This window comes from Liquorilactobacillus satsumensis DSM 16230 = JCM 12392, from assembly GCF_001435195.1.
GTDB classification, from domain to species: domain Bacteria; phylum Bacillota; class Bacilli; order Lactobacillales; family Lactobacillaceae; genus Liquorilactobacillus; species Liquorilactobacillus satsumensis.
On sequence record NZ_AZFQ01000019.1, the window covers coordinates 68,282 to 112,726 of the forward strand.

Here is a 44,445-nt window from a genome sequence, read left to right on the forward strand (position 1 = left end):
ACACGCACACTTGGTGTTTCTGGCAATGCAACTTTGGATGAAAAAGTAATTGAATTACAATCTACAGATATGCTGTTGCTGTGTACAGATGGATTGACCAATATGCTTGAAGATGCAGAAATTGAAAAAGTCTTGCAAAGTGATGCGCAGCTTGATGAAAAATGCCAGTTATTGATTGCACAGGCAAATAAAGCTGGCGGGAGTGATAATATTACGCTTTTGCTTGCACGAGCCGCAACGCACGGTGAGGTGAAACCGCGATGAAAGCAGGATATGTACTGAGCGGTCGGTATAAAATAAAAAAGAGCTTGGGTGAAGGTGGCATGGCGAATGTCTACCTTGCCTTTGATCTCATTTTAAAACGTGAAGTCGCAGTTAAATTAATGCGACTTGATCTGCGGGATAATCCGGCAGCAATTCGGCGCTTTAAACGTGAGGCAATTTCTTTAACTGAACTTGCCCATCCCAATATTGTTAGTATTTATGACCTTGGCGAAGACAATGGCATGCAGTATTTAATAATGGAATATGTGGAAGGCATGGATTTAAAAGAGTATATCGCACAAAACTTTCCATTTGCATATTCGCGGGTTATCGGAATTATGGAACAAATCCTTTCAGCCGTATCTGAGGCGCATGCCCATGATATTATTCATCGTGACCTTAAACCACAAAATATTTTGATCAATGAACAAGGTCAAGTCAAGATTACCGATTTTGGAATTGCACTTGCGACTTCCGAATATTCGTTGACACAGACGAATACCCTCATGGGCTCGGTTCATTATCTTTCTCCTGAACAGGCGCGAGGTAGTTTAGTAACCAAACAATCAGACATTTATTCTCTGGGAATTATTTTATTTGAGATGCTGACAGGGCGTGTCCCATATCAAGGGGAGACCGCTGTTTCCATCGCACTCAAACATTTTCAAAATGAGATGCCGTCAGTGCGCGCCTTTGACCACAGTATTCCACAGCCGCTCGAAAATGTTGTTTTACGTGCAACTGCTAAGAATCTGAGAGAACGTTATCAAACGGTGGCTGAAATGGCAGCGGACTTGCGTACAACACTTTCTGCAACGCGTGCGACCGAGCCTAAATGGCACCCGTTTGAAACCTTGGATGACGAGACAAAGGTCCTTGAACCGCTTAAAATAGCAACTAAAGTCCAAAAAAAGAAACCAACTGTACCGGAAAAAAAGCCAGAGACCAAGACCAAAAAATGGAGTACCAAAAAGAAATGGCTTTTTTGGGGTGGCATCTGTTTTATACTTTTGCTGGTAATTTTTGCAGCGCTATCGTTTGCTTTAAGTCCGCATAATGTCAGTATTCCTGATTTGAGGGGAATGACTAAGGCAGAGGCTAAGGGGGTCCTTTCAGATCGTAATCTAAAGGTTGGAAAGGTCTCTTATCAAAATAATGATAAGTATTATCAAGGACAAGTGATCTCCTCAACACCAGAAGAAGCAACGAATGTTCGTGAAAATTCACAAGTTTCGCTTGTTTTGTCCAAGGGGCCAGAGAAATTTAAATTTGGTGATTATACCGGGCAGTCTTATGCGACTGTCAAGAAAAAGCTTGAGGCAAAAGGTGTGACAGTTTTAAAACAAAATGAGTATTCTAATACTGTCGCTAAGGGCGAGATTCTAGATCAGACGCTTTCTAAAAATAAAAAGGTCGTCTGGGATCAGACAACTGTGACTTTTACAGTTAGTTCTGGAGCAGGACAGTCCTATTTAAGAGATTTAACCGGCTATACAGAAAAAAGTGTGCGGGACTACGCTAACGAATTAGGGCTTGTTTTGAAAGTCAAAAAGGAAAGTTCAAGTGACTCAACAGCAGGTTTAGTAATTGCACAAGATCCTGCGGTGGGTTCTCCCGTTCAAAGCGGGGATGTTTTACAAGTTACACTAGCAGCAAATACAACAAGCTCTTCCAGCAGTAGTAGTGCTTCAAGCAGCTCGCAAGAAAAGACGTTTGCTGTTAATGTGACTTTGCCATATGCTAATAATGCAAATTCTACAAGTACTGGAGCACAGCAAAGTACAACGAATAAAATTGAAATTTATCTTCAAGATAAAAATCACAGTTTTAGTTCGGTGTATCAAACGCTGACGATTGCACGTGACACGGAGATTTCTTTACCGTTTACTTTGGATGGGTCTGCAACGGGAAAGTATAAGGTTGTACGCGATGGTCAGGTTGTTGCTGAAAAAGATAATATTAAAGATAGTGGAAATTAGCGATACAAAGTTGCAAGGATTAGAAGGAGGCGTTGGGGTGGTAGCAGGACAAATTCGACAGTCTTTAAGCGGATATTACGACATTGAAGTTGATGGACTGATCTATCGGACTAGAGCACGTGGCAATTTTCGGAAGAAAAACCAGACTCCCTTAGTGGGCGATTGGGTTGAATTTAAGGCAGATAGTCAAACAGAGGGCTATATTTTAAAAATTGCTGCACGGAAGAATCGGCTAGTAAGGCCGCCAGTTGCAAATGTTGATTTTGCGATTGTGGTGACCGCGGTTAAGGAGCCGGTTTTATCAACTAATTTATTGGATCGGCAATTAGTGATGCTTGAAAAAAATAAGATTACACCGTTACTGTATTTTTCTAAAATTGATCTTTTAAATACGGCGGAAAAGCACAAGCTAACAAAGTTAATTGCTGCCTATGCGGTTTATTACAAATGCTTTATGTCACCAGCACCGGCACCAACTGAACTTTTTGCAGGATTGGCAGGACAATTGGGAGTTGTGATGGGGCAGACAGGAGCAGGAAAATCGACATTGCTCAATGACTTGAAGCCGGAACTTGAATTAGAAACCGGGGTCGTGTCAAAGGCGTTGAGCCGGGGCAAGCACACGACTCGCAAGACAGCACTATTTCCTTTAGCCGGGACCTTAATTGCTGATACTCCTGGTTTTTCTTCTTTTGACCTGCTGGATGTTACCAAGGAACAACTGGGCGGCTTCTTTCCAGAACTACGAGCTTACAGTGCAACCTGTAAATTCAGAAGTTGTTTGCATCTTAATGAACCTGGGTGTGCCGTTAAAGCCGCAGTTGCAGCTGGAGAGATCCTAGAAAGTCGTTACTTGAATTATGTACAGTTTCAAAAAGATATCAGTTCACAGAAGTCAAAATATCGTAAATCATAAATGAGGTGTTATAAAATGAAAATTGCTCCTTCAATTTTGAGTGCAGATTTTGCTAATTTACAACGCGACATAAAAATTGTCGAAGATGCGGGTGCGGAATATCTTCATCTGGATGTGATGGATGGTCACTTTGTTCCTAATCTTTCTTTTGGGGTTCCGTTAATTAAAGCCTTGAGACCAAATTCTAGCTTAATATTCGACTGCCATCTGATGGTCAGTCGTCCTGAAGATTACATCTCACCGTTGGCTGAGGCAGGCGTACAGATCATCGGCGTACATTACGAGGCTACCCCCCATATTTATCGGATGGTACAATTGATTCATCAGGCTGGATGCAAAGCGGAAGTGGTCTTAAATCCGGGGACGCCGATCAGTGTGCTGCAAGAGTTATTGCCAGTAGTGGATGCTGTTTTAATTATGACAGTTAATCCTGGATTCGGCGGACAGAAGTTTATTCCTGAGACTTTGGATAAAATAGCTCAATTAGCGACCTTGAAGAAAGCTCAAGGATTGACTTTTGAAATCGAGGTTGATGGTGGTATTGATGAGAAAACAAGTGTCCTGTGTCAAGCGCGCGGTGCGACCGTGGCAGTTGCGGGGTCGTTTGTTTTTGAGAGTCAATCACCGGCTGCGCAGGTCAAATTATTACATAAAGTGACGGGTGAGTAAGATGATTATCAATTTATTAGTTGGTGGACCGGTCTGTGAATGGCCGGAACAGCTTTTTGAGGATCAAAAAGCAGCTCTTTGGGTAGGTGCAGATCGGGGTGCTTTACGGCTAGTCAAGCAGGGGATTAAGCCAGCATTAGCGATTGGAGATTTTGATTCTTCATCACCCGCTGAAAGAAAACTCGTTTTTGCTAACAGTCAGCAGGTGGTGACTGCAAAGGCACAGAAAGATGATACGGATACCGAGTTGGCACTTAAGTTGATTTTTAAGCAGTTTGATTGCGAGCGGATTAATATTTACGGTGCGACGGGTGGTCGTTTAGATCATTTCCTAGCAAACTTGTTTTGCGTGCTGCGGCCCCCCTTTGATCAGTTTCTTGAAAAAATTTATCTCTATGATCGCTTTAATACCGTTCGTTTTTTTAAACCAGGAGTGCATTGGCTGAAAAAAGAAGAAGATAAGAAGTATCTGGCGTTTATTCCACTGACAGCAGTGAAAGCACTGGAGCTCTTTGATGAAAAATATCGGTTAAGTCAGACTGATTTTACGCATCCAATTTCATTAGCCAGCAATGAGTTTATTGGCGAGACTGGAAAATTCAGTTTCAGCAGCGGGGTTGTGTGTGTCATTCAAAGCAAAGATTAACAATAATCGTTAAGCACCCAGCAGTCCGTTAATTTAGAAACAAAAAAAGACTCGCAAAACGAGTCTTTAGTAATTATACGCGTGTTACTTTGCCCGATTTCAATGCTCGAGCTGATACCCAAACTCTTTTAGGCTTGCCGTCAACCAAAATTCTTACTTTTTGCAGATTTGGTTTCCATGAGCGACTCGTTTGGTTCAAAGCATGTGAACGCTTTTTGCCGAAAGTTGTTTTGCGGCCAGTAATAAAGTCTTTTGCCATTGTTATTCCTCCTTTGTTGCTAGGATTAAAAATACAGCTGCTGTTAACTCACTTGACTAAGTTATCATAATTCAGTTTTGAATGCAAGATTTTTCTGTAAAGTAAATTAACTTGGCAGTTACTAATCCGCGTCGGCTTCGTCTGCGTTGAAATCGGGCGATGTCTGCGGTATAGTGGTTTATTGTAATTTATGCTAAAATGTTGTTGACGATTGTGCTAATTAAGGAGGCTGTATTTTATGGCTGTAAAAATCAAAACGCAGTTCGGAAACATTGATATTAATAATGATGTAATTGCGACGGTTGTAGGTGGTGCTGCAACCGAAATTTTTGGAATAGTCGGCATGGCTAGCAAAAATCAAATTCGTGATAACCTTAACGAAATTTTAAAACGAGATAATTATTCAAAGGGAGTAGTTGTTCGTCAGGAAGATGCTGGCGTCGCGGTTGATGTTTATATTATTGTAGGTTATGGAACAAAGATTTCCGAGGTCTGCCGTAACGTTCAAGACAAAGTCAAATATAATTTGGAAACCATGCTCGGGATAACGGCCAGTTCTGTAAATGTTTTTGTACAGGGTGTACGAGTAATTGAGGAATAAGCTGGCTGTTGTTGGGGACCAAGGAGGATAAATAAAGTTGAAAGTGACGAAAATAACTGCCGCTGAATTTAGAAAAATGGTTGCGGTCAGTTCTAAAAGACTGAATAAAAATGCCGAATTTATCAATTCATTAAATGTTTTTCCTGTACCAGATGGAGACACAGGAACGAATATGAGTCTTTCGTTTGCAAGCGGAGCAAAGTATGTTTCTGAATCAACTGCGCAGAGCGTCGGCTCACTTGCGGTTGCGTTGGCTAAAGGCCTTTTGATGGGTGCACGTGGTAATTCGGGAGTGATTTTATCACAGATTTTCCGCGGCTTTTATAAGAGTACAGAGGCTAAAGAAGTCTTAACAGCTGCGGATCTTGCAGGTGCTCTGTCCGCCGGGGTAGAGTCTGCTTACAAAGCGGTGATGAAACCGACTGAAGGCACTATTTTGACGGTTGCACGTGAAGCTGCCAAGGCTGCTAATCAAGCGGCTGCAAGAACAACTGATGCAGCAGCAGTCATGACTGCCGCCTATCAAGCTGCCAAAAAGGCGTTAGCTAAAACCCCGGAACTGCTTCCTGTTCTTAAGGAGGTTGGGGTGGTGGATTCTGGTGGGCAAGGACTAACTTTTGTTTATCAGGGATTCGCTGATGTTTTGACCGGAAATCAGCGCGAAGAAGAGACGGAAACCCCGCATCAACCGAGTGTTGAAGAGATGGATGAGATGGTGAATGCACAGCACCATAAGAGTGTTCAAAGTCAGCTGAGCACAGAAGATATTCGGTATGGTTATTGTACAGAGATCATGGTGCGTTTAGGTGCCGGAAGGTTGGTCGATCAAAAGTTCGATTATGAAAAATTCCGAACGGCATTAAGCGAAATTGGAGACTCACTGTTAGTGATTGCTGATGATGAGATTGTGAAAGTGCATGTGCATACTGAACAACCAGGTAAGGTTTTAGCCTATGGACAACATTTTGGTTCGCTGATTAAGGTAAAGGTTGACAATATGCGGCTGCAGCACGAAACTATTTTGGAACATGATCAAGAAAACAATAGTGTGGATGCAAGTCAACCGCACACGACTAATAACGGTTACGGGGTTATCGCCATCGCTTCGGGCGCTGGATTAGTTAAACTTTTCCGTGGATTGGGTGCGACTTATGTTTTAAATGGCGGGCAAACGATGAATCCAAGTACCCAGGATATTGTTGATGCAATCGCTAAAACACAGGCACAAAAAGTAATTATCTTACCAAATAATAAAAATATTTTGCTTGCTGCACAACAGGCGGCTCAAGTTGTGGATGCCGAAGTTGCGGTTATTCCAAGCAAGACAATTGCACAGGGAATGTCGGCACTTGTTTCTTTTAACCAAGATGACACGCTCGCTGCTAATCAAGCAGAAATGACAGCAGATTTAGCAACTGTCAAATCCGGACAGGTCACAATTGCTGTTCGCGATTCAACAATTGATGGTCAAGCAATCAAGAAAAACGACTATTTGGGAATTGTCGATGGTAAAATTTTGGTCACTGCTCCTAATCAGCAACAAACGGCGCTCGCAATGGTTAAGGAGATGCTGGATGATGACAGTGAAATTGTAACTATTATTTACGGAGCAGATGGGTCAGCGCAACAGGCAGAAGAACTTAAAACAGCTATCTTAGAGCTGGATGAGGATCTGGAAGTCGAAATTCATGAGGGTGACCAACCAGTTTACCCGTATTTAATCTCAGTTGAATAAAGGTGTCTGCGAGTCTGAGCAACTTATTGGAATTATCGGACTTTCGAAAGGCTAAGAGTGTGACAATCAGCCGGGTGACTGTGAGCAATTTGGTTTCAGTGCTCACAGTCTTCCGAACGTTGTCGCATTTTTGTTTGCGAGGTGACTAAAATGAAAAAACTTGATGATCCAGTCAGCGTATTACCTGGGGTAGGCCCCAAAAAGGTAGTCGCATTGAACAAATTGAATATCAATACGATCGAAGATCTGTTAAATGCCTTTCCTTTCAGATATGAAGACTTTGCCGCACGTAAACTAGCTGAAGTTAATGATCAAGAAAAGGTTGCTTTAAAAGGGACTGTAGCCTCGGAACCAGTCGTGAGTCGCTTTGGAAGAAATAAGAATCGTTTGAACTTCAGACTTTTAATCGAACATGAAGTGATTATGGTAACTTTTTTTAATCAAGCTTATCTTGCTAAGCAGATTGAAACTGGTAAAGAAATGGCGATTTATGGCAAGTGGGATGCTAAAAAGCAAAGATTGATGGGCATTAAAATTCTTGCGGCAGCCGCGGAGGATGAACTTGGTGGAGTATATCGTTCTTCAAAGGAGATCAAACAAAGTCAGGTGAAGAAGTTAGTAGCGGAAGCTTTTCAGGCATACCATGAATTACTTGTCGATTTAATCCCACTAGCTTTGCGTAAGAAGTACAGACTGATGTCGCGTGTTGAGATGGTGCGCAATATTCATTTTCCAGATAATGCGACAACTGCAAAACTGGCACGGCGGACAGGAATTTTTGAGGAATTTTTTCTTTTTCAAGTGAAAGTTCAATATTTAAAAAAACACAATCGAGTTGCAGATGGGATCAAGCTCGACTATGACTTAAGTAAGTTAAAAGTTTTGATTGCACAGTTGCCATTTACACTTACCGCTGCTCAAAAGAGGGTTGTTAATGAGATTTGTGCAGATCTGCATCATGATTATCATATGAATCGTTTGTTGCAAGGGGATGTAGGCTCAGGTAAAACAATCGTGGCTGCAATTGCACTCTATGCGGCGGTGACTGCGGGCTTCCAAGCTGCGTTAATGGTTCCAACCGAGATTCTGGCACAACAGCATGCAGAGAAATTTGCCCATCTTTTCAAGGATTTGGATGTAAATCTAGCGTTACTGACGAGTGCTACGCTCGGGCGCGCTAGTCAACGCAAAGAATTGCTTAAAAATCTAGCAAATGGGCAAGTTGATCTTGTGGTTGGAACCCATGCACTAATCCAAGACGATGTGAATTTTAAAAAATTGGGGCTAGTTGTAACCGATGAGCAGCACCGCTTTGGAGTTTCGCAGCGCCAAATCTTACGCCAAAAAGGACACGCTCCGGATGTACTAATGATGACGGCTACTCCAATTCCACGAACTCTTGCACTTACAACGTACGGTGAAATGGATGTTTCTACAATTGATGAACTACCAGCTGGACGTAAGGCAATTGAGACTATCTGGTTGAAAAATAAGCAACAAGAACAGGCATATGCTTTTATCGAAAAACAGCTTGACAATGGGGCACAAGTCTATATTGTTAGTCCGCTGATTGCAGAATCAGAGATGATGGATCTTAAAAACGCCGAAGAGGTTTATCTTAAGGCTAAAAAACGGTTAGAGCCGCAATATCATGTTGGTCTGCTTCATGGTAAAATGAAGGGTGAGGAAAAAGAACAAGTAATGCGCGCCTTTAAAGCCCAGCAGTTGCATGTCTTGGTGGCAACAACTGTCATTGAAGTCGGGGTTGATGTTCCAAATGCGACTGTCATGATGATCCTCGATGCAGACCGTTTTGGCTTAGCGCAGCTTCATCAGTTGCGTGGACGGGTCGGCAGGGGAACGCAGCAATCTTATTGTTTGTTGCTAGCAGATCCTAAAAATGAGTACGGAAGCGCCAGAATGAAAGTTATGACTCAAACAAATGACGGATTTGTAATTGCACAAAAAGACCTTGAGTTGCGCGGCCAAGGGGATGTTTTAGGCAGTAAGCAGGCTGGAGTTCCCGATTTTAAGTTGGGCGATCCGGTTGCAAATTTAAATGTGCTGCAGGTTGCACAAAAAGAAGCCGCTCAAATTGTCAAGGATCCAATGTTTACTACCGGGAATCAGAGCGAACTTTATCGGTATGTGAGACGCAGTTTAGTAACAGGAATGAGTTTTGATTAAATGAGGAGATGGGTAGACAAAATGAAAATAGCTGTTGATGCAATGGGCGGGGATAATGCCCCGCAAACGGTGGTTGCAGGGGTTGAACGTGCCCGCGATGAATTCACCGATCTTGAATTTATCTTATTTGGTAAAGAAAATGAGATTAAGAAATATCTTAAAAATGAAGATCGGATTAAAATTGTTCATACTGACGAAGAAATTGTGATGAACGATGAGCCTGTCAGAGCAATTCGCAGAAAGAAAAATTCTTCGATGGTACTGGCAGCTAAAGCCGTCAAAGAACAGCAAGCGGATGCATTCTTTTCTTGTGGAAATACCGGGGCACTTTTAGCGGCCGGCTTGTTAATTGTCGGACGGATCAAAGGAATTACCCGTCCTGGCTTACTTTCCACCATGCCAGTGCTGGGCCAGACAGATGGGGCCTTTAACCTGCTTGATAGCGGGGCAAACGCTGAAAATAAACCGGAACATTTACATCAATATGCTATTTTAGGGAAATATTATGCCCAACGTGTTCGTGGAATTGAAAATCCACGAATTGGACTGTTAAATAATGGCACAGAGCCGCATAAGGGAAGTCAAGTAACACAAGCAGCTTATCACTTACTTTCAGCAGATGAGTCCTTGAATTTTGTGGGGAATGTTGAAGCAAATGCAATTTTGAAGGGCGTTGCAGATGTCGTCGTTGCAGATGGATTTACAGGAAATGCTGTCCTTAAGGCAATTGAGGGCGCGGCCGGAGCAATGGTTCATCTGCTCAAGGAGACAATTATGAAAAGCGGAGTTGTCGGTAAGCTAGGTGCATTGTTGCTTAAATCCAGTCTGAGCGGCCTAAAAGATAAAATGGACCAATCCCGCTATGGTGGTGCAGTTTTATTAGGTGTGAAAGCACCAGTTGTTAAAGCACATGGCGCAAGTGATAGTACAGCGGTGTATTATACTTTGCGCCAGATTCATAAGATGCTGAAAGAAGAAATGGTCCCAGAGCTGGTAAGTTATTTTGCACAGCAGGAAGAAAAAAAAGCAGCTCAAAAAACGGAGGAAAAAAATGACTGAAAAAGAAATTTTTACTAAGATTGCTCAGATTATTCATGAACGTTTTGAACTTGATTTAGCACAGATTACTCCAGCATTGAACTTTGCAAATGATCTTGATGCAGACTCAATTGATATTGTGGAATTTGTACTTGAGTTGGAGGATACATTTGGTTCTGAAATCCCAGACGAAGAAGCTGAGAGGCTCGCCACCGTAGGCGATGTAGTTAAATATATTGCAGCCCATCAGAAAAAAGCCTGACACTTAGATTCAGGGACAGGGGTTGTCAGAAAAACACATTAATTTGTATACTGCAAGAGGGTTAGGGGACTAGGCTAAATTCAAATTTTGGCACAGTCCTTTAACTTTACCTTGCAGGTTACAGCACCTCTTTACAAGTCGATGAGCTTCTTTAACATGGTGCAATTTTTGAGCAAAATCAGTAAAGCTATTCTAGCGCAGAAGTTGGTTGGACTTGCAGGGAAAAGGTATAATAAACCTATGACATGATAAAAGGAGAAGAACAACGTGATTATCGGTTTGACTGAGAAATTAAAAAATGATTTTGGAATTACATTCAAACATCCTGCACTGCTTGACGAGGCATTTACGCATGCTTCTTATGTGAACGAACATCCACGCAAGAAATTAAAATACTATGAAAGAATTGAATTTTTAGGCGATGCTGTGATGCAACTATGCGTTTCCGAGTATTTATACAAAAGATATCCATCGATGCCTGAAGGAAAGCTTTCACGATTGCGTGCAGCCATGGTCTGTGAAGACAGCTTTAGCAAATTTGCAAAGGAATGCAACTTTGATGAGTATATTCGGTTGGGAAAAGGTGAAGAGAAGGCAAATGCAAGACAGCGACCTTCTCTTTTGTGCGATATCTTTGAATCCTTCATTGGAGCATTGTATCAAGATCAGGGTAAAAAGGGTGTCGATCAATTCATTGGACAAGTTGTTTTTCCAAAGTTGGACATGGGTTGGTTCGATCATCTGTTGGATCACAAGACAGAATTACAAGAACTGCTGCAAAAAAGTGGAGAAGTCGCGATTAGTTATACAGAAGTTACAGATGAAGGCCCAGAGCATGACAAACAGTATACGATGACGGTCAGTGCCAATGGAACGGTACTTGGAACCGGGCAAGGACATTCTAAAAAAGCGGCAGAACAAAATGCAGCAAATGCAGCATTAAAGAAACTTAACGCAAAGTAAACGTGAATTTTAACGGAGCGTAAAAGGAGCAGTCTATTTAATGAAACTGAAGTCACTTGTCATTAATGGCTTTAAATCTTTTGCGGACAAAACGCAAATTGATTTTCAAACTGGAATGACGGCGATTGTTGGCCCTAACGGCAGCGGCAAAAGCAACGTAATTGAGGCAATTCGCTGGGTGCTAGGGGAGCAGTCTGCCAAAAGCTTGCGCAGCGGCAAGATGCCCGATGTGATTTTTGCTGGAGCAAGTGAACGCAAACCCTTAAATCGGGCTTCAGTTACGATCACCTTTACCAATACAGATCGTTATTTGCCACTGAACGAAGATGAAGTTGTAATCACACGACGAATCTATCGTGATGGCGACAGTGAGTTTTTGTTGAATGGCAAACAAGTGCGCTTAAAAGATATTACTGGGTTGATGCTTGACACCGGTCTTGGAAAAGAATCATTTTCGATTATTTCTCAAGGACGAGTTGAAGCAATTTTTAAGAGTAAGCCTGAGGAGCGCCGGGCAATTATTGAAGAAGTTGCAGGAGTGCTAAAGTATAAAAAAGAAAAACAAAAAGCACAACAAGAACTTGCCCAAACAACTGAACACCTGAATCGGGTTGCTGACATTGTCGGCGAGTTAGGGAACCAGCGTGAGCCTTTAAAAAAGCAAAGCAGTCTTGCAAAGGACTACTTGGCACAAAAAAAAGATTTTGACCATTACAACCTTGCACGATTGGTTTTAGAAATTGAACGCGATCGTGCTAAAAAAGAAGACCATGATGCTGAACTAAATAAGCTGCTGCAGTTGAGTGCTCAAAAACGTGCAGCTTTAGCACAAATTAAGCAGCAAACAGCAGATTTGCAGCAGCAACAGCATGAACTTAACGAGCAACTTGATGCATTGCAGGAACGGTCAGTGGAAGTGGCCGAACAGCATGAGCGTTTGAGTGGGCAGCGCGAATTATCCCAAAAAGAAAAGGATTTTCAGCAGCTGCGCCAACAAGAACTTGAAAAAAAACACCAGGAAGATTTGCAAAGAAGCAAGCATCTGGCAGTTCAAAAGCGGCAACTACTTGAGCAGTTAAAAACACTGGAAGCCACTCAGAACACACTACAGCACGAAATCAAAGCGTTAAAACATGTTCAAGGGCTCGATGAAGCTACTCTTGAGCAAGAGATTGAGGAACTGCGTAGTCAAATTATTACCAAGATGCAGGAGCAAACTACGCTGACTAATCAGCTTACTTACCTTGAAAAAGAAAGGCAGCGTGAAGCAGCTACGCAGAGTTCATTTGCCAAAAAGCGAGCTGAAATAGCACAGATCACACTTCAATTAGAGGACGAAGCACAAAAATTAAAAACCCAGTTGGATCGCGAAACCGCTAAAACTGCACAATTAGAGGCAGGAGTAATGGCCCTTAAAAAGCAATTAGCACAGAAACAGCAAAAGTTCGCAGCACAAAAAAAACGCTGGTATCAGGGCTTAGAAATTCTGCAACGGGCGCAGGCGCAACATGATAGTTTAAAAAGTGTTTCTGAAAACTATGCCGGCTATTTCCATGGAGTTAAGGAAATTTTACGCGTTCGGGGACAATTTAAAGGAATTATCGGTTCGGTCGCTGAACGTTTGAATGTTCCGGCACAGCTTGCAGTTGCAGTTGAGATGTCGCTTGGAAGTCAATTACAAAACGTAGTAGTTACAGATGAAGAAGCTGCTAAAAGAGCAATTGCTTATTTAACTCAAAAAAAGCTAGGCAGAGTTACATTCTTACCGCGGACTGCCGTGCGTCAGCGACGACTCAGCAGTTATCAACAAAAGACGGTGGAGTCTTGCTCAGGCGTTTTAGGGGTGGGCAGCCAATTAATCACCAGCCAAACAGCTGATCTTCCGATTTTAAATTATTTGCTGGGAACAACGGTTTTTGTTGAAAACATCGAAATTGCAATTGAACTTGCTAAAAAGTTAGAACATAGCGTCCGTGTTGTTACCTTGGCAGGAGATGTGATCAATCCTGGCGGGTCAATCACAGGAGGGGCATTGCGCCAACGCAGCAGCGGCTTGCTAGAACAAAAGCAAAAGATTCAGCAATTGACAGCTAATATAAAAACCATGCAGGCCAAGATGAAGGAGCTAGAAATTGCAGGTAATGCTTTACAGGCTGAACTGGATGACGGGCAAAGACAGATCACTGCACAGGAAGAACAGTGTGCTCAAAAGCAGCAGTCGCAGCAAGCAACGAAGAATGAACTGGCAGTTGTAGAGAATAAATTGAAGTATCAACGGCAGCAAAATGAGTTGCGACAATTGGAATTTCAAAGTAGTCAACAAACCGGTTCGAATTTTGCAGCGCAAAAACAAAAAATCAAACATGCCCAAGGCAAGCTTAATACACAGGTTCAGCAGCTGCAGGACAGCTATCAGCAAAAAAAAGCTGAATTGACGAATCTTAATAAATCGCAGCAGCAAAACCAAAGCCATTTAAATGAAATTCGGCAAAAATTAGCGGTTGCGGCCGAACGGTTAGCTAGTCTGCGTGCCAAGCAAAAAGAACTTGATGAACAGGCTGAACAGTTGCGGCTCGAGGACAAAGAAACTCAAGCCGCATTGCAGCAATTTGTCCGCCAAGTAGAACTCGACTCACAACAAGGCAGCACATGGGCAACGCGCATCGCCAACCTGGAAGCGGAAAAAGAGCAACTTGCAGTGCAGATTAGTCAAGGAAAGAAAAAAAGAAGTGCGCTCCACGAGCAGTTGGTTGTAGTTCAAAAAGAAAATGTGCGGTTAACTGAATTGCAGGAAATCGCACTTAATCAGCAAAAAGAGCAAAGTGTGCTGCTGAATGGAATTAACACTGCGCTTGATCGCAATTTGCAGGAACTAAGTCAGGAATATTCACTTTCATTTGAAGCAGCCAAACTGCAAATTAAGGAAGAAAATATTGAACATGTATTGCACCAATTGAAACTACTTAAACTTGGGTTGAAAGAATTAGGGAATGTAAATCTGAATGCAATTGAAGAGTACGAACAGATTAATCAGCGCTACCAATTTTTAGAAACTCAGCAAACTGATTTGCTTGAAGCTAAGAAACAGTTGCAAAATAGTATGCAGGAAATGGATAATGAGGTCAGGGTACGTTTCAAGCAAACCTTTAAAGACGTCGCAGCTGCTTTTAGTAAGCTATTTCCACAGATTTTTGGTGGTGGGCAGGCCGCTTTGAAGTTGACTGCACCAGAAGATCTGCTAACTACTGGAATTGAGATTATGGCACAGCCGCCGGGAAAGAAACTCCAACAGTTGTCATTGCTATCAGGTGGCGAAAAGGCTTTGACAGCAATTACGTTGTTGTTTGCAATTTTGAAAGTCAAGCCGGTTCCTTTTGTAATTTTGGATGAGGCAGAAGCGGCACTGGATGATGCGAATGTCGAACGCTATGCACAATATTTACGTCATTTTCATGCACAGACACAATTCATCATTATTACACACCGCAAGGGTACAATGGAGCATGCAGATATACTTTATGGAATAACAATGCAAGAGTCTGGGGTTTCAAGAATGGTTTCGGTCTCTTTGGCAAATACCAGACAATAATGGATTGACGGGGAGGATAAAAAATGGGCTTTTTTGATAAGTTAAAACGCGCTTTTGGTGGTGAAACTACTGAACAGGCGAGTGAAGAAGAAAAAAAATATGATCGTGGACTAGAAAAATCACGAAAAACTTTTGGTGATAAACTAAATGCACTGTTTGCAAATTTTCGCAGTGTCGATGAAGAATTTTTTGATGAACTCGAGGAGACACTGATTGAGGCTGATGTTGGGTTTGAGACGGCTGTTCGTATCAGTGACGAACTCAAAGAAGAAGTTAAATTACGCAATGCCAAGGACAAGCAGGCAGTTTCACAGGCTATTATTGAAAAATTAGTTGCACTGTATGAGGCAGAAGGTAAACGTGAAGAAAATGCATTGCATTTTGCACCTGCTGGACCGACTGTTTTTCTGTTTGTGGGTGTAAATGGAGTTGGAAAGACAACAACGATTGGCAAGCTGGCCCATCGCTTCAAGAATGAAGGGAAAAAAGTTCTTTTGGCGGCCGCGGATACTTTTCGTGCGGGAGCGATTGAACAACTTGTTGAATGGGGCAAAAGGGTAGATGTTGCGGTCGTGCATAAAAAAGAAGGTAGTGATCCCGCTGCAGTGGTTTTTGATGCAGTACAGCGTGCTAAAGAAGAAGATTATGATGTCTTGTTGGTTGATACAGCAGGAAGGCTCCAAAATAAAGTTAATCTGATGAACGAACTGGCTAAAATCGCACGTGTCATCACACGTGAACTACCAGATGCGCCTCAAGAAGTTTTGTTGGCTTTGGATGCAACTACGGGCCAAAATGCATTAACACAGGCTAAACAGTTCAAAGAGGTAACTAATGTGACCGGAATAGTTTTAACTAAGCTCGATGGTACAGCTCGCGGAGGGATTGTCTTGGCAATTAGGAATGAACTTCATTTACCTGTTAAGCTGGTCGGATTAGGTGAACAAATGGATGATTTACGCGATTTCGAACCTGAAGAGTTTGTTTACGGGCTTTTTAAGGGATTGGTCTAAAAATCAAAATGAGAGTGGTGAGCTGCAGATGGCAATTGAAAAAACAAATCGCATTAATGCACTATTTGAGTTTTATGAACCGCTCTTGACCAGCAAACAAAATGAATATATTGCACTTTATTACAGGGATGATTATTCTTTAGGCGAAATTGCGGAAAATTACCATGTTTCTCGGCAGGCAGTCTATGATAACATAAAGAGGACTGAAGTAATCCTTGAGGCATATGAAGAGAAATTGCATCTGCTACAGCAATTTCAGCAGCAAAGCGCACAAACTGATCAACTGTTAGCGTATGTTGAAGAAAATTACCCAGAAGATTCAGTTTTATTAAAATTGGTGAAGAAGCTAGAACAACTAGAAGAATGAAAGTTGGTGGCCAAAAGTGGCATTTGAAGGATTAACAGAGCGTCTGCAAAACGCAATCAGCAAACTAAGACGCAAGGGCAAGGTTAGTGAAGCGGATGTAAGAGAAGTTATGCGTGAAATTCGCCTTGCGTTACTGGAAGCTGATGTTAATTTCCAAGTTGTTAAGGATTTTGTTAAAACGGTCAGAGAGCGGGCAATTGGAGCAGAAGTCCTAGAGAGTCTGACACCGGCACAGCAGATTGTTAAGATTGTTAATGACGAATTGACCAAAGTAATGGGACAAGAAGCAGTGGAACTGGCCCAGGCGCCCAAGATTCCTACGATCGTAATGATGGTGGGACTGCAAGGAGCCGGGAAAACAACCACTCTTGGCAAATTGGCATTAAAACTTAAAAATGAACAAAAAGCGCGCCCATTGTTAATTGCAGGTGATATTTATCGTCCAGCTGCAATTGACCAGTTGAAAATTATTGGGAAAAATATTGATGTGCCAGTCTTTTCTTTAGGGACAGATATTTCTCCGGTTGAAATTGTCCGGCAAGGACTTGCATTTGCACAGGAAAAGAAAAATGATTATGTTTTGATTGATACAGCCGGACGTCTTCAGGTTGATGAAAAATTGATGAATGAGCTGGCTGAGATCAAGCAATTAGCACAACCTAATGAGATTTTACTGACAGTTGATGCAATGACCGGGCAAAATGCCGTCGATGTTGCTAAAGGTTTTAATGAGCAGCTTGATGTAACCGGAATTGTGCTAACTAAGCTGGATGGAGATACACGTGGCGGGGCTGCACTGTCAATTAGAGCGGTGACAGGTAAACCGATCAAGTTCATCGGGCAAGGCGAAAAGATGACGGATTTGGATGTCTTTTATCCTGACAGAATGGCGTCACGTATCTTAGGAATGGGCGACATGCTGACCCTGATTGAAAAAGCACAGCAGGATTTTGATCAGAAAAAAGCAGATGAAATGCAGGAAAAGATGAGGGAAAACACCTTTGATTTTAATGATTTCATTGATCAGATGACGCAGGTGCAGAAGATGGGCCCAATGGAAGATGTTATCAAAATGATTCCAGGAATGGCAAATAATCCTGCACTTAAGAATCTGAAAGTTGATCCTAAGGATATTGAACATTTGAAAGCAATTGTTTTTTCGATGACTGAAAAGGAGCGGACTGAACCAGATGTCCTAAATCCAAGTCGAAGAAGAAGAATTGCAGCCGGTTCAGGAAGACCTGTTCAAGAAGTCAATCGGATGATCAAGCAGTTTAATCAAATGAAAAAGATGATGAGCAAATTTTCAAAGGGCAACTTTTCAGGGATGGAAGGAATGCTGGGAAATGGAATTTCTGGAAAGTTGGCAAAAATGTCGATGAATTCAATGATGCGCAAAAATAAGAAACGCAAACTCAAACGCTTGCGCAATAAAAGAAAACGTAAATAAGGATGCAAAATCTTTTTTTAGCTCTGTCAAGAAATAATCCTTTACAGCAGCTTGAATTACTGGTATATTATTTATCGTTAAGAAAGATATTAGGAGGTGTATTTATGTCAGTAAAGATTCGTTTGAAACGTATGGGTTCTAAGAAGCGTCCTTTCTACCGAATTGTTGTTGCAGACTCACGTTCACCACGTGATGGTCGTTTTATTGAAACAGTTGGTACGTACAACCCATTAGTAGAGCCTGAAAAGGTAACTCTCAAAGAAGAAAACATTTTGAATTGGTTGAATAATGGTGCACAGCCTTCAGATACAGTGCGCAATATTCTTTCAAAGAATGGTGTCATGAAGAAATTCCATGATGCAAAGTTTGCTAAGAAATAGGGAAATTTAAAATGACAGAAGCAGATGTGCGCCAGTTGATCATTGCGATTATTAAACCACTTGTTGCTAAGCCCCAAATGATTTCACTTGAAGTTAGTCAGGGCAGTCATTTTTTAATTTTTAATCTCAGCGTAGCACCGCAGGACCTGGGACGGGTGATCGGCAGGAATGGCCGAATCGCAAACGCTTTGCGGACGCTCATCCATAATACCCGTCTGAATGGCAAGCAGCGCGTTCGTTTGATTATTAAAAATACCTAATTGAGGACCTCTTGATGAAGCAGCAATGTTTCATTTAGAGGTTTTCTTTATATTAAGAAAGGAAAGGTGCTCAGATGGATTACTACGAAGTTGGGCAGATCATTAATACTCACGGTATTCGTGGCGAAGTTAAAGCAGCTACGATTACTGATTTCGCAGCTGAACGTTTCCAAAAGGGGAAAAAGCTTTACCTTCAAACTACAAGTGCGCAGCCACTCATGGTTGAACTGCAGAATGTCCGGCAGCAAAAACAATTTTATCTGCTTAGTTTTGTTGGTTATGATGACATTAATCAGGTTGAGAAATTCAAAGGATGCAAATTACTGGTTACCGAGCAGCAGCAACAGCGCTTAAGCGATGACAATTTTTACTATCACCAAATTGTGGGTTTACAGGTTCAGGATCGGCAAAAGGGGAGCTTGGGGACAGTTAAAGAAATTCTCAGCCTCGGAGCAAATGATGTTTGGGTTGTGGCACGTCCCCCAAAGAAGGACCTGCTTTTACCAGCTATTAAAGATGTGATCAAAAAAGTCGATTTGGAAAACGGTGTGGTTGAAATAGAGCTTTTAGATGGGTTGGATGAGTGATGAAAATCGATATCTTAAGTCTTTTTCCAGAGATGTTTGCAGGGCCTTTACACCAATCAATCGTGGGTAAAGCGCTTGAGAAAGAACTGCTGCAAGTTGATATTACAAATTATCGAGATTTTACTGAAAGTCGGCAGCACCATGTCGATGATTATCCTTACGGCGGAGGAGCAGGAATGCTGTTGCAGGCGCAGCCGATTTTTGCTGCACTTGATCAAGTGCAGCAAAACAGCGGTGATCTTGGCCGTGTAATTTTGCTTGATCCTGCCGGAAGACAATTTAATCAAGCTGTGGCGACAGAGCTAGCAAAAGAACAGCATTTAACTTTTATTTGCGGACATTATGAAGGTTATGATGAGCGGATTAGAACGCAAGTAACAGATGAGATTTCTCTGGGAGATTACGTCTTAACTGGAGGAGAACTCGGAGCAATGGTAATTATTGATGCAACAGTTAGATTGTTACCAGGTGTTTTGGGCAACACTGCCTCGGCAGGTGATGATTCTTTTTCAACCGGTTTGCTGGAGTATCCGCAATACACACGTCCAGCCGTTTACCGTGGGTTAAAGGTGCCAGATGTCCTCTTGAGCGGTAATCACCAAAAAATAGCACAGTGGCGTGCTTATGAGTCGCTAAAGAGAACTTATCAACGGCGTCCGGACCTGTTAGCTGGGTTGAAGTTGACAGCGCAGCAGCAAGCGTGGCTGCGAATCATTAAACAGCAAAGTGGAATTTAAAAGTGCAGTTACTAGGCACTAAATTCTGCAGATTGAGTTAACTGCTGAATTTTTGAGTTGTCCAAGTTTAACTTGAAATTCTGATTTTGATGTGGTAACATTCTTATTGGCTTATGCCAAATTAACGATATTCCGCTGTGAATGGACATGAATGTCGGCGAAAGGAAGAAACATAATGAATCCATTGATTAAAAAGATCACGGAAGGTCAATTAAGAGACGACATTCCTGATTTTCGTCCAGGGGACACTGTTCGTGTTCATGCCCGCATTGTTGAAGGGACACGCGAACGTATCCAGATTTTTGAAGGTGTAGTTATCAAACGTCGTGGTGAAGGGATCAGCGAAACTTATACTGTGCGTAAAATTAGTAGCGGTATTGGGGTTGAACGTACTTTCCCAGTGCATACACCACGTGTTGAAAAGATTGATGTAATTCGTCACGGCCGTGTTCGTCGTGCTAAACTCTATTACTTGCGTGCTTTGCATGGTAAGGCAGCTCGTATTCCTGAAAAGCGTCGTAAGTAAGAGGATTATAAGTATACTTAACTTGGGTATGCTAAAAAAGGTTGTGTTAAGTTGGTTCCAGCTTAGCGCAACCTTTTTTGATGCTTGAAAAATGAATTTTAAAGATGGTAATATGCTTTCATTTGTGAAAAAACTTCCTCATTCAGATGAGCAGGAATTGCAAAAATGCTGATAAACTCTCCTGCATTCGCATCTTCTCGCTCTTTTTGTTCGCAGTAAAAAGGAAGCAATAGCTTAATGGCTCCGCTGTTAGCGTTGGCTTCAATCAAAGCGCGCTGAGCATAGGAACATTCATAAAGAACCTCGTCGCCGATATTCTTGAACAGCAAATGTGCAATTTCATGCGCAAGCTGAAAGATGAGCTCATTACGCCGGTGCCAATTCAGGTTCATGATGATGCAGCGCTGTTTTAATGCAATTATTGCAGGTGTTTCAGCAGCCAATTCTTTTGTCCAAATAACTTTGATTCCTAAAGCTGCAGCAGTTTTCAACAGTGAGTTGAGCACCAGCGATTCCATGCCTAATGATCCTCCGAGGTGTCACTTTGAGTATTTCGAAGCATTTTTCTAATCAGTTCAAGTTCGTTGTCTGGAATAACTTTACCTTCAAAACTTAAAATTCCTTGTTGAGTTTCAGCTAAATCAATTTTATTAGTGTTAATTTTTTCGTTAGCGGAACGTCCCATCAGATAGTCTAATGAAACATCGAAATAATCAGCAACTTTTTTAACACGTTCAACAGAAGGCGTTCTTTTTGTCCACTGATAGATCGTATTTTTGCCGAACCCAAGCTGTTCTTCAAGTTCGTAGACTGAGATATGATGTTCTTTTGCAAGGTTCTTGATTCGATCTACTGTACACATAAGGAGTCTCCTATCAGGAAAATATAACTAAAAAGTTAGAAAGTCATTGAAAACTAATCAATAAGTTAGTATAATTACCACAGACGATAAATTAATTAATATTTAATGGAACTGCAATGTGTGACCTCACACTGCGCTTCCTTGTTGATTTTATAATACTGTCACTGGGTCGTCAAACAAATTAGCTAATTTTAGCCTGATTAGGAGTGGATTGAAATGACATATGAACTGTCAGATGCAATTTTACTGTGTCTGAAAAGAAATAAACGAATGGGTATTAGGCCAAGTTCTCAGTCTGATATTGCCAATCACTTTGGACTCTCTAAACCCTATGTCAATCAACTGATCAATGGAAGAGTGGCTGATTCTGAAAATACAAGGAATTGGTTGAACAAAATTCGTAATTATGTTGGCGTCAATGATTAAGGCGACTATCCAGCAGTAGAAAAGAAGTGCTAAGGTTAGGCAGGTTTTGCAGCACGTTAATTCAGACATTACAAAATAAAACAAAAAGAGTGTGACATAAGTCGGGAAAATTTGAGTGCTAACTCGAAATTGCGAACATCGTGAGTACTTTGCTATGAGTAATTCGAAGTTAGACGGAGAATTTTGACTTATGGAACACGTTTATCCGGAATAAAAGCGGGGCTGTGACAAAAGTTAATTTTTGTCACAGCCCCTTATTGCTAATCATGGACATTGTTTTTGTAAATTTAAGTCTAGCACGCTTGCGGTTATCCTAAGCGCGGTCCTGGAAGGTAATTAATACCCCATAACGGAAATAACAGCAGTCATAACCATTGTTCCGATCGTGGCAATGATCATCACCCACACAACAGCCATTGTAATTTTTTGAAAACGCGACTTCTTTTTCTTGGCCAAAACACGCTCACCCTTCATTTGTCTTTTGAAGTTTACTATACCGTTTGGTACCCTGGTGTGTCAAATGCTAGTAAAATTCTTTCGAAAGTTATAAAATTCTGAAACAAATTGAATTTGAACTTGCAAACATTTATAATGAAAAAGATGGAAAACTTACCGGAAGAGGTGCCGATTATGTGTGGTTTTGTAGGGTGTTTAAGTGATGTCGCAAAAGATACCGGAAAAGAATACAATGAAATGATACACTCAATGAATAAAATGGTTGTCCATCGCGGACCGGATGATGCAGGTTATTTTGAGGATCAAAATATTACAATGGGATTCAGAAGACTCAGCATTATCGATCTTGAAGGGGGACATCAACCTCTTTCTTATGATAATGAACGTTACTGGATGACTTTTAATGGAGAAATTTATAACTATATTGAATTACGTGAAGAGTTAAAAAAAGAAGGCTATGGATTTAAGACCGACTCTGATTCTGAAGTGATTCTTGCAATGTATGCAAAACATCGCGAGGATTGTGTTAAGTTCTTTCGGGGAATGTTTGCCTTCGTAATTTGGGATAAGCAGGAACAGGTTTTGTTTGCGGCCCGTGATCATTTTGGAATCAAACCTTTCTATTATGCTATGGTAGATCATGATTTTTATTACGGTTCTGAGAGCAAGGCGATTTTCAAAGTATTGCAACATAAGACTTTTGATCAAGATGCACTCCAAGACTATATGACTTATCAGTATGTACCTGAACCAGAGTCGCTGGTTAAAGAAATTCGGATGCTTGAACCTGGACACTATTTAACCAAAAAATTAGGACAGCAACCAGAGATTAAGCGGTATTATTATGCTCAATTTAAGCCGGTTATTCGTCCCGAAAATGAGTATATTAAGAAAGTACGCGCTATTTTATTCGATTCAGTTGAAAAGCATATGCGAGCAGATGTTCCAGTAGGTTCCTTTCTTTCTGGTGGGATTGATTCTTCAATCATCGTAGCAATTGCCAAACAGTTCAATCAGCAAATTGAAACTGTTTCTGTTGGCTTTCAACGCGAAGGTTATAGTGAACTGGATGTTGCCCAAGAAACAGCTGAAAAATTAGGGGTTAAGAACTACAGTTCAATTATTACCCCTGAGGAATTTATGCAAGCTTTCCCACATTTTGTGTGGAATATGGATGACCCCTTAGCTGATCCGGCTGCAGTGCCGCAGTATTTTGTTGCTAAAGAGGCGCGTAAGCACGTGAAGGTGGCTTTGACTGGAGAAGGCGCTGATGAGCTTTTCGGTGGTTATACGATTTACAATGAGCCTAATTCATTACGGCCTTTTAATTATACGAAACCGCTCAATGGAGTTTTGCATAAAATTGCAGAAATGATTCCAGAAGGTGTTAAAGGAAGAAGCTTTCTGCTGCGCGGCACAACCCCACTTGAAAAGCGTTATGTTGGGAATGCCTTTATTTTCAATGAAGCTGAAAAACATCAATTCATCAAGAATTATGATAATGCTCATCCATTACAGTCAATTACGCACCCTTTTTATCAGGATGCGCTTGACTATGATCCAATTAGCCGGATGCAATTTATTGATGTGCATACATGGTTGAATGGCGATTTACTGCACAATGCAGATCGGACTACACTTGCACACAGTTTAGAGTTGCGGACTCCGTTTTTGGATAAAGAAGTGTTTGCAGTTGCAAGTGAAATTCCTGCTAATCTGCGAATTGCGCATGGCACAACTAAGTATGTTTTACGTAAAGCAGCTGAAGGAGTTGTGCCTGAACATGTGCTAAATCGTAAAAAATTAGGTTTCCCAGTCCCGATTCGCTTCTGGTTGCGTGACGAAATGTATGATTGGGCGCGCAATATTATCGAGTCATCACAGACTGAACAATTTTTTGACAAAAATTACTTCTTGCAGCTTTTGGAAGATCATCGGCTGCAAAAAAGAGATAACTCACGTAAATTATGGACAATTTTAACGTTTATGATGTGGCATAAAATTTACATTGAAGCGCCAACGCTGATGGATTCAGCTGAGGCAGCTCGGTTAGACAGTTAATAATAGGGAATGAGGGATTGTCAGTGGAAATAATGGTTCAAAAGTTTGGCGGAACTTCCGTCCAAGATGATGCGGCACGGCATAAGGCACTCGAACATGTGCGCTATGCAGTATCCAAAGGATATAAAGTTGTGGTGGTGGTCTCAGCGATTGGGCGCAAAGGTGCACCATATGCCACTGATTCCTTATTGAACTTAGTTAAAGGCGAGCAGACTAAGCTTTCTCATCGCGAACTTGATATGCTTGTTTCTGTGGGAGAAATTATATCAACAGCTGTCTTTACAGAGCTTTTAAAAGAAAATGGATTGGCTGCGACTGCGATGACTGGTGCAGATGCTGGTTTTCGAACTGATAATGAGTATCAAAATGCTAAAGTACTTGATGTTAAAACTGAAGGAATTATCAAAGCCTTTTCGCAAAAAGATGTAGTCGTTGTCGCCGGTTTTCAGGGATTATCACGTGAAGGTCATCTGGCGACGCTAGGACGTGGTGGAAGTGATACTTCAGCTGCCTTGTTAGGCGCTGCGTTATCTGCTAAAAGGGTCGATATTTTTACAGATGTTTCGGGGATGATGACAGGAGATCCGCGAATAGTTAAAAAAGCGCGCTTTTTAAAAAATGTCAGTTATGAGGAAGTTGCTAACATGGCACATGAAGGCGCAAAGGTTGTTCATCCTCGTGCCGTAGAGATTGCACAGCAAGCACATGTGCCTTTAAGAATCAGATCAACATGGGATAGTGTTTCTGAAATGGGAACACTGATCTCAGATCGTGACTTGTCAATTCAGGATTACCGGAGTGTCACTGGAATTGCTCATCAAGTCGGGTTAACTCAATTCAGTGTTTCGACTGCTGCCTATCCTGCTGATAAGATTTTCAACTTGTTAGCAGCTAATCATTTAAGTGTTGATTTTATTAATATTCTTCCCGAAAAGGTTGTCTTTAATTTAAATCATGTACAAACTTTAGTTGCACAAGAGCTGTTGGCTAAAGCAAAAATCACAGCTGAAGTCATCAATGACTGTGCTAAGGTTTCAATTGTCGGTGCAGGTATTATGGGCACTCCAGGAATTACCGCCAAAATTGTGGCAACTTTAGTGAAAAATAAAATTGAAATTCTGCAGACAACAGATAGTTATACGACAATTTGGGTTTTAGTTAAACAAAGTGATCTGAATGTTGCGGTAAATGCGCTTCATGATACTTTCTTGTTGAATGTCTAAGGATGATTGAGATGTTTCAGTGGTATTGGCAATTAGTTTATTTATGCTTACTCTGGTTAATTTTTAAATTTTGGAAAAAAATGAAGTTGCGTCCTCGAATTTTTTCTGGGCGGATTAAACCCTTTGATGTTTTGGCGTTCTTTGTACTTTTAGGGATTCATCAACTTTCAAGCGCACGGTTTCAGATTTCATTGCTGCCTTTTATTTTTCTGGGAATGGCAGTTTTAGGAATTGCAATGAGTCTCGGATATGCACTTGTAGAAAGACAACTTGTTTATCGGACGTTTATACTGCGTTATTGGCGTTTTTTTGACATTGTCATTTATGGGGCTTATGGGGTGCTTTTGATTTTACAATTTCTTTAAAAGGCTACTTTGTAGTTGGGTGTCTGGTCTTGGAATTTGTTGAAAAGAATAGTAATAATTTAATGAAATAGGAGAGTGTGACATAAGTCGGGAAAATTTGAGTGCTAACTCGAAATTGCGAACATCGTGAGTACTTTGCTATGAGTAATTCGAAGTTAGACGGAGAATTTTGACTTATGGAACACGTTTATCCGGCAATAAAAAAGAGACTGTGACAAAATTTAACTTTTGTCACAGCCTCTTTTTTTGTGTGCTTGAATTTTCAATAACTTGAAAGCGCATTATGCAATTTTTGAACGTTGTGCTGGCTTCAATTTATTTCAAAGTGGTTAAAAGTGGTAAATTTGTGGTTTAAAGTGGGGGAATGTGGTAATATCAGTTTAAGGTAGTGTCAAAGGAGGTGTCTTTTGATGTTTATGGGAGAGTTTCGTCATACGATCGACGAAAAGGGTCGCCTAATCATTCCCGCCAAATTCCGTGAGGACCTTGGTGAAAAATTTGTGATCACACGGGGAATGGATGGCTGTTTATTTGGTTATCCTCAAAACGAGTGGGACAAATTGGAACAAAAGCTGCAAAAACTCCCATTAACTAAAAAAGACGCACGTGCCTTTGTGAGGTTCTTTTATTCCGCCGCAACCGAGTGTGAATTCGATAAGCAAGGGCGAATCAGTGTTCCTAAGCCCTTACGCGAGCATGCTGCACTCGATAAAAAATGTGTGGTGGTCGGGGTTTCAAATCGTTTTGAAATTTGGGCTCAAACACGCTGGGATGACTTTTCAACTGAAGCAGAGGGCAACTTTGATGAAATTGCCGAAAATATGATTGATTTCGGGCTTTAGGTCTAGAGGGGGTTACTTTGGAAGAATTTAAACATACAACTGTTCTATTACATGAAGCAATTGCAGGTTTGAATGTTAAGGCGACAGGAATTTATGTTGACTGCACACTTGGTGCTGGAGGACATACTAGTTTATTGCTGCAGGGGTTATCGACCGGGCATCTTTATTCCTTTGACCAAGATCAAACAGCGATTACATATAATTTAGAGCGGTTTAAAGACAGCACTGCTGCAAAAAAAGTAACCTTTATCAAAGCCAATTTTCGTGAGCTTCAGCTGAAATTACAAGAAAACGGAGTGAATCAGGTTGATGGGATCGTCTATGATTTGGGAGTTTCTTCTCCTCAATTTGACGATGCCGAACGCGGATTTAGTTATCGTTACGATGCGCCGCTTGATATGCGGATGGACCAAAGCCAGCAACTGACAGCGCGGGTAATTGTGAATGAGTGGCCTTACGCAGACCTTGTGCGGATTTTCTTTCGGTATGGCGAAGAAAAATACGCTAAATCAATTGCACGTTTGATTGAAAAAAGACGTCTTACCCAAGAGATTGTGACAACCGGTGAACTGGTTACACTGATTAAAGAAGCAATTCCGGCACGTGCTCGCCGAACTGGAGGGCATCCTGCCAAACGAGTTTTTCAGGCAATCAGAATAGCTGTTAACGATGAATTAGGTGCACTAGAAGCATCGCTGGAACAAGCACTTGAGTTGCTGCAGGTAGGTGGACGGATTAGTGTCATCACCTTTCAGTCACTTGAAGATCGGTTGGTTAAAAGTCTTTTTAGGGAAAAAAGTTCGCTTCCTGAACTTCCGCCTGGGTTACCGGTAATTCCAACAGAGTATCAACCGAAGTATCGACTCGTGACGCATAAGCCGATCGTCCCTTCTGAAAGGGAATTGCTTGAAAATCATCGGGCACATTCTGCCAAACTAAGGATTATCGAGCGAATTAAAGAATAATTTAATAATTTAGATCGAAGGATGTGATAGAATGGCACAGAACACCGCAAGACAAATTAAAGTTCAACCACAAATTGAACATGAACCTAGAACATTACATACAAAAGAAGTTAAAACTTATTCTAAGAGAGTTCCGTTGTCACGTTTGGAAGTTTTTGGGGTTGTAATTGCAGGTCTGATGGTCATGGTGTTGATGATTACTGTGATCTCTGCTAAAATCACACTTTCAAAGGCACAGTATAATTTACAGCAGGTTAATCAGGGCATTGTCAGTCTGCAAAATAAAAACGTTGATACGAAGCAGGAGATCAGTGAACTATCAAGCCGGAGTAGGTTGACACAGATTGCTCAGAACCTGGGCCTGAAGATGAATAATCAGAATATAAGGAATGTTTCAAAATGAGCAAGCAGAGTAAGCGGCAGATAGATAGACGAATACAGCAAAAAAACAGAAAATTGTATGGACGTGGAATTTTCTTTATCGTTGCGCTGCTATTCGCACTATTTATCGGTCGCTTTTTTTATATTGCAGTCTTTAAAACTGCAAATGGTGTTGATCTTCCTAAAAGGGTTGCTCAGCTTTATGCAAGCAAGACTGAGGTTAAAGCTCAACGAGGCACAATCTATGATGCAAATAACCAACCAATTGCAGAAGATACCTCGACGTATTCGATTTATATCGTCTTGTCTAAATCAGCAGTTGCTTTTGGGAAACGACAGTATTTGGCTGAAAGTGAAAAGACAAAAGCGGCTAAAATCTTAAGTCAAAATCTAACGATCAGTTATGATCAGGTACTTAAAATTTTGAATCCCAGCGACAAGGAAACTTATCAAGTTGAGCTGGGAACGGCTGGAAAGAATATTTCACTTGAAACTAAAAAGAAAATTGAAGCGGCTAATTTACCGGGAATTAATTTTAAAGAGTCGCAGGCACGTCTTTATCCTAATGGAATTTTTGCTTCACATCTGATCGGGCTTGCTGAAAATGAGTCGAATAAGATGGTGGGAGTCATGGGGCTTGAAAAAATCTTTAATAAGCAGCTAGCTGGAGTCAACGGAGTCCGCAGTTTTGAAAAGGATGTTCGTGGAACCCCAATTCCGGGATCGAAAGTCAAAACTCGCAAAGCCAAGGATGGAGATAATGTTTACACGACCTTGGATTCACGGTTGCAGACTTATCTAGAAACTTTAATGACTCAAGCCCAGGAAAAATATCATCCGCAATCCATGAGTGCTGTGTTAATGGATCCAAAAACAGGAGAGATTAAAGCGGCAACACAACGGCCAACCTTTAATGCGCAAACCAAGGATGGATTGAATCAAATGTGGCGCAATATCTTGGTGGAAGATGGTTTTGAACCTGGTTCTACCATGAAAGTCTTAACGATGTCGGCGGCAATTGATAGTGGGATATATAATCAAAACAGCACTTTCAAGTCAGGAACTTATAAAATCGATGGTAAAACGGTGGATGATTGGAACACTAATGGTTGGGGCAACATTACTTACCGTGATGCTTTTATTCGTTCTTCGAATGTCGGTATGGCGCATTTGGAACAACAAATGGGAGCAAAACGCTGGTTGAACTATATTCACCGCTTTGGCCTGTTACGTTCGACTTCCTCAGGTTTATTGAATGAAACTAAAGGAAGTATTGAATATAAATATCCGATTGAGCAGGCGAATACTGCTTACGGACAAGGCATCAATGTTTCAGTTTTACAAATGATGCAGGCTTTTTCGGCAGTTGCTAATGATGGTAAAATGGTTAAGCCGCGGATCGTCAGCAAAGTGGTCAATCCAAATACAGGCAAAACGGTTTATCAAACAAAAACAAAGGTTGTTGGACAGCCAATCAAGAAATCAACTTCAAAAAAAGTGTTGAGTATGATGCAAGATGTTGTCTATAATCAAAATGGAACTGGATCTGCATTTAAGATTGATGGGTATCGGATTGCTGCTAAAACTGGGACGGGACAAATTGGCAATAGCTCGGGCACCGGTTATTTGACGGGTGAGACCAACTATACTTTTTCGGTAGTTGGAGTTGCACCTGCAGATAATCCGCAATATATCTTGTACTTAGTAATGAAACAGCCAAAAACATTTGCAAATGGAACTTCTGGAGAGATGCTGGCGTCTGTGTTCAATCCTTTGCTGAAAAGGGCACTTGATGAAAAGCAGGAATCCAGTACAACTTCAAGCACGCAAGTTACAATTCAAAATGAAGTCGGTCAAACAGCCGCAACGGTTCGCCAGCAGTTGAGTAATAGTGGACTATTAGTTGTAGAGGTAGGGAACGGCAAAAAGGTTTTGGCGCAGTCTGAAAATGCAGGAAGTGTGAAGCTTTCAGGTGAGCGAATCATTTTGTTGACTGGTGGTGAAAAAGTTATGCCGGATCTTTCAGGCTGGTCACGCAGCGATGTTGCCAAGTTAGGAAAACTTCTTGGAATCGAATTTGATTTTTCAGGTTCCGGATACGTCAGTTCACAAAGTGTGGCAGCTAATAAATCTTTGACAGGTGTTAGCAAAGTTTCAGTTCAATTAAAGTAGAATGATGTGGTGAATTATGCAAGCAAGTAAATTAATTAATAGTTTGAAATTTAAGCAAGTGGTTCCAGGAAGCTATGAAGATTTCAGAGTTTCTTTGCTCACACAAGATACCCGGGAAATTATTGATAACAGCGTTTTTATTGCAATTAAGGGTGCAGTTGTGGATGGGCACACATTAGTTAAAACGGCACTAAAAAAAGGTGCAAAAATGATTATTGCACAAGAGCAAGTCGAGACTGGGAGTATTCCAGTTGTATATGTGCAAGATACTAAACGCGCGATGGCTGTTTTAAGCAGTTATTTTTATGCTGGTTCTAGTCAAGCCTTGCGAGTGGTAGGAGTAACTGGAACGAATGGAAAAACAACAGTTACTCATATAGTTGAAGCAATTTTCCGCGCTCACGGAGAAAAAACTGGCTTGATTGGCACAATGTATCGTAAGATTGGGGATGAAATCCTAAAAACTAAAAATACTACTCCTGACATTATTACGCTGCAGCGTACCTTGAATAAGATGGTTGAACGTGGTGTTTCAACTGTTTCAATGGAAGTTTCATCAATTGCGCTTATTCAAGGCAGAGTTTGGGGAATTGATTTTGATGTAGCGGTCTTTACGAACTTAACGCGCGATCATCTTGACTATCATAAGACAATGGCAAATTATGCGCATGCCAAGAGTCTGCTGTTCTCACAATTAGGCAATTCCTATGCGCATAATAGTGATGGTAAAATTGCTGTTTTGAATATTGATGATCCGATCGGTAGACAGTTGGAGCACGATACCGCGGCCCAAATCTTAACCTATGGAATCAAACAAGCGGCGATGATCAGAGCCACTAATATTGAAATTCATAGTCAGGGAACAGATTTTGACTTGCAGCTTTTTGAACAAAAGTGGCATCTTAGAGTAAAAATGGTGGGTCTGTTCAATGTGTACAATATTTTGGCTGCTTTTGCAGCGGCCTATGCTTCTGGTTTGGAGCCAAGCGCGATTATCCAAACATTGGAGGCCTTTCCAGGTGTTAAAGGCAGGCTGCAGTTAATTTCGTCTCCCACCAAAGTGGCTGCAATTGTTGATTATTCACATACACCGGATGGTTTGCTGAATGCACTTGAAACTATTAACGATTTTGTTAAGGGCAAAGTTTTTTGCGTAGTCGGTTGTGGCGGTGACCGTGATCACGGCAAACGGCCTAAAATGGCTCAAATTGCTTGCAACTACAGTGACTATCCAATCTTTACTTCTGACAATCCGCGTTCAGAAGAACCGCAGGCAATTATCAATGACATGCTGCAGGGAGTTCCACAAGGACGCACGGTTGCAACTTTTGTTAACCGTAAAGAAGCAATTCAAGCGGCGATCAACCAAGCGTGTCCGGGCGATATTGTATTAATTGCCGGAAAGGGACATGAAGATTATCAGATCATCGGAGCTCATAAATATCATTTTGATGATGTTGAAGAAGCACAGGCAGCACTTAAAATAAAGGAGCAGGAAAGTTAAATGTCAATTCTTAAGATGGCAATCGCCACGCTAATCAGTTTTGTGGCGACAGTCAGTTTTTTACCATTATTTATAAATTACGCACATAAGAAAAAGCAGGGACAAATGATTCGCGAAGTTGGCCCTAAGTGGCACGAAAAAAAAGCTGGGACTCCAACAATGGGCGGACTAGTTTTTAATGGGGCAATTCTTTTGACAGCACTGATTTTGCCACTTTTTTGGCATCAGCTGACTTCACAATTGCTGGTTTTGGATTTCATTTTGCTGCTTTATGGCGCACTGGGATTTTGGGACGATTCAATTAAATTGTGGAAGAAACAAAATGAAGGAATGAAAGCTTGGCAGAAATTGCTGGGACAGATTATCGGGGCATTGATTTTCATGGTTGTTTACACACATGAAAAATTACCAGCGTCATTAAGTTTCATGGGTTTTGAAGTTCATCTCGGGTTGCTCTTTACTTTATTTGTAATTGTGTGGCTGGTAGGCTTTTCAAATGCGGTTAATCTGACCGATGGAATTGACGGGTTAGTTGCGGGACAAGCAATGATTGCTTTTGGAGTTTATGCAGTGATCGCACATGCACAGCACAAGGTTGATATTTTGCTGTTTTGTTTAGCTGTCATTGGTGCACTTGCAGGTTTTTTAATTTTTAATCATAAGCCAGCCAAAATTTTTATGGGTGACATGGGTTCACTTTCGCTGGGTGGTGCATTGGCAGCCGTTTCAATTTTATTACACCAAGAATTATCTTTGCTGCTGGTTGGAATTATTTTTGTAATTGAAACTGCAAGTGTTATGCTGCAGGTTGCATCTTTCAAGCTGACTGGTAAGCGAATCTTCAAAATGAGTCCCATCCATCATCACTTTGAACTTAGCGGTTGGAGCGAATGGCGCATCGATTTGACCTTTTGGTTAATTGGTTTAATTGCAGGAATTCTGACACTCTGGAACGTTCTTTAGAGTAAAAAATACTATAATTTTGTGTTTGTGCAAATTGTGAAAAGGAAGTCTATGCAGATGAAAAAAATAACAGCGTATGAAAATAAAAAAGTGCTGGTAATTGGATTAGGCAAAAGCGGTGTGAATGCAGCTAAACTTTTGTGCGAATTGGGAGCTGACGTAACTGTCAATGATCTCAAAGCGCCCAAAGATCCTAAAGTGGCAGCTGGACTGCGCCAGCAAGGGATTCGGCTGGTGACGGGCGGACACCCACTTTCCTTACTTGAAGGTACTGAACTGGTTGTTAAAAATCCGGGGATTCCATATAGCAATGTGCTTGTTGCAGCTGCTGTTAAGCAACATTTGCCGATCATCACCGAACCAGAACTTGCCTTTGAAATTCTTGATGCACCTTTGATTGGGATTACAGGGACAAATGGAAAAACGACAACAACAACAATGATCGCATTGATGCTAAATCAAGGAGCAACTAAGGGGCAGGCATTATTGGCGGGAAATATTGGAATTCCAGCAAGTCAAGTTGCACAAAAAGCCACGGCTGCAGATGTAATGGTCACAGAGCTTTCAAGTTTTCAACTTCTGGGAATTACAAAGTTAAAACCTCATATTGCAGTTTTGACAAATATTTACGAGGCGCACACAGATTATCATGGTTCACGTGAAAACTATGTTAAAGCAAAGATGCGCATCACGATGAACCAAGATCAAGCTGATTTCTTTGTAGTTAATTGGGATGCTGCTGAATGGCGTCAACTTAGTCAGTTGTCACATGCCCAAGTTGTTCCCTTTTCAAGACAGGATAAAACCGAAGCAGGTGCCTATCTGAAGGACGGCTGGCTCTGTTTTAAAGGCGAGAAAATTATGCTGGCAAGTGCGATCAAAGTTCCTGGAGACCACAATGTGGAGAATGCCTTGGCTGCCTTAGCAGTTGCGAAATTGATGGGTAAAAGTAATGAACAGATTGCAGAGGTTTTACAAACTTTTTCCGGCGTACGCCATCGGACACAGTATGTTACCACAATTAACGGTAGGAAGTTCTATAATGACTCGAAGGCTACCAATATGGAAGCCACAGAAAAGGCATTAGCTGGTTTTACGGCACCAGTTGTCTTAATGGCAGGCGGCTTGGATCGTGGCTTTACTTTTGAGCGCCTTGAACCGTATTTTAAGAATTTACGCGGTTTAATTGTCTTTGGTGAGACGGCAGAGCTTGTAGCAGCAGCGGGCAAAAAAGCTGGTGTTAAAAAGATTGTACATACTAAAGATGTTGTTTCGGCAGTTCCTTTAGCCTATGAAATGAGCCAGGCTGGTGATGTAGTATTGCTTTCGCCGGCCTGTGCGAGCTGGGATCAGTATCCAACTTTTGAAGTTCGTGGTGACCTGTTTATTACGGCTGTTACCAAGCTGCAAAAGCAAGTGGAGGTGAAATAGGATGCGTATTTTAATCTCTGGTGGTGGAACTGGAGGACACATCTATCCAGCGTTAGCTTTGATCGAGACTTTGAAAAAAGATGATCCTGCGACGGAAGTTCTGTATGTTGGAACGCATAAGGGATTAGAAAGCAAAATTGTGCCAGCTGCAGGAGTCGCTTTTCAGACCATTAAGATTCAAGGATTCAAGCGGTCATTGTCGCTTGAGAATTTTAAAACGATTTACCTCTTTTTAAAAAGTGTTCATGATGCCAAACGGATTATTCGTCAATTTAAACCTGACGTTGTTGTGGGGACTGGTGGTTATGTCTGTGGTGCGGTAGTCTATGCTGCTGCAAAAATGAAAATTCCAACTTTTATTCATGAACAAAATAGCATTGCAGGGATTACAAACAAATTTTTAAGTCATTTTGTTGATAAGATTGGGATTTGTTTTGCACAAGCGGCAGCTGAGTTTCCTGCTGCAAAAGTAGTTTTCACCGGCAACCCGCGCGCACAGCAGGTCGCAGGAATTAAGCCTTCTGGACGGCTGCAAGAATTGGGTCTAAGTGCCACTAAGAAGACAGTCCTGATTTTTGGAGGATCACGCGGAGCACGCAGAATTAATGAAGCCACAATCGCGGCTTTTGAATATTTTGCCGAAAAAGAATATCAGGTACTATTTGTAACAGGCAGTGTCCACTACCAAAAAATAATGGATGAGTTAAAGACACCTGTGCCGCAGAATATTTTAATTAAGCCGTATATTCCTGATATGCCGGCAATCTTACCCGAGGTAACCTGTATTGTTGGGCGAGCTGGCGCAACTAGTTTGGCAGAGATTACAGCCTTGGGGATTCCTTCTGTGCTGATTCCAAGTCCTTATGTAACACATGACCATCAGACGCATAACGCACAAAGCTTGGTGACGGTCGGAGCTGCTAAAATGATTACAGAGGCTGATTTGACAGGGGTCAAACTCGCAGATGCGGTTGATGAACTTTTGCGTAATGACCAGTTAAGAATGGAAATGTCTGCTAAAGCACGCGCAGCTGGTGTACCGGATGCGGCAACTAGAATTGAGCAACTGTTGCAGCAATTGATTGCCAAAAAATAATTTTTAAAGGAGGTTGGTCGTGATGCGCCATAATCGGTTTTTGAAAAGAAAAAATATCAAGGACCAGCCTCTGACTCCATGGGAGGAAATGCAGCGAAAAAGGCGGCAAAAGAAGAGCAAAAAGCGATATTTCTTTAAGAGGAAAAAACGAATCGGAGATAAACTGCCATTGTTGACAAGGCAAAGGAATCAGGTCTTACGCCGACGCTTGAGCATTAACTTAGTCTTCTTTTCGTTAATGGGAATACTGTCTTTGTACTTTATACTCCCAATTAGCCGGATTAGCCAAGTCACAGTCACTGGAGCAGATGCCCAGACGCGTTCGGCTATTTTAGCTGCTAGCGGGTTAAAAAAAGGTGGGCTGCTGTTAAAAACAGTGCTTATGCAAAAAAAGATTAAGCAAGAGATTTTGACTGCTGTGGCAGAAGTTAAGCAAGTCCGTTTTAATTATGATTGGACAACTGTTAAGTTGCAGACGACCGCTAGTCCAGTGAGTGGTTACGTGTTAGATGGAAAGCAATACTATGCCCTGACCAAAAAGGGAGTCCAGTCTCAGATTGCACGGAATCAGCCGGCTGACAATTATCCTGTTTATTCGGGGTTCGGAAAGAAACCGCAGTTAAAATTGTTGGCTATTCAAATGAATAAGATGCCGGCTAAATTGACGAGTGCTATTTCAGAGGTGCATTATGATCCGTCACAGGTCAATTCTGGAAGAATTCGAGTTTATCTGAACGATGGTAATGAGGTGATTGCAACTATCTCAACTTTTGCAACTAAAATGGCTTATTATCCGGCTATCAAGGCTAAAGCTACGCAAAAAATTCTCGTTGATTTTGAAGTGGGGGCATTTTCTTATCCTTTGAAGTCAAATAATTGACAAATGTTTATCAATTGTACAAATAAAGGCTTGAGAAGTGTATAAATGAGAAACAGTGTGGTAAAATCTAATTAATCGGTTTGAGTGAAATATTGGAATGCAAGTTTGGAATATTAGGGAAGAAGGGGGCTCGATCAATGGAAAATTCTGGGATATATGTTGGCCTTGATATTGGGACGACATCAATCAAGGTAATCGTCGCGGAATACGTAAAAAACCAGCTGAATATCATCGGAGTTGGAAGTGAGCGCTCGGATGGTTTGAGTCGTGGTGTTATCGTGGATATTGATCGTGCGGTCACCGCAATCAAGAAAGCTGTTGCGCAAGCTGAACAAAAGGCAAATATTCAAATTTCAGAAGTGATTGTTGGAATTCCAGCTAATCTACTTGAGATTGTACCATGCAGTGGGATGATCGCAATTGGCGATGAAAGTGGAAATTCAAAAGAAATCGGTAATGATGATGTGTATCGAGTGACTAAAGCTGATTTAACACAAAAGTTGCCACCTGAGCGTGATATCATTGACATCTTACCGGATGAATTCATTGTAGATGGATTTGATGGAATTAAAGACCCACGGGGTATGATTGGGGTCCGTTTGGAGATGAAGGGTGTTGTTTATACAGGCCCGAAGACGATTCTGCATAATACACTGAAGTGTGTGCAGATGGCTGGTCTAAAGGTTAAAGATACCCTTGTAGGGCCCCTAGCACTTTCGACGGTTGCCTTGAGTGATGGTGAACGTGATTTTGGGACTGTGTTGCTTGATTTGGGTGGCGGTCAGACGACTGCGGCTGTTGTACATGATCACAAATTAAAATATACATATGTTGACCAAGAGGGCGGTAAATTTGTCACGAAGGATATTTCAGTAGTACTGAATACTTCACTTGAGAATGCTGAAAAAATCAAGCGTAATTATGGTTATGCTGCAAGTTATCTTGCATCAAAAGAAGACCTTTTTCCCGTTGAAGTTGTTGGTAAAACAGATAAGGTCCAAGTCAGCGGTGAATATCTTGGTGAGATTATTGAAGCTCGCTTGACACAAATCTTCACTAAGCTGAAAGATGCACTTGAGCAAATTGATGCACTGGGATTGCCTGGAGGAATTGTGATTACGGGTGGAATGGCTGCCCTTCCAGGGGTCAAAGAGCTGGCTGAAGATGTTTTTGATGTTAATATTAAAATCTTTATTCCACAGCAGATGGGACTGCGGCATCCTTCCTTTACGCAAGCGATTGGACTTGTCCAGTACATGACGGTGCGCAGCGAAATTGAGTTAGTGGTTAAAGGTGTTTTAAGTGGTAAGACAGTGCAGCAGGTGGCGCCGCAAAGGGCCACCAAGGAAGCGGATGATGAGCAACTTGTTAAAGTTGATTTTAATTCCGAGAAAGCTGAGAAGAAGCAAAAGAAGAAGGATGGCAATGGTGCCTTCGAAGGCCTCAAGAACTTTTTTAATACATTTTTTGATTGATTTTAATTGGAGGGAAATGCAATGGAATTCTCACTAGATGCAAACGAAAATACAGGAGCAACGATCAAAGTTATTGGGGTCGGCGGTGCAGGTGGCAATGCTGTTAATCGAATGATTGCTGATGATGTTAAAGGCGTGGAATTTATTGTTGCTAATACAGATGTTCAGGCACTTGAAAGTTCAAATGCTGAAACTAAAATTCAATTAGGGCCTAAGCTTACGCGCGGTCTGGGAGCAGGATCAAATCCTGAAATTGGCAACAAAGCTGCACAAGAAAGTGAAGAAGCTTTAGCAGAAGCATTGCAAGGTGCCGATATGATCTTTGTTACTGCGGGCATGGGTGGTGGTACCGGAACTGGGGCTGCACCTATTATTGCTAAGGTTGCAAAAGATCAAGGTGCACTGACGGTTGGGGTTGTTACACGACCATTTAGTTTTGAAGGGCCAAAGCGTGCACGCTATGCGGCTGAAGGTGTTGCCCAAATGAAGGAACATGTCGATACGCTCGTGATCATCGCGAACAACCGTTTGCTTGAAATTGTGGATAAAAAGACACCAATGCTTGAGGCTTTCAAAGAAGCAGACAATGTTTTGCGCCAAGGTGTGCAGGGAATTTCAGATTTGATTACCTCACCAGGATATGTCAACTTGGACTTTGCGGATGTTAAGACTGTGATGGAGAATCAGGGTTCGGCTTTGATGGGAATCGGGTCCGCCAATGGTGAAAACAGAACGGCTGAAGCAACTAAAAAAGCAATTTCTTCACCGCTGCTTGAAGTTTCAATTGATGGTGCAGAACAAGTACTGTTAAACATTACTGGTGGTCCAGATTTAAGTCTTTTTGAAGCACAGGATGCTTCGGATATTGTAGCACAAGCTGCCACCAGTGATGTTAATATTATTTTTGGAACCTCAATTAATGAAGATCTTGAAGACAAAGTGGTGGTTACTGTGATTGCTACTGGAATTGATAAGAAGAAAGAAGAGCGGGCAGCTCGCCACAAACGGATGAACAACAGTAACCCAAGCGAAGGTGCACGGTTGGACTCTTTTAATAACAGCACTGCTGCCAAGCCAACCAATGATCCCCTTAAGGACTGGGATTTACGCCGTGAGATTACGGGTGAACGTCCGCTTGAAAATTCAGAACGTACAAACGAGTTCCAAAATGTCGAAAAGAAAAAGTTCGATATTTTTAAAGCTGATACTGCTAAGGAACAGAATGAAACGGAAGATGACGGGTTAAATACACCACCATTCTTCCGTCATCGGCGTAAGTAATTTGTCAGCCGGTACATGCTGAAGGGGGTGTTGGAATGGCTTTAGGCAATAAGCTGAGTCGTTTTTTTGGAATGGCTGATGAAGAGGACTATCAAGAAGAGTTTCCTAATAAAGAAAGTGAACCAACTTCCAATTTTTCTCAAAGTCAAAAAGTCGTTTCTCTGAATGGTAAGAGGCAGGAAATGGTCGAAAAGAAGATTGCTTTGTTTGAACCACGAATCTATTCCGACGTTAAAACTATTGCAACGCGCTTGCTTAATGAACAAGCGGCTGTGATTAATTTTCAAAGAATGGATGATGAGCAGGCACGACGGGTTGTTGATTTCTTGACTGGAACAGTTTTTGCAATTGAAGGCGAAATTCAACGCGTCGGCGATAATATTTTTCTATGCACACCACGTAATTTTGTTGTCGAAGGAAATGTCACCGCAGATTTTTCGGAATCTGATCTCAATTAGTTTAGGAGTATGAGAATTGATTATCTTAACAATTGTTAACCGCTTGTTCCAACTCTATTCACTTGCACTGGTTGTTTACGTGCTAATGACCTGGTTCCCAGGAGCTTTGCAGTCACGGTTGGGTGTTATTTTAGGACGCTTCTGTGAACCGTATTTGGCGTTCTTTGATCGCTTCATTCCAACGTTCGGTGGAATCAGCTTTTCACCGATTGTTGCACTTTTAGCCTTGCTGTTCGTTCAAAACGGCGTCAATCTTGTACTGACTTCGCTTTTGAGTGCTTTAGGCTTTGCATTTTAGAAGAAGGTCAGTATGGTAAAGGAAACAATCTATCAACATTTTAGAGCAGAGGAAAGCACAACTGTTACAGAACTGGGAACACTGATTGCGCAAGCACAAACTGAATATAGACCGATCTTAACGCATTTCTTGAATCCACGTGAACGTTTTATTGCGGAAACGCTTGTTCATGAAGATAACAGAGTTAAATTGGCAGCTGAGGGGCTCGTGCCTAATGCTGAACGGCAAAGAATGCTTTTTTATCCAGACTATTACGAACCTGTGCTGGCAGATTTTGAACTTGCTTTGCTAGAGGTTAAGTATCCTGTTAAGTTTGCTACGCTTAAACATAGCCAAATTTTAGGGGCCTTAATGAATTCTGGGATTAAACGAGAGGTCATTGGTGATATTATTACTGATGGAAGTCGCTGGCAGTTAATTGCAGATCAGCAGTTCAGTCGTTTTTTGCAGACACAGATTGAAAACGTTGGCAGAATTAAGGTCCGGCTTAGTGAACTTGAACCAAGTGCTGTTGTGATTCCTTTAGATGAATGGCAGGAAGAACAGGTTTCGGTAAGTTCTTTACGTATTGATGTTTTGGTCGCTGCTGTCTATCATCTCTCGCGGAATCGGGCCAAGGAACTACTAAACAATAAGTTGATTCATTTGAATTGGATGTTGCTGGATAAACCTGATCATGAAATTGCTGTCTATGACGTCGTTTCAGTCCGCGGCTTTGGGCGGTTTAAGCTTGAAGAAATTCGTGGTCTTTCAAAAAAGGAAAAAATCCGTGTCGTTGTTGCTGTTTTAAAAAAATAATACATACATGGAGGTGTTGGGGATATGACTTTGACCCCATTAGATATTCACAATAAAGAATTTCGTGTAAAACTGCGTGGCTATGATCAGGACGAAGTTAATGATTTTTTGGATCAAATTATCAAGGATTATGAACTTAACCTGAAAGAAAATGAACACTTAAGTGAAGGCTTGAAACAAAGCCAAGAGAAGCTTAAATATTTCAATGATCTAAAAGACTCTTTGAACCAATCAATTATTGTTGCACAAGAAGCTGCTGATAAAGTAAAAGCAAACTCGCAGCGTGAAGCAGAAATCATCAATCGTGAAGCACAAAAGCAGGCACAAGATGTGGTTGATCAGGCAAATGAGAAGGCACGTCACATTATTGAAGGTGCTTCGCAAAAGGCTAAACGGTTAATCTTTGAAACCGATGATCTGAAGAAGCAGGCACGGATTTTCAGGCAGAAATTGCAAGTAATGTTGGAATCTCAACTTGAGGTTGTTAAAGGCAGCGAGTGGGATGATATCTTGAAACAGGGCGATACCAGCAACTATGAAGAAATTCAAGAAGCAATTAGAAGAGAAGAGGAGCTTGACAAAAAGAGTGCAAAAGAAGTAAAATCATTCTCAAACGTTGAAGCTCAAAAGGAACAAGAGACTGGGGATAACCAGAATAACAAAGCCGTTGTGATTTTTCCTGAAGAAGAAGATGGCGGACAGCATTTTGATGAAGTTGCTGCTGATGCGCAAAAGAATAAATAAAGCTAAAAAAAGAACAATAGTTTTGGTATGATATCATAGCGAGCCGGTGTCTGGTGCAAGTCCGGTGGTTTCTCATTTCAAAACTTATCATCTTTTTAGCGACAGGCTGAATTAAGAGTAAGGCTGTTCGGAGAATGACCGTTAGTCATTTTGAGGAAAAGGGTTTGGTCCCTTTTTGAATTTGGGTGGTACCGCGAAGATTTCGTCCCTTGCTGGGAATGAAGTCTTTTTTTTTATAAAAATTAGCGAAAAGGAGAGGATTTTATGAGAATTAAAGAAACTTTAAATTTGGGAAAAACAAAATTCCCAATGCGCGGAAACTTACCCGTGCGCGAAGCTGAAAGACAAACTGAATGGGAAGAAAATAAGGTTTATGAACGACGTCAAAAATTAAATGAAGGCAAGCCAAGCTTTGTTTTGCATGATGGCCCTCCATATGCTAACGGAAATATTCATATGGGGCATGCGCTTAACAAAATTACCAAAGATTTCATTGTGCGTTCGAAATCTATGATGGGCTTCCGTGCACCATATGTCCCTGGCTGGGATACGCATGGTCTGCCGATCGAACAGCAGTTGAAAAAGGCGGGGGTTGATCGGAAAGCATTGTCAGTTGCCGATTTTCGTGAAAAGTGCCGAGAGTATGCACTAGAGCAAGTTGACAAACAAAGAACTGATTTCAAGCGTCTTGGGGTTGCCGGTGAATGGGATAATCCATATGTAACACTCGACCCATCATTTGAAGCACAGGAGATTCGTGTTTTTGGCAAGATGGCGGAATTGGGCTTGATTTATAAAGGTAAAAAGCCAGTCTTTTGGTCATGGTCTTCTGAATCAGCACTAGCAGAGGCGGAAGTAGAGTATCATGATGTAACTTCGCCGTCTGCTTTTTATGGCGAACAAGTTGTTGATGGTAAAGGAGTTTTAGATACTGATACGTACATGGTCGTTTGGACAACCACACCATGGACAATTCCGGCTTCAGAAGGAATTACAGTTGACAAAGATTTTGATTATGCAGTTGTACAACCTGCAGGTGATCAGCGTAAATATGTGATTGCAACAGAACTGGTAAAAAATTGTGCCGAATTATTTGGTTGGGAAAAGTATGAGATTGTTAAGCAGCTTAAAGGAGCAGCTTTGGAATATGTCACCGCACAGCATCCCTTCTATCCTGAACGTAAGTTGCTAACGATGCTCGGCGATTTTGTCACGCTTGATTCTGGGACCGGTCTAGTGCATACGGCTCCTGGTTTTGGGGAAGATGACTTTAATGTCGGTAAGCAATATGGCTTGGATATTTATGTTCCAGTAGATGATAAGGGTTATTTGACTGAAGATGCTGGTCCTGATTTTGCACATGTTTTCTATGATGATGCAAATCAGATTTCATTGGATAAGTTAAAAGCAGCCGGATTGCTTTTGAAATTCATGCCGTTGGAGCATAGCTATCCATTTGACTGGCGAACCAAAAAACCGATTATTTTCCGTGCAACTCCGCAATGGTTTGCTTCCGTTGGAAAGATTCGGACCCAGATTTTAGATGCAATTGATGAAGTTAAATTTTTCCCAGATTGGGGTCAAAAACGGTTGCATAACATGATTCGTGATCGTGGTGACTGGGTAATTTCACGTCAGCGGGTCTGGGGCGTGCCACTACCAATTTTCTATGGTGAAGATGGCGAAGCAATTATCACTAAAGAAACGGTAGCACATGTAGCTGATTTAATTGAAAAACACGGGTCGAACATCTGGTTCCAGCGAGAAGCCAAAGACTTATTGCCTGCTGGATTCACCAGTGAGCACTCACCACACGGTCAGTTTACAAAAGAAACTGATATTATGGATGTTTGGTTTGATTCTGGTTCTTCACATCAAGGAGTTTTGGCGCAACGTGATTATTTGACTTATCCAAGTGACATGTATCTTGAAGGTTCCGACCAATACCGTGGCTGGTTCAATTCAAGTTTGATTACGAGCGTTGCCTTTTCAGGAAAGGCACCGTACAAACAGATTCTTTCACAAGGATTCACCCTTGATGGTGAAGGCCGCAAGATGAGCAAGTCGCTGGGAAATACGATTGTTCCAGCTAAAGTCATTCAACAAATGGGCGCTGAAATCATTCGTTTGTGGGTATTGAGTGTCGATTCCTCGGCCGATGTTCGGGTTTCGATGGATAGCTTTAAACAAATCTCCGAATCCTACCGTAAAATTCGGAATACTATTCGTTTCATGTTGGCTAATACGACTGATTTTGATCCGGCACATGATACAGTTGCTTTTGATGATCTTGAAGCGCTTGACCAGTATATGGAAATCAAGGTTAATAAGTTCACTAAAGAAGTGCTGGACGATTATGCTGTTTATGACTTCATGGATATCTATAAGAAACTGATTAACTTTGTTTCTGTGGAACTTTCAGCTTTTTATCTGGACATCGCCAAAGATGTTGTTTACATTGAAAGCGCAGATGCGCGTAAACGGCGTTCGATGCAGACGGTTTTATATGACGTGGTAGTCAGACTTACAAAATTATTAACACCAATTTTGCCGCATACCACAGAGGAAATCTGGAATTATCTAAAGGAACCTGAAGATTATGTTCAACTGGCTGAAATGCCTCAAGTACAGCATTTCAATGCGGAAGAAAAAATTACTGCACGTTGGGAAGAATTCTTGAAAGTGCGGACGGATGTTTTAAAAGCGTTGGAAGAAGCCCGCGATCAGAAGTTGATTGGTAAGTCATTTGAGGCGCATGTAACACTTTATGCAGATGAGCCTACGCAGGAATTACTGGCCGCACTTGGAACTAATGTCCGTCAAGTCTTAATTGTCTCAGCACTTGATGTTAAAGAACTTGCACAGGCACCAGCCACTGCTGTTAAATACCATGAGGTTGCACTTACAGTTGAGCATGCTGATGGCAAGGTTTGTCCACGTTGTCGGATGATTAAAGAAGATGTTGGGACCGATGCTGACTTGCCATTGTTGTGTGCAAGTTGTGCTGCTTTGGTAAGAGCTGATTATCCTGCAGCAGTTGCAGAAGGCTTAACAGAATAAAAAGGAAGTACAAGGCAGCGGTTGCAGACTTTGAAAACTAACAGCAATTTGTAAAGTAGTTACAATTTGGTTAACTTAATTTACAGTTGCTGGTTAGGTTACATTATAAATACGCAATAAAACTAGGAGAAGTGTGACATAAGTTGTTAAAACTTGTGGACTGACATAAATTACGAACGTAAAGTGTATTTTATTATGAGTAATTCGAAGTTAGACAAGCAATTTTGACTTATGGAACACGTTTATCCGGAATAAAAGAGGGGCTGTGACAAAATT

44 protein-coding genes and 1 other annotated feature (1 of these 45 running past the window's edge) are annotated in these 44,445 nt (G+C 41.5%); of the genes, 40 read left to right on the forward strand and 4 right to left on the reverse strand.

Features of this window, described 5'->3' with window-relative positions; all coding sequences use genetic code 11:
* The 5 genes in view from FD50_RS02115 to FD50_RS02135 are tightly spaced (at most 37 nt apart) and all read left to right on the forward strand, a layout consistent with a single transcriptional unit that may run on beyond the window.
* On the forward strand, positions 1-264 hold the 3' portion of the coding sequence (locus FD50_RS02115; RefSeq protein ID WP_056959947.1) for a Stp1/IreP family PP2C-type Ser/Thr phosphatase. Its footprint begins 489 nt before the window's first position; 264 of the gene's 753 nt are visible here — the last part of the coding sequence; its start codon lies beyond the left edge, outside the window; its stop codon occupies positions 262-264.
* Positions 261-2,243 (forward strand): Stk1 family PASTA domain-containing Ser/Thr kinase, encoded by a 1,983-nt coding sequence (gene pknB, locus FD50_RS02120; RefSeq protein ID WP_056959949.1) that lies wholly within the window; start codon positions 261-263, stop codon positions 2,241-2,243. The genes FD50_RS02115 and pknB overlap by 4 nt, the downstream gene beginning before the upstream one ends.
* A 37-nt stretch (positions 2,244-2,280) precedes the next feature.
* Positions 2,281-3,159, forward strand: a complete 879-nt coding sequence (rsgA, locus tag FD50_RS02125; protein WP_056959951.1) for a ribosome small subunit-dependent GTPase A — start codon at positions 2,281-2,283, stop codon at positions 3,157-3,159.
* 15 nt (positions 3,160-3,174) lie between these two features.
* Positions 3,175-3,828, forward strand: coding sequence for a ribulose-phosphate 3-epimerase (gene rpe, locus FD50_RS02130; RefSeq protein ID WP_056959953.1), 654 nt, complete (start codon positions 3,175-3,177; stop codon positions 3,826-3,828).
* Between the two features lies 1 nt (position 3,829).
* Positions 3,830-4,474: a thiamine diphosphokinase gene (locus FD50_RS02135; RefSeq protein WP_056959956.1), complete on the forward strand. Its 645-nt coding sequence runs from the start codon at positions 3,830-3,832 to the stop codon at positions 4,472-4,474.
* 73 nt (positions 4,475-4,547) lie between these two features.
* Here FD50_RS02135 and rpmB read toward each other — a convergent pair whose 3' ends face one another.
* The gene (gene rpmB, locus FD50_RS02140) at positions 4,548-4,733 is read right to left on the reverse strand and encodes a 50S ribosomal protein L28 (protein ID WP_056959959.1); all 186 of its coding nucleotides are present in this window, start codon (positions 4,731-4,733) and stop codon (positions 4,548-4,550) included.
* A gap of 238 nt (positions 4,734-4,971) precedes the next feature.
* On the opposite strand from rpmB, the gene FD50_RS02145 reads away from it, so the two are divergent.
* From FD50_RS02145 to rplS, 15 genes are all read left to right on the forward strand, one after another.
* Positions 4,972-5,334 carry an Asp23/Gls24 family envelope stress response protein gene (locus FD50_RS02145; RefSeq protein WP_054757319.1) on the forward strand — a complete coding sequence of 121 codons (363 nt, stop codon included), beginning with the start codon at positions 4,972-4,974 and terminating at the stop codon, positions 5,332-5,334.
* Positions 5,335-5,371: 37 nt separating this feature from the next.
* Positions 5,372-7,069: a DAK2 domain-containing protein gene (locus FD50_RS02150; RefSeq protein ID WP_056959961.1), complete on the forward strand. Its 1,698-nt coding sequence runs from the start codon at positions 5,372-5,374 to the stop codon at positions 7,067-7,069.
* 150 nt (positions 7,070-7,219) lie between these two features.
* Complete coding sequence (recG, locus tag FD50_RS02155) at positions 7,220-9,256, forward strand: ATP-dependent DNA helicase RecG (RefSeq protein ID WP_056959963.1); 2,037 nt, start codon at positions 7,220-7,222, stop codon at positions 9,254-9,256.
* A 21-nt stretch (positions 9,257-9,277) separates the two neighbouring features.
* On the forward strand, positions 9,278-10,315 hold the full coding sequence (gene plsX, locus FD50_RS02160; protein ID WP_056959964.1) for a phosphate acyltransferase PlsX: 1,038 nt from the start codon (positions 9,278-9,280) through the stop codon (positions 10,313-10,315).
* On the forward strand, positions 10,308-10,556 hold the full coding sequence (gene acpP / locus FD50_RS02165) for an acyl carrier protein (RefSeq protein ID WP_054757321.1): 249 nt from the start codon (positions 10,308-10,310) through the stop codon (positions 10,554-10,556). The genes plsX and acpP overlap by 8 nt, the downstream gene beginning before the upstream one ends.
* A gap of 267 nt (positions 10,557-10,823) precedes the next feature.
* The gene (gene rnc, locus FD50_RS02170) at positions 10,824-11,519 is read left to right on the forward strand and encodes a ribonuclease III (RefSeq protein ID WP_054757322.1); all 696 of its coding nucleotides are present in this window, start codon (positions 10,824-10,826) and stop codon (positions 11,517-11,519) included.
* Between the two features lie 40 nt (positions 11,520-11,559).
* The gene (gene smc / locus FD50_RS02175; protein WP_056959967.1) at positions 11,560-15,108 is read left to right on the forward strand and encodes a chromosome segregation protein SMC; all 3,549 of its coding nucleotides are present in this window, start codon (positions 11,560-11,562) and stop codon (positions 15,106-15,108) included.
* A gap of 23 nt (positions 15,109-15,131) precedes the next feature.
* A complete protein-coding gene (ftsY, locus tag FD50_RS02180; protein ID WP_056959969.1) occupies positions 15,132-16,121 on the forward strand; it encodes a signal recognition particle-docking protein FtsY in 990 nt (329 codons plus the stop codon).
* A 28-nt stretch (positions 16,122-16,149) separates the two neighbouring features.
* Entirely contained in the window at positions 16,150-16,488 is a 339-nt protein-coding gene (locus tag FD50_RS02185; RefSeq protein ID WP_054757333.1) for a putative DNA-binding protein, read from the forward strand.
* A gap of 16 nt (positions 16,489-16,504) precedes the next feature.
* Positions 16,505-17,938: a signal recognition particle protein gene (gene ffh / locus FD50_RS02190; RefSeq protein WP_054757323.1), complete on the forward strand. Its 1,434-nt coding sequence runs from the start codon at positions 16,505-16,507 to the stop codon at positions 17,936-17,938.
* 104 nt (positions 17,939-18,042) lie between these two features.
* Positions 18,043-18,318 carry a 30S ribosomal protein S16 gene (rpsP, locus tag FD50_RS02195; protein ID WP_054757324.1) on the forward strand — a complete coding sequence of 92 codons (276 nt, stop codon included), beginning with the start codon at positions 18,043-18,045 and terminating at the stop codon, positions 18,316-18,318.
* Between the two features lie 11 nt (positions 18,319-18,329).
* Positions 18,330-18,578, forward strand: a complete 249-nt coding sequence (locus tag FD50_RS02200) for a KH domain-containing protein (RefSeq protein ID WP_056959972.1) — start codon at positions 18,330-18,332, stop codon at positions 18,576-18,578.
* A 74-nt stretch (positions 18,579-18,652) separates the two neighbouring features.
* Positions 18,653-19,165, forward strand: a complete 513-nt coding sequence (rimM, locus tag FD50_RS02205) for a ribosome maturation factor RimM (RefSeq protein ID WP_056959973.1) — start codon at positions 18,653-18,655, stop codon at positions 19,163-19,165.
* Positions 19,165-19,902: a tRNA (guanosine(37)-N1)-methyltransferase TrmD gene (gene trmD, locus FD50_RS02210; RefSeq protein WP_056959975.1), complete on the forward strand. Its 738-nt coding sequence runs from the start codon at positions 19,165-19,167 to the stop codon at positions 19,900-19,902. Before rimM ends, trmD begins: the two co-directional genes overlap by 1 nt.
* A 175-nt stretch (positions 19,903-20,077) precedes the next feature.
* Positions 20,078-20,428, forward strand: a complete 351-nt coding sequence (gene rplS, locus FD50_RS02215; protein WP_056959977.1) for a 50S ribosomal protein L19 — start codon at positions 20,078-20,080, stop codon at positions 20,426-20,428.
* A 98-nt stretch (positions 20,429-20,526) separates the two neighbouring features.
* Here the strand turns inward: rplS and FD50_RS02220 are convergent, their stop codons facing one another.
* Entirely contained in the window at positions 20,527-20,946 is a 420-nt protein-coding gene (locus FD50_RS02220; RefSeq protein WP_054757330.1) for an ImmA/IrrE family metallo-endopeptidase, read from the reverse strand.
* A gap of 2 nt (positions 20,947-20,948) precedes the next feature.
* Positions 20,949-21,290 carry a helix-turn-helix domain-containing protein gene (locus FD50_RS02225; RefSeq protein WP_054757331.1) on the reverse strand — a complete coding sequence of 114 codons (342 nt, stop codon included), beginning with the start codon at positions 21,288-21,290 and terminating at the stop codon, positions 20,949-20,951.
* 216 nt (positions 21,291-21,506) lie between these two features.
* Here FD50_RS02225 and FD50_RS02230 point away from each other — a divergent pair, with 216 nt between their 5' ends.
* A complete protein-coding gene (locus tag FD50_RS02230; RefSeq protein WP_054757332.1) occupies positions 21,507-21,716 on the forward strand; it encodes a hypothetical protein in 210 nt (69 codons plus the stop codon).
* A gap of 336 nt (positions 21,717-22,052) precedes the next feature.
* On the opposite strand, the gene FD50_RS12435 is transcribed toward FD50_RS02230, so the two are convergent.
* Positions 22,053-22,172, reverse strand: coding sequence for a DUF4044 domain-containing protein (locus tag FD50_RS12435; protein WP_082610401.1), 120 nt, complete (start codon positions 22,170-22,172; stop codon positions 22,053-22,055).
* A gap of 174 nt (positions 22,173-22,346) precedes the next feature.
* On the opposite strand from FD50_RS12435, the gene asnB reads away from it, so the two are divergent.
* The 19 genes from asnB to ileS all read left to right on the forward strand — a co-directional run bounded on the left by asnB (position 22,347) and on the right by ileS (position 44,169).
* Positions 22,347-24,233 carry an asparagine synthase (glutamine-hydrolyzing) gene (asnB, locus tag FD50_RS02235; RefSeq protein ID WP_056959979.1) on the forward strand — a complete coding sequence of 629 codons (1,887 nt, stop codon included), beginning with the start codon at positions 22,347-22,349 and terminating at the stop codon, positions 24,231-24,233.
* A 23-nt stretch (positions 24,234-24,256) separates the two neighbouring features.
* Positions 24,257-25,456 carry an aspartate kinase gene (dapG, locus tag FD50_RS02240; protein WP_054757536.1) on the forward strand — a complete coding sequence of 400 codons (1,200 nt, stop codon included), beginning with the start codon at positions 24,257-24,259 and terminating at the stop codon, positions 25,454-25,456.
* Positions 25,457-25,467: 11 nt separating this feature from the next.
* Positions 25,468-25,821, forward strand: coding sequence for a DUF3397 family protein (locus FD50_RS02245; RefSeq protein ID WP_056959981.1), 354 nt, complete (start codon positions 25,468-25,470; stop codon positions 25,819-25,821).
* Positions 25,822-26,231: 410 nt separating this feature from the next.
* Entirely contained in the window at positions 26,232-26,663 is a 432-nt protein-coding gene (mraZ, locus tag FD50_RS02250; RefSeq protein ID WP_056959983.1) for a division/cell wall cluster transcriptional repressor MraZ, read from the forward strand.
* Positions 26,664-26,680: 17 nt separating this feature from the next.
* A complete protein-coding gene (gene rsmH / locus FD50_RS02255) occupies positions 26,681-27,628 on the forward strand; it encodes a 16S rRNA (cytosine(1402)-N(4))-methyltransferase RsmH (RefSeq protein WP_056959984.1) in 948 nt (315 codons plus the stop codon).
* A 31-nt stretch (positions 27,629-27,659) separates the two neighbouring features.
* Positions 27,660-28,031 (forward strand): cell division protein FtsL, encoded by a 372-nt coding sequence (gene ftsL / locus FD50_RS02260; protein WP_056959986.1) that lies wholly within the window; start codon positions 27,660-27,662, stop codon positions 28,029-28,031.
* Positions 28,028-30,181, forward strand: a complete 2,154-nt coding sequence (locus FD50_RS02265) for a penicillin-binding protein (protein ID WP_056959988.1) — start codon at positions 28,028-28,030, stop codon at positions 30,179-30,181. The genes ftsL and FD50_RS02265 overlap by 4 nt, the downstream gene beginning before the upstream one ends.
* 16 nt (positions 30,182-30,197) lie before the next feature.
* A complete protein-coding gene (locus FD50_RS02270; protein WP_056959990.1) occupies positions 30,198-31,685 on the forward strand; it encodes a UDP-N-acetylmuramoyl-L-alanyl-D-glutamate--2,6-diaminopimelate ligase in 1,488 nt (495 codons plus the stop codon).
* Complete coding sequence (gene mraY / locus FD50_RS02275; protein ID WP_056959992.1) at positions 31,686-32,648, forward strand: phospho-N-acetylmuramoyl-pentapeptide-transferase; 963 nt, start codon at positions 31,686-31,688, stop codon at positions 32,646-32,648. It begins immediately after the preceding gene.
* Between the two features lie 57 nt (positions 32,649-32,705).
* Positions 32,706-34,079, forward strand: coding sequence for a UDP-N-acetylmuramoyl-L-alanine--D-glutamate ligase (gene murD, locus FD50_RS02280; protein WP_056959994.1), 1,374 nt, complete (start codon positions 32,706-32,708; stop codon positions 34,077-34,079).
* A 1-nt stretch (position 34,080) separates the two neighbouring features.
* Positions 34,081-35,175: an undecaprenyldiphospho-muramoylpentapeptide beta-N-acetylglucosaminyltransferase gene (gene murG / locus FD50_RS02285; RefSeq protein ID WP_056959996.1), complete on the forward strand. Its 1,095-nt coding sequence runs from the start codon at positions 34,081-34,083 to the stop codon at positions 35,173-35,175.
* A gap of 22 nt (positions 35,176-35,197) precedes the next feature.
* Positions 35,198-36,055 (forward strand): cell division protein FtsQ/DivIB, encoded by an 858-nt coding sequence (locus tag FD50_RS02290; protein ID WP_056959999.1) that lies wholly within the window; start codon positions 35,198-35,200, stop codon positions 36,053-36,055.
* A gap of 137 nt (positions 36,056-36,192) precedes the next feature.
* A complete protein-coding gene (gene ftsA / locus FD50_RS02295) occupies positions 36,193-37,530 on the forward strand; it encodes a cell division protein FtsA (RefSeq protein WP_056960001.1) in 1,338 nt (445 codons plus the stop codon).
* A 21-nt stretch (positions 37,531-37,551) separates the two neighbouring features.
* Positions 37,552-38,811: a cell division protein FtsZ gene (gene ftsZ / locus FD50_RS02300; RefSeq protein WP_056960003.1), complete on the forward strand. Its 1,260-nt coding sequence runs from the start codon at positions 37,552-37,554 to the stop codon at positions 38,809-38,811.
* Positions 38,812-38,846: 35 nt separating this feature from the next.
* Positions 38,847-39,269: a cell division protein SepF gene (locus FD50_RS02305; protein ID WP_054757554.1), complete on the forward strand. Its 423-nt coding sequence runs from the start codon at positions 38,847-38,849 to the stop codon at positions 39,267-39,269.
* A 19-nt stretch (positions 39,270-39,288) separates the two neighbouring features.
* The gene (locus FD50_RS02310) at positions 39,289-39,567 is read left to right on the forward strand and encodes a YggT family protein (RefSeq protein WP_054757574.1); all 279 of its coding nucleotides are present in this window, start codon (positions 39,289-39,291) and stop codon (positions 39,565-39,567) included.
* A gap of 12 nt (positions 39,568-39,579) precedes the next feature.
* On the forward strand, positions 39,580-40,365 hold the full coding sequence (locus tag FD50_RS02315; protein WP_056960006.1) for a YlmH family RNA-binding protein: 786 nt from the start codon (positions 39,580-39,582) through the stop codon (positions 40,363-40,365).
* Positions 40,366-40,389: 24 nt separating this feature from the next.
* Positions 40,390-41,109 (forward strand): DivIVA domain-containing protein, encoded by a 720-nt coding sequence (locus tag FD50_RS02320; RefSeq protein WP_056960008.1) that lies wholly within the window; start codon positions 40,390-40,392, stop codon positions 41,107-41,109.
* Positions 41,105-41,322, forward strand: a binding site (T-box leader). It overlaps the preceding gene by 5 nt.
* A gap of 51 nt (positions 41,323-41,373) precedes the next feature.
* Positions 41,374-44,169, forward strand: coding sequence for an isoleucine--tRNA ligase (gene ileS / locus FD50_RS02325; RefSeq protein ID WP_056960010.1), 2,796 nt, complete (start codon positions 41,374-41,376; stop codon positions 44,167-44,169).
* Positions 44,170-44,445: the final 276 nt, after the last annotated feature.

Bases quoted from the DNA above. Each gene is read 5' to 3' on its own strand.
- asnB (WP_056959979.1), top strand. From the start codon at position 22,347: ATGTGTGGTTTTGTAGGGTGTTTAAGTGATGTCGCAAAAGATACCGGA.
- FD50_RS02185 (WP_054757333.1), top strand. From the start codon at position 16,150: ATGGCAATTGAAAAAACAAATCGCATTAATGCACTATTTGAGTTTTAT.
- FD50_RS02290 (WP_056959999.1), top strand. From the start codon at position 35,198: ATGCGCCATAATCGGTTTTTGAAAAGAAAAAATATCAAGGACCAGCCT.
- mraZ (WP_056959983.1), top strand. From the start codon at position 26,232: ATGTTTATGGGAGAGTTTCGTCATACGATCGACGAAAAGGGTCGCCTA.
- FD50_RS02315 (WP_056960006.1), top strand. From the start codon at position 39,580: ATGGTAAAGGAAACAATCTATCAACATTTTAGAGCAGAGGAAAGCACA.
- FD50_RS02270 (WP_056959990.1), top strand. From the start codon at position 30,198: ATGCAAGCAAGTAAATTAATTAATAGTTTGAAATTTAAGCAAGTGGTT.
- murD (WP_056959994.1), top strand. From the start codon at position 32,706: ATGAAAAAAATAACAGCGTATGAAAATAAAAAAGTGCTGGTAATTGGA.
- rpe (WP_056959953.1), top strand. From the start codon at position 3,175: ATGAAAATTGCTCCTTCAATTTTGAGTGCAGATTTTGCTAATTTACAA.
- FD50_RS02225 (WP_054757331.1), bottom strand. From the start codon at position 21,290: ATGTGTACAGTAGATCGAATCAAGAACCTTGCAAAAGAACATCATATC.
- FD50_RS02305 (WP_054757554.1), top strand. From the start codon at position 38,847: ATGGCTTTAGGCAATAAGCTGAGTCGTTTTTTTGGAATGGCTGATGAA.
- smc (WP_056959967.1), top strand. From the start codon at position 11,560: ATGAAACTGAAGTCACTTGTCATTAATGGCTTTAAATCTTTTGCGGAC.
- FD50_RS02320 (WP_056960008.1), top strand. From the start codon at position 40,390: ATGACTTTGACCCCATTAGATATTCACAATAAAGAATTTCGTGTAAAA.
- murG (WP_056959996.1), top strand. From the start codon at position 34,081: ATGCGTATTTTAATCTCTGGTGGTGGAACTGGAGGACACATCTATCCA.
- FD50_RS02220 (WP_054757330.1), bottom strand. From the start codon at position 20,946: ATGGAATCGCTGGTGCTCAACTCACTGTTGAAAACTGCTGCAGCTTTA.
- ftsL (WP_056959986.1), top strand. From the start codon at position 27,660: ATGGCACAGAACACCGCAAGACAAATTAAAGTTCAACCACAAATTGAA.
- ftsZ (WP_056960003.1), top strand. From the start codon at position 37,552: ATGGAATTCTCACTAGATGCAAACGAAAATACAGGAGCAACGATCAAA.
- pknB (WP_056959949.1), top strand. From the start codon at position 261: ATGAAAGCAGGATATGTACTGAGCGGTCGGTATAAAATAAAAAAGAGC.
- FD50_RS02265 (WP_056959988.1), top strand. From the start codon at position 28,028: ATGAGCAAGCAGAGTAAGCGGCAGATAGATAGACGAATACAGCAAAAA.
- trmD (WP_056959975.1), top strand. From the start codon at position 19,165: ATGAAAATCGATATCTTAAGTCTTTTTCCAGAGATGTTTGCAGGGCCT.
- recG (WP_056959963.1), top strand. From the start codon at position 7,220: ATGAAAAAACTTGATGATCCAGTCAGCGTATTACCTGGGGTAGGCCCC.
- plsX (WP_056959964.1), top strand. From the start codon at position 9,278: ATGAAAATAGCTGTTGATGCAATGGGCGGGGATAATGCCCCGCAAACG.
- FD50_RS02200 (WP_056959972.1), top strand. From the start codon at position 18,330: ATGACAGAAGCAGATGTGCGCCAGTTGATCATTGCGATTATTAAACCA.
- ftsY (WP_056959969.1), top strand. From the start codon at position 15,132: ATGGGCTTTTTTGATAAGTTAAAACGCGCTTTTGGTGGTGAAACTACT.
- ftsA (WP_056960001.1), top strand. From the start codon at position 36,193: ATGGAAAATTCTGGGATATATGTTGGCCTTGATATTGGGACGACATCA.
- FD50_RS02145 (WP_054757319.1), top strand. From the start codon at position 4,972: ATGGCTGTAAAAATCAAAACGCAGTTCGGAAACATTGATATTAATAAT.
- ileS (WP_056960010.1), top strand. From the start codon at position 41,374: ATGAGAATTAAAGAAACTTTAAATTTGGGAAAAACAAAATTCCCAATG.
- rpmB (WP_056959959.1), bottom strand. From the start codon at position 4,733: ATGGCAAAAGACTTTATTACTGGCCGCAAAACAACTTTCGGCAAAAAG.
- rplS (WP_056959977.1), top strand. From the start codon at position 20,078: ATGAATCCATTGATTAAAAAGATCACGGAAGGTCAATTAAGAGACGAC.
- FD50_RS02135 (WP_056959956.1), top strand. From the start codon at position 3,830: ATGATTATCAATTTATTAGTTGGTGGACCGGTCTGTGAATGGCCGGAA.
- mraY (WP_056959992.1), top strand. From the start codon at position 31,686: ATGTCAATTCTTAAGATGGCAATCGCCACGCTAATCAGTTTTGTGGCG.
- FD50_RS02245 (WP_056959981.1), top strand. From the start codon at position 25,468: ATGTTTCAGTGGTATTGGCAATTAGTTTATTTATGCTTACTCTGGTTA.
- acpP (WP_054757321.1), top strand. From the start codon at position 10,308: ATGACTGAAAAAGAAATTTTTACTAAGATTGCTCAGATTATTCATGAA.
- rpsP (WP_054757324.1), top strand. From the start codon at position 18,043: ATGTCAGTAAAGATTCGTTTGAAACGTATGGGTTCTAAGAAGCGTCCT.
- FD50_RS02230 (WP_054757332.1), top strand. From the start codon at position 21,507: ATGACATATGAACTGTCAGATGCAATTTTACTGTGTCTGAAAAGAAAT.
- rimM (WP_056959973.1), top strand. From the start codon at position 18,653: ATGGATTACTACGAAGTTGGGCAGATCATTAATACTCACGGTATTCGT.